This is a genomic window from Alcanivorax sp. DG881, from assembly GCF_000155615.1.
Classification (GTDB): domain Bacteria; phylum Pseudomonadota; class Gammaproteobacteria; order Pseudomonadales; family Alcanivoracaceae; genus Alcanivorax.
In genome coordinates this window covers 3,230,353-3,288,023 of the sequence record NZ_DS989915.1, presented here as the reverse complement: position 1 = coordinate 3,288,023, position 57,671 = coordinate 3,230,353, and the positions used below count along the sequence as shown (strand labels likewise).

Here is a 57,671-nt window from a genome sequence, read left to right as displayed (position 1 = left end):
AATGAAAGCCTTGCACGATGAGACCCAGACAAAGATCAATGCACTACTGACGCCCGAGCAGCAAGAAAAGCTGGCCAAAATGCAAGAAGACCGTAAAGAGCGCCGCGACGACCGCCACGAAAAGCGCAAAGAGCGTTAATCAATAACGCGGCACCACTCACAAAAAAGGCCTTCATATGAAGGCCTTTTTTGTTTATGCAGATCACGTAGGTTTTCGAAATATCACGTGCCTGTTCCACAACCATTTTCACAGTCATCTTCACAGCAACGCCTGACGCATATCCGTCAATAGTTGGCTCAGGTAGGTCGTGAACCGCGCTGCGGCCGCGCCATCAATGACACGGTGATCGTAGGACAGGCTCAGCGGCAGAATCAGCCGCGGCTGAAAATGGTTACCATCCCACACCGGCTGCATATCAGAGCGGCTCACCCCCAGAATCGCCACTTCCGGCCAGTTCACAATCGGGGTAAATGCGGTGCCGCCAATACCGCCCAGGGACGAAATGCTGAAGGTCCCACCTTTCATGTCCGCAGGTGTCAGTTTGCGGTTACGGGCTTTCTCGGCCAGCTCGCCCATTTCCAGAGCGATCTCCTTCAACCCTTTCTTGTCCGCATCCTTGATCACCGGCACGACCAGACCGTTGGGCGTGTCTACCGCGATACCGATATTGATATAGCCTTTTTCAATCAACGCCTCGCCACTGTTTTCCAGCGAACTGTTGAAACGCGGGTACTCCTTCAACGCTCGCGCGCAGGCTGTCACCAGAAACGCCAGCATGGTGAGCTTCACGCCCTCGCGTTCAAGGCGTTTGTTCTGGCTTTTGCGGAACGCTTCCAGATCGGTGATATCCGCGTTGTCATGCTGGGTCACATGGGGGATGGTCAACCAGGAACGTGTCAAATTTTGGGCGGATACCTTGCGCAGCTTGTTCAGCTCGACCCGTTCGATGTCGCCAAACTGGCTGAAATCAATCTCTGGTAACTCTACCGCCAGCCCACCGCCAGCGCCCCCGGCCGGCTGCCCTTCCAGGCGCTGCTTCACATAGGCATGCACGTCATCTTTGAGAATGCGGTCTTTCGGGCCAGTGGCGCGAACCTGTGACAAATCCACCCCGGTTTCCCGTGCCAGCTTGCGCACCGCTGGGCCAGCGTGAACAAGCGTGGACGGAGACGCGCCACTGTCGGCGGCTTGCTCCCGGGATGATGAGGGAGGCTCGCTTTTCTGTGCCGGCTTGCCTTGTGCGCCTGTGTCGCTTTCTTTCCCGGTTCCCGTCTCATCCTTATTGGCGTTTTCGGCATCAGCCTCTTTTTCACTCTCCGGTTCTCGCTCGCTTTCTTCTGCTGATGCCGAACCACCCGCAACCGCCAATGTAATCAGGGCATCACCGGTGCCGACCTTGTCTCCAACGCTGACGCTAACCGACTCCACCTTGCCGGCATTCGGCGACGGAATTTCCAGCGACGCCTTGTCGGATTCCACCACCACGATGACCTGCTCTTCGTCGAGCTCGTCACCCACAGCCACGTTGACTTCGATAATCTCTGCCGCATCGATATCGCCGAGATCCGGCACCTTCACGGTTTCGGTGCGGCTTCCCGTCGGCTCTTTCGGTTTCTCCGCTTTGTCACTGGAGTCTGCGCTGCTCTTAGTGCTCTGCTTACTCGGTTTACTCTGCCCTTGGGCCCCTGCACCGTTGCCTTTCGCCGTGTCGCCTTCGTCATCCGCGGCAACAGCATCATCGCTGTCATCGGCCTCTTCGCCCTCAAGCTCCATGATTGCATCACCTTCCTTGACGCGGTCACCCACCTTGACACTGATTGCGGCAACTTTTCCGCCCTGGGGCGCGGGCACTTCCACCGTGGCCTTGTCGGATTCCAGTACAATAATGGTGTCTTCGGCGCTAATGGTATCGCCGACTTTCACGCTGATCTCGATGACATCAACAGGATCACTGCTGCCCACATCGGGAACATGAATTTGCGTTTTACTCACACCTGAACTCCTTATAGTGAGATCACTGATCGATAATCAGTGACGGGTGCGATCAATGCATCACCGGATAGGGTTTATCCGTATCAATGCCATATTTCTCGATAGCCTGTTTCACCACCGCTGCGTCAACCTTGCCCTCTTTGCGCAAGGCATTCAGCGCTGCCAGCACCACGAAGTAGCGGTCTACTTCAAAGAAATGGCGTAACTTCTGACGCGAGTCGCTGCGCCCAAACCCATCGGTGCCCAGCACCGAATACGGGGCGTTCACCCAGGGACGAATCTGGTCGGCAAAGGCGCGCATGTAATCGGTAGACGCAATCACCGGGCCCGCGCGATCTTTCAGGCATTTCTCCACCCAGTTAAGCTCACGTTCCTGCTCCGGGTTGAGCATGTCATCGCGGTCCATGCGAAGCCCTTCACGGCGCAATTCGTTGAAGCTGGTCACGCTCCAGACGTCCGCCGCCACACCGAAGTCCTCTCGCAATAATTCTGCCGCCGCTTCGACTTCGCGCAGTATCGTACCGCTGCCCAGCAACTGAACCCGCGGAGTTTTCCTGGTTTTGGGTTTGCCCTCGTGCAACAGATACATGCCCTTGCGGATACCTTCCTCTGCACCTTCCGGCATGGCACCGTGCACGTAGTTTTCATTCATCAGGGTCAGGTAATAGAACACCTTCTCGTTGTCCTCATACATGCGTCTGAGGCCATCCTGAATAATGACTGCCAGCTCGTAACTGTAGGCGGGGTCGTAGCTGACACAGTTCGGCACTGTGCCGGCCAGGATATGACTGTGACCATCCTGATGCTGGAGCCCTTCACCGTTAAGCGTGGTGCGCCCGGCCGTGGCGCCCAGCAAAAAGCCCCGTGCCTGCGAATCCCCCGCTGCCCAGGCCAAGTCGCCCACGCGTTGGAAGCCGAACATGGAGTAATAGATGTAGAACGGAATCAGGGCGAAGTCATGGACGCTGTAACTGGTGGCTGCCGCCAGCCAGCCGGACATGGCACCGGCTTCGTTGATGCCCTCTTCGAGAATGCGCCCCTTCTTGTCTTCCCGGTAATACATCACCTGGCCAGCATCTTCCGGTTCATACTTCTGGCCGCCGGATGAATAAATGCCCAACTGGCGAAACAGTCCTTCCATGCCAAAAGTGCGAGCTTCATCGGGCACAATCGGCACCACGCGTTCACCAATCTGCTTGTCCTTGATCAGCGTGCTCATCATGCGCACGAAAGCCATGGTGGTGGATATTTCCCGATCACCACTGCCTTCCAGGAAGTTGGCGAATACATCCAATCCGGGGATGGTTAATTGCTGGCTGGCTTTCTGACGGCGCACGGGCATGTAACCACCCAGCTTGTCACGCTGCTCCTTCATGTAACGCAGCTCCGGGGAGTCATCCGCCGGGCGGTAATAGGGCACCTCTTCCAGCTGTTCATCAGTGAACGGCATATCGAAGCGATCGCGGAAATCCTTCAGGCTTTCCAAATCCAGCTTCTTCATCTGGTGCGTTTTATTGACGGCTTCACCGGCACCGGTGGCATAGCCTTTTACGGTCTTGGCGAGAATGACCGTAGGGCGACCGGTGTGGTTTACCGCCGCGTGGTAGGCCGCATACACCTTGAACGGATCGTGGCCACCCCGGTTCAGGCGATACACATCTTCGTCACTCATGTGCTCGACCAGTTTCTTCAGTTCCGGATTGTCGCCAAAGAAATGTTCGCGGGTGTAGGCCCCACCATTTTTCTTGTAGGCCTGGTATTCCCCATCCACACATTCTTCCATGCGGCGCCGCAACAGACCTTCGCTGTCTTTTTCCAGCAGCGGGTCCCACAGACGTCCCCAGACCACCTTGATTACGTTCCAGCCGGCACCACGGAACACGCCTTCCAGTTCCTGGATAATCTTGCCATTGCCCCGCACCGGACCATCCAGTCGCTGCAGATTGCAGTTCACCACGAACACCAGGTTATCCAGCTTTTCACGCCCCGCCAGAGCGAGGGCGCCGAGGGATTCCGGCTCGTCCATTTCACCGTCACCCAGGAATGCCCAGACCTTGCGGTTATCCTGCTGGATCAACTCCCGATTCTGCAGATACTTCATGATGTGGGCCTGGTAGATGGCCTGAATCGGCCCCAGCCCCATGGATACGGTGGGAAATTGCCAGAAGTCGGGCATCAGCCAGGGATGGGGATAGGACGACAGCCCCTTGCCATCCACTTCCCGGCGGAAGTTATCCAGCTGCTCTTCGCTGATACGTCCTTCCAGGTAGGCCCGCGCGTAGACACCCGGTGCCGAATGCCCCTGAAAGAACACCAGGTCGCCCTCGTTCTCGTCACTGGGGGCGCGGAAGAAGTGATTGAACCCCACATCGTAAAGGGTGGCGGAAGAGGCAAAAGAAGCAATGTGGCCACCCAGCTCATCATCGTTATCCATGTTGGCCCGCATGACGGTGGCCAGCGCATTCCAGCGCACCAGTGAACGAATACGGCGCTCCATAAACATGTCGCCGGGGATGGCGGCTTCGTCCTTGGGGGGAATGGTGTTGAGATAAGGGGTGTTTAGGTGGGTGCGATAAACGCCCTGCTCCTGGGCTTCGTTGGTAATGGCATCGAGTAGCCAGGCGGCCCGCTCGGGACCTTCCCGCTCGACCACGGATTCCAGGGCTTCGAGCCATTCCCGGGTTTCTGCGGGATCAACGTCATCAAAAAAACTGCGTTTTTGCATGGGCTTGCGTCCTTTTTCGCGTTGCCATGCGCCGCCGCAGGATCACTGCAGCGACGCTGAAAGAGGCCCAAGGGTGGCTGGGCTTGAGACCTGAAGTCTCACGACACCGGGCACGGAGTGGCATCTCTGCCAAATCGCCGATGTACGTTAATACTAGCGCCGTAGACCGGTTGGCGGTCAAGTTGGCCAGTGACGAAAAAAATCAGCCGACACAGTATGTTGGCCATTTTTTCGGTTATGTCCCTATCCTGAACCCGGTGCAGGGAAACCGGAATTCGACCAAGGTCGGTTCTATTGAAACGCTATTCACGCCCGCACGTTCACAGCAACATGATCCACAACGCGGCCATAATCAGCCAGATGGCCACACAGCGCAGCAGCAGGCCCTGCAACCCTTCCAGATGATCCATGGCGGTGTGCAAGGTTCCGGAGCTGGCGTCATGATTTTCTTCCTGTGCCACATTGGCCACGGACACTATCAGCGAGGGGGTCGGCTGCAGCTGCCACCAGGCGCCGCGCATTCTTTCCATTACCGCGGTAAAGTCCCCGGCCAGCGACATACTGACAATAAGCAGTTGCCGGGCAGGCAAGCTCAACCAGTCATCCAGTGCTTGCTGCCAACCCAAGGTCTCTGATTCACTACAGTGACGCCGCTGACGCTGCAGCCAGGCATGGTTCATGACCACCAGAAACGCCGCCCCGAACCCCAGCAACACCAGCCAGAAAATCGCCACGAACAAGCGTTCTTCCCGCGCCAGAATCTGCTCACTCAGTTGCTGGTGGTAGGCCGGATCGCCGGGCACGCCGTTAACGGAAAATTCGTCCGTGGCCAGGGCGGCAAACCCATCCGGGTCATTCATACGGCCGCGCACCAGTAATTCATCCACATGGCGAAACTCGCTGTGACTGCCCAGCAGCCACAAGAGCAGCAATGTGCCCAGACCCAGCACCAATAACTGGCCCCAGAAACCGGACAACCAGCACGCCCCCCAGGCGATCAACACCGCAGGAAGCAGCACCGCGCCCCACCACACCCGGTTCGGCTGGCCAATGCGACTACCGCAGCGTTGCAGCCAGCGCTGGTGACGTTCCTCACCGGCCAGCAGCGGCGACCAGCCTGCATCCATCCGGCGTAGCCCCATCACCACGATCAACACAATAAACTTCATGCCTTTTCCTCCCTGAAATCGGCCAGTTGTTCACGGTAACGCCGCCAGTCGAACGCCGGGCCGGGGTCCGTTTTTCTTCCCGGTGCAATATGTTCATGGCCGGTAATGCGGGCATCGGTAATAGCAGGATAGTGATGCTGCAAAAGCTGCGTCAGCGCAGCCAGCGTGGCGTACTGGGCGTTTTCGTAGGGGATGTTATCGGCCCCCTCCAGTTCGATACCGAGGGAGAAATCATTGCAGTTTTCCCGCCCCTGAAACGTGGATACGCCGGCATGCCAGGCTCGCTTATCGCACGGCACAAACTGTAGCAGGCCACCGTCACGACGAATCAGAAAGTGGGACGACACCGTCAATTGGTGGATGGTTTCAAAATAGGGGTGATCCGCCGGGTTCAGGCAGTTTTGAAAAAACGCTTCGATATGGCCGCCGCCAAACTGGCTCGGCGGCAAACTGATGTTATGGATCACCAGCAACGAGATATCGGCCGGATCAGGGCGTTCGTTAAAATTGGGGGATGGGCACCATTGCGCCTGATCGACACGATGTCCGGAAAGGGTAAGCACCCGCGCAAGCTCCTTTTGCCTGCGCCGGGATGAATACGGCAGGGGTTAGTGTTGCACGTTGCCCTGCATGCGACGCAGATCGCCAATAACTGCTTCCAGAGCCCGATCAAACAGGGCTCCCTCTTCAATGAGTTTAACAGTCCCGTTATGCAGGGCAACGGCCAAGGTGTAAGCAGAAAACTCCTGCACCTTGATACCCCGGCGGTTGGTAAACACCATTTTCACGCCGGCTCGGATGTTGGCCGCCAGCTTGGCACGGCGCGGTTCGCCGTCGTCCTGAATTTCAATCCACTGCCCCGGCGCCAGCTGACTGCATTTCTTCACCAGGAAATGATTTTCCGGCAATTCCGGCACCGTTTCCGGCTGGGCCGGTTCGGCGGGCTGCTCTGGCTCCACCGCCACCCGCTCCGTCTGCAGCCCCTTGAGCAGCTGCTGATGCACATCACGGAATTTAACCAGCAGCTGCTTGGTTTCCACCGCATCGTAGTTAATCTGGCTGAGACCACTGTGCAGAGTCTTGAGCAGCTTCGGACTCAGATCCTTCAGTTTTTCCAGGGCCGCCTGCTCCCGGTGCTCCAGCACACTCCAGACCACCGCATCGACCACCTTCACCTGCTGCTGCCACAATCCGCTATCATCGCCTTCGCGCAGCCAGGTCAAGTACAACACCTGTTGCCAACCCTGGCGCAGCAGACGCACCACCACATCCGGCAGCTGCCGCCCGGCCATCCGCTTATCCAGCACCGCCACCACTTCGCTACGGGCCTGCTCCGCACGGGCCTTGCCCTCTTCAGCCTCGCGAACTCGCTGTTCCACACGATCGGAACGGCTTTTCTGGTTATCGAAGAACTGCTGGAACTCCTGCAACAGCGAGGAGAACAGGCTGGCATCATCTTCGTAATCATCAATGATGCGGTGCACCGCCTGATTAATCCGCTGGTAGAGGTCGTCCTGGATACCTTGCTGCGGATCCCATTGGCTACCGGCCCTGGCCAGCATGTTCAGCAATAGGCGGGCTTCATGGTTGTCGTTGCTAAAAAAGGTTTTATCGATGATCGCTACTTTCAACAGCGGGATCTGCAGGCGGCCAATCAGTGCCTTGATTTCCGAGGGCAGGCCTTCGTCATCCAGAATGAAATCGAACAGCAGGGCCACCAGATTGATGACATCATCATCGGCCTGATCCAGGGCATGGATGGCCTCGCCGTGCTCATTGTCGAGCAACTCGGACAGGTCTGTTTTCAGATCGGCACGGTCTTCGCCTTCATCCTCACCAAGGCTACGCTCTACCCGCTGCAGGCGGTTCAAGACACCGAGCAGATCATCGGAACTGACCTGATGCACAGACGCCGCGTTAGCCACCGGCGCGCCATTCATATAGGGCACCCCGTTCTGCATAACGGCCATGGCCGCCTCACTGGCTACGCCCGGCGCGCCGCCGGACGCACCCCCACCCGGGCCACCCTGCATGCCGCGCATGGTCACCAGCAATTCCTGCAATAAACCGAACATCTGATCGTTGCTGGGGCCGCCGGCATTCCCCGCCGTCGGCATCACACTGTCAGAGCTCTGGCTTGCCAGTAAGCGGGAACCGGGCTTGCGAGCCGGAGCGATAGGCGCGGACTTCATTTCCGGCAGCACCCCGGCATCGATCAATACCTTGTTGGCTTCACTGACCAGATAACCGGTTTCCGCCATCACTTCCCGCTCGAACAGCTTGAGGATGATCAGACGGGCCTTGATATCCAGCGACAGCTTTTCCAGCCCTTCACTGAAACAGGCCACCAACTGGCGGGGTTCCAACGGGTTGTTGTGTTCATTCACTTCCCGTTTGCTTTCAAACAGGTATTCGATGCGATGACAGAGGACCTTCAGCTGCTCGTTACAGCCATTTCGGGCCCGGCGTGCCATGTTGTCCAGCGCCACCGAGGTTTCCAGCTCATCCTCGTGAACCAACGTCAGGGAATCCAGATCTACCGGCGTTTGTTCCAGTGTCTCGGTTTCCGGGGGGCGCGCCAGGGTCAGAAATTGATGATTGATAGCCTGCTTGAAGCTGCCCACCAGCCCAGCACGCTGAATGCGCAGCTCGCGCATGGCCTCGAAATAGCGCTCTCGCTCGCTATCGGTTTCCTTCTCGGCCAGGTCAAAGAGCTTGTCATCGGCACCATCCAGCATATCGCCAAGGTAGGCCGCACTGAGAGACAAGTAACGCGCACACACCTTCTCAAGCGGCCGCGGCATGCTGCCTGGCGTTGCTTTCCCGGAAACCGGCTTTAGCTGTGTGACCTTGGACATTGCTCCCCCGGCAGGCGAACCCGCGACAGGCTGGGTGAAATACATCAAAACAGGGCGTGTATGGCACCAACGTTTTAATACTTTAATACGCTACCACGCATCAAGAGTAAGAATTTTGAACTAGTTGGCACTGACAGAATAGTGTGCGAGCACTCACAAACAAAACGCCCCACTTTCCCTACCCCGGAAATTCCCCTAGCCTAAGGCCTTTCGGGGCATTGGACGATAGCCATGGAACAGACGGTAACCATACTCAAACAGATTAGTGGTCTTCTGTGGGGATGGCCGGCGCTGATTCTCATCGCCGGCACAGGCATTTATCTCACCCTCATTCTTGGCTTCCTGCCCTTGCGCCAGCTGGGTTTCGGTTTCCGGCAAATGCTGGGGCCGCAGCGCGGGGTGGGCACCATCGGTGCCGGCGCCGCCCTCGCCACGTCGCTGTCTGCCACCATTGGTACCGGTAATATTGTCGGCGTGGCCACCGCCATTCACTCCGGTGGCCCCGGTGCCCTGGTCTGGATGTGGCTGATCGCCCTGGTGGGCATGGCGACCAAATACGCAGAAGCGGTCCTCGCCGTCCATTTCCGGGAAAAAGATGCCGCCGGGCAATACGTGGGCGGCCCCATGTATTACATCAAGAACGGCCTGGGCAAGAACTGGCACTGGCTGGCCATCGCCTTTGCCGTCTTCGGCATGATTGCCGGTTTCGGGATCGGTAACAGCGTCCAGGCCAACTCCGTGGCCCACGGACTCAGTGACAGCTTTGGTCTGCCACCCTGGATCACCGGTGTCACTCTGGCGGTCCTGGTGGGCATGGTGGTGCTGGGCGGCATGAAACGGATCGCCACCGTGGCAACCTTCATTGTGCCCTTTATGGCACTAGCCTATCTGCTGGCAGGCCTGGTGGTTCTGGCGGATCACGCCAGCGCCATCCCCGATGCTCTGGCCCTGTGCTTTGAAGGGGCCTTCAGTGGCACCGCCGCCGCCGGTGGTTTTGCCGGGGCGCTGGTGAAAGAAGCCATCCGCTTCGGTATGGCCCGGGGGATCTTCTCCAACGAAGCTGGCCTGGGCAGCGCCCCCATCGCCCACGCCTCCGCCAACACGGACCATCCCGCCCGACAGGGCTCCATCGCCATGCTCGGGACCTTTATCGACACCATTATTGTCTGCTCCGTTACCGGCCTGGCGATTGTGTCTACCGGCGTGTGGGACAGTGGCGTCAAAGGCGCTCCCCTGTCCGCCATGGCGTTTTCATCCACCTTTGGCGGTGCCGGCAACATCATTGTGGCCTGCAGCCTGGCCGTGTTTGCCTTTACCACCTTGCTGGGCTGGAGCCTGTACAGCGAGCGCTGCACCCAGTTCCTGTTCGGCAACAAGGCGGTCATGCCGTTCAGGATTATCTGGGTACTGGCCGTGCCGTTAGGCGCCATTGTCAGCCTGAACTTCGTCTGGGCACTGGCCGACATCATGAATATCCTGATGGCCGTGCCAAACCTGATCGCTCTGTTATTATTGTCCCCCATTGTGGTTCGGCTAAGCCGTGAGTTCTTCGCCAACCGCCCGGATTACCCTGGACGGTTGACGGCTACAGCCGTCAACAGTCACTGTCACGCCCCACCGCCGCCAGCATTCGATGAATGCGCGCGGGGCCGCGACCTGTAACCGTATCCAGAGATCCCATGACCTTCAGCGCCAACCTGCCCGACTATATTCGTGACGACATCACCCGCAATGTGACCTTTGCTCTGGAAGAAGATATCCGCGATGGCGATATCACCGCCCAGCTCATCGACGCGGACAGCCGCAGCACCGCCACCATCATTACCCGCGAAGACACGGTCATGTGCGGCACCCCCTGGGCCGACGAAGTGTTTCGGCAGTTGGGCGACGTGGACGTTGAATGGCATGTCCAGGATGGCGACCGCCTCCCAGCCGAAACCACTTTGTGCACTCTGCGCGGCAATACCCGCAAGATTCTCACCGGCGAGCGCACTGCCCTGAATTTCCTGCAAACCCTGATGGGTACCGCCACCACCGCCCGCCGCTACGCGGATGCCGTGGCCGGCAGCCAGGTCACCATCCTCGACACCCGAAAAACCCTTCCCGGCCTGCGCGCCGGCCAGAAATACGCCGTGCTCTGCGGCGGCTGCCAAAACCACCGCATCGGCCTCTACGACGCCTTTCTGATCAAGGAAAACCATGTCACCGCCTGCGGCGGCATCACCGCCGCTATTGAGCGGGCACGAGCACTGGCGCCAGACAAGAAGATTATTGTGGAAGTGGAAAACCTGGCGGAGCTGGAGGAAGCGGCTGGGCTAATGCCGGACCAGATCATGCTGGATAATTTTAGTGTGGAGATGCTGAAAGAAGCGGCTGGAATGGCTTTGAGCCCCGCACTGGAAGTATCCGGCAATCTGACCGTTAAAAGTGCCAGAACATTGCCGGCCGGACGGCACTGGTTCATGTCGTCCGGAGCGCTGACAAAACATGTGCAGGCGGCCGATCTATCATTGCGACTTAGCTCTGAAGATGCAGAAGGATAGCGCCCATTGCTCACAATCAGTGCCAGACACAACAGCACAAAAAACCCGGCAAAAGCCGGGTTTTTTGTCAATCCAACGAAGCTACTCTCATAACTTCTATCGATCGTAGTTTATACTCGGCACTCAGCCGGCAGGTACTTAGCTTCGATAGTCGTCGGAGCACCTGCCGCCTGGGTACAAACCCACTCAACAGAACCCGTAGAATTAGCATTAGAAATGGCAGCACCACCAATCTGAGGAACCATAGCCAACACGTTGTCACCACCAAGCTGGGCGATACCAGCAAGAGTCACAGTAATAGCGCCAGTAGCACCATCGACAGCGATCGCAGTAATTCGATTAGTCGTCAGAGCCGCTTGATCATTGGCAATTTCAGTGGCATAGGCGTTAACACCATTCATACCGCCATTCGCAAACATTTCGGTCACCCCTGTACGCACGGCGCTCGCAGCGATCATACCTTCAGACACTTGGGCACGTACTGTGTAATCTTGATAAGCTGGCAGCGCGACAGCAGCCAAAATACCAATGATCGCCACAACGATCATCAATTCGATAAGGGTGAAACCCTTCTGGATTTGCTTCTTCATTTTGATTTCTCCAATCATTGGCAAATTTTTTTGAACCCACCCTAGGCGAGCATCTGTGTGCTTTCAAAGCATGGAGCGTGCCAACCTGATCCTATTGAGGAAATTTTATTGAAAACGGGCTATTTCAAGCACTCATGAGGATTACAACCATCAGGCAATCAACCGCCGAAGCTCCGCCCTATGACATGGAATGCCACCTCATGACACTCCATGTCACTCATGTCGCCAACAACTGACACCTTTTGCCCTCACCCCCTCCCCCAACCCATCCGCATTGCTGCTGATAATCGTAGCCAATGCGATGCACTCCAAAGATGACCGATACGGGCTCTCGCCCGTTTTGGTTTCGGTCCTGCGCCCCCGTTTCATACGATCAGGCAAATTGTAGAAGTAGGTGAGAAATCGGTGGCAAGGTACTGATTTTGCGACATCTGGCCTTCCCAGCCACGTACACACACGGTATGTTAGGAAAAAAGTGTTGGGCGCACCGACCAGACTAAGCATAAACAAGCAGGTTGCCATGACTAGCCAAACCGCCTCATTCAGCGGCTTACCGCACCGATTGATACAACAGGGTCTGTTAGACGCAGACAGCGCTGAGCAAATTCTACAGCAGGCTCGCCAGGAGAAGACCAGCTTGGTACGCCAGATCGTTGCCAGCGGAAAACTGACGGCCAGACAAGTTGCAGGTGCCGTAGCAGAAGAATTCGGGGACCCGATTCTCGACCTGAGCAGCTTTCAACGTGACAGCTTGGTTAAAGATCTTGTTGACCCTAAGCTGATCAACAAGCACCACGTTCTGCCCCTTTTCCGGCGGGGAAGTCGCCTGTTCGTTGCCGTTTCAGATCCCACCAACCTCCCGGCGCTGGAAGAAATCCGTTTTAATACTGGTCTAAACGTTGAGACGGTGATTGTCGAAGAGGACAAATTAACACAATGGATCGACGCGGTAGAGTCTGAAACTGAAGGCGATGCCTTCGGCGATCTGGATGACGGACTGGATAACCTGGACATCGGCGGCGGCGAAGAGAAGAAGGATGAAACCCAATCAGGGGCCGATGACGCACCGATTGTTCGCTTCGTTAACAAGCTTCTTCTTGATGCTATTAAGGGAGGAGCATCCGACTTGCACTTCGAGCCCTACGAGAAAACCTACCGGGTACGCTTTCGCCAGGACGGTATTCTGCAAACCGTATCGAAGCCGCCTATCAATATTGCCAGCAAACTATCCGCCCGCCTAAAAGTAATGTCGCGACTGGATATCTCCGAGCGCCGGGTTCCTCAGGACGGCCGTATCAAGCTTAAAATCTCCAAGACCCGGGCCATCGACTTCCGGGTAAACACCTGCCCTACCCTGTTTGGCGAAAAAATTGTCTTACGTATCCTGGATCCGGAATCCGCCAAGATGGGCATCGAGGCGCTGGGCTACGAAGACGAACAAAAACAGATGTACCTGGATGCCCTGCACAAACCCCAAGGCATGATCCTGGTCACCGGCCCTACTGGCTCGGGGAAAACCGTTTCGCTGTATACCGGGGTGAATATCCTCAATACGCCGGAACTCAACATCTCCACGGCGGAAGACCCGGTGGAAATCAACCTGGAAGGGGTAAATCAGGTCAACGTGAACCCGAAGCAGGGCATGAATTTCTCCTCTGCCCTGCGCGCCTTCCTGCGCCAGGATCCTGACGTGATTCTGGTCGGGGAAATTCGCGATCTGGAAACCGCCGAAATTGCGGTAAAGGCCGCCCAGACCGGGCACCTTGTACTTTCCACCCTGCACACCAACAGCGCCCCGGAAACCCTGACACGCCTTCGCAACATGGGGGTTCCCTCCTTCAATATTGCCACCTCGGTATTATTGATTATTGCTCAGCGTCTGGCGCGCCGTCTTTGTGAGCACTGCAAAACGGCCGTGGATATCCCCAAACAATCGCTGCTTGAGATGGGTTTCACGGAAGATGACATCTCCAGCGGTTTTACTGTGTACGGGCCGGAAGGCTGCGATAAATGCAAGAACGGTTACAAAGGGCGCGTAGGTGTCTATGAGGTTGTCAAAATCACTGACGGTATCGCGCGCATTATTATGGAAGAAGGGAACTCCATTGAAATTGCCGACCAATGCCGGAAAGAAGGCTTTAATGATCTTCATCGCTCCGGCCTGGTAAAAGCAATGCAGGGGGTTACCAGCCTGGAAGAAATTAACCGTGTCACCAGCGGACATTAATTATGGCGACTAAAGCAGCACAACAAAAATCAGCTACGTTTACCTATGAAGGCCTGGACCGTCAGGGGAAAAAGGTTAAAGGGGAAACCTCCGGGAAAGGCGCCGCCCTTGTTCGTGCAGAACTGCGCAAGCAAGGTATTAATGCAAAAAAAGTAGCCAAAAAGCGGGAAATCAACCTGGGCGGCAAGAAAAAAATCAAGCCCATGGATATCGCTATTTTCACCCGCCAAATGGCGACCATGATGAAAGCCGGCGTACCGCTAGTTCAAGCCTTTGAAATTGTAGCGGATGGGCTAGACAACCCCTCAATGAAGGATGTAGTCCTAAAAATCAAAGCAGATGTGGAAGGCGGTAATAACTTTGCCGGGGCACTACAAAAACATCCGCTACTTTTTGATGATCTATATTGCAGCCTGGTTGACGCCGGCGAGCAATCAGGTGCATTAGAAACCATGCTGGATCGAGTCGCACTGTACAAAGAAAAAAGTGAAGCCCTGAAACAAAAAATCAAAAAAGCAATGAAATATCCCATCGCCGTCATTTGTGTTGCGATTATTGTCACCGCTATTCTTTTGATTAAAGTAGTACCAACATTTAAAGAACTTTTTGATGGCTTTGGTGCTGAATTGCCAGCATTTACTCAGTTCGTCATTGGCTTATCCGAAGCTCTTCAAGCCAACTTTTTTATAATCATGGTATCGCTAATCGTATTCGGCATTGCCGTCAGTGAAACACGCAAGCGGTCTGAGGCTTTCAGGAACTGGATTGACCGTACTTTGCTGAAGCTACCTATTATTGGAGACATCACCTTCAAAAGCACTATCGCTCGCTATGCCCGAACTCTGTCTACTACCTTTGCCGCCGGGGTTCCATTGATTGATGCTCTGGATGCCTGCGCCGGTGCTACCGGCAATGTGGTGTATAGAAAGGCTGTACTGCAAGTAAAAGAAGACGTTTCCACCGGCCAACAACTTCAGTTCGCCATGCGCAGCACTGGTGTTTTTCCGTCAATGGCACTGCAAATGACCGCCATTGGCGAAGAATCCGGCGCACTCGATGCCATGTTGGAAAAAGTCGCGATATACTACGAAGATGAAGTAGACAACGCGGTCGACGGCCTGACCAGCATGATGGAACCGCTGATTATGGCGGTACTCGGGGTACTCATCGGCGGCCTGATTATCGCCATGTACCTTCCCATCTTCCAGCTCGGGGCAGTGGTATAACGTGTCCGAAATACTTAACCTTCTCTCTTCCAGCCCGACCCTTTTGGTCGGGCTTTGTGTTGTTATGGGGCTGCTGGTAGGCAGTTTTTTGAATGTGGTCATCCACCGCTTGCCGCTGATGATGGAGCGGAGCTGGAAGCAGGAAGCCCGCGAAGTCCTTGAGCTGCCAGCGGAAGACAGTGACGGCATTTTCAACCTGGTGGCACCGCGCTCGCGCTGCCCGAAATGCAGCCATGCGATCAGCTGGTATGAAAACATTCCCGTGTTTAGCTGGCTGGCCCTGCGCGGCAAGTGCAAGGGCTGCAAAACCCCGATCAGCAAACGCTACCCGATTATCGAACTTGTCAGCGGTGTGCTCGCCGGACTGTGTGCCTGGCACTTCGGGTATGGTCCCTGGCTGGTGTTTACGCTTTTTGCTACCTGGCTACTGCTGGCCGCCGCCATGATTGACGCTGACACTACCCTGCTGCCGGATAGCCTGAACTACTGGTTGCTGTGGACAGGCTTGTTGGCGGCCGTAATGGGCGTATCGCCGGTTTCATTGAGCGATGCGGTGACCGGCGCCATGGCCGGGTATCTTTCGCTGTGGAGTGTTTACTGGCTGTTCAAGCTGATCACCGGGAAAGAAGGCATGGGCTACGGCGATTTCAAGCTGCTGGCCGCGCTGGGCGCCTGGGTCGGCTGGCAATACCTGCCGGTGATTATTCTTTTGTCATCGGTGGTCGGGCTGGTCTTCGCTATCGCCATGATGATGTTCAGCGGCGAAAAACGCACGCAAATCCCTTTCGGTCCTTATCTGGCCACGGCCGGGTGGATTGCCCTGCTCTGGGGCGATAGTATCGTCAGCTCGTATCTGGGTATGTTTAAACTTTGATTACGCAAACGCGCCCCACGCTACACGCAGGCACGCCAACAGGCACCGCGTGATGCGTGCCGCGTGATGCATGCAAGCGGAACTCATCATGTTTGTTGTTGGCCTCACCGGTGGCATTGGTAGCGGCAAGACCGCTGCCACGGATTACCTTGCTCAACAGGGCATCACCATCGTGGATGCGGATCTTGCATCACGCGTGGTGGTTGAGCCCGGGCAACCCGCCTTACTCACCATCGCCGAGCATTTTGGCCAGCATGTCATCGCCGACGACGGCGCGCTGGATCGGCGGGCACTCCGCGAGATCGTGTTTACTGACCCGGACGCACTAAAAACCCTCGAAGGTATTACCCACCCCGCCATAGGTGACGAACTTCGCCGGCAGATCGGGGCGAGCCAATCGCCCTACACCGTACTGGTCTCCCCTCTTCTGCTGGAAACATCGCAAAAAGCCTTGGTAGATCGCATTCTGGTCATTGATGCCTCTGCAGAATTGCAGGTAGAGCGCACCATGGCACGGGATCAGGTACCGGAAACACAGGTCGCGGCGATCATGAAAGCGCAATTGGCGCGCAACAAGCGACTGGATCAGGCGGATGATGTCGTAGAGAATCATGGTTCTCTGGAGGCACTCCACGAGCAACTGGGGGTGCTGCATAAGTACTATCTGGAATTGGCCGGGACATCTTCATAGGGCGGAAAGCGGCGCCAGCATCGCTCCGCCATCCCAATTCGGCACCGGCAGAGGATACATCCGCCCCACAATTCGCCCTCTTCTCGAAGAGGGAAAACCTGCACAGAGAAATAGCGCGCGTAAAAACATGACTGACAAAAGCCCGGCCAAGAAAGCTACCCAGACTTACCCCTGCCCACAGTGCAAAAGCCTCACTCGCTGGGACAACAACCCCTGGCGGCCGTTTTGTAGTGAACGCTGCAAGTTGATTGATCTCGGGGACTGGGCAACAGAGCGCCACGCTATTCCGGGTGATGACGATGCGCCCGGAGACTTTGAAGAGTTTTAGTAAGCGTTCAACGCAACGGATGAAGTAAAACTCTGCATTGTTGTCATTCGGATTGCAGAATGTCGGGTTACGCCGCTTCGCAGCTCTCTGTGCCCGACCTACGCGACAAGAGGCCTGTTTCAGGGAACACTAATCACGGCCAGAAGGCGCGGATACCCGCCACGCCCACCGCGCCGTGATCACGGGCGTTGATCAGATCGCCCGGTGCCACACCTCCCAGCGCATAACAGGCAAGCGGCGCCCCCTTCATTAGCAACTCCGCTTGCGGCCAGCCCAATGCGGGCTTACCCGGATGTGTCGGCGTGGGCAGGACAGGTGAAACCAGCGCCATATCCAGGCCCAGATTGCCTGCCTTATCCCGGGCCGCCTGATCATGCACCGCCGCACTGGTGATTCCATCAAATGCGGGACGCTCATCCAGCTGGGCCAGTGTTCTGCCTGGAAAATGCACGGCAAATACACCCAGCGTTTTTGCTGTCGCCACACTCTGCGTGTCCACAGCACGCAACCAGACTTTTACGCCGCGTTGCTGACATTGCGCCACAACCGCAGCCACCTCGGCATGGTCACTCCACTGCCGCAAATACAGTCCCTGCTGCTCCCCATTCAACCGATCAATCCCGGCCAACAACTCGTGAAGAGTGATATCTTCCGGCGCGACCACTAACTGCTCAGGCAGCTGTATGGCATTCACCACCGGCTGATTGGCCGCCGGGAAGCGCAGGTCCGCCAGCTCACCCGGGAGAAACCACTGCACCCACTGCCCTTCCCGGCCTTCCGGCTCACCCTGCCAGACGCAGACATCACGAAAGTGCAGGGTCACGTGCAGATCATCGTACTGGTGGGCAATCGTCATAAAAGGGCTGGACGTCGCCCCTGCCATGCCAAGCTCCTCTTCCAGCTCGCGAGCCAACGCTTCGCTCAGCGCCTCACCTTGCTCCACCTTGCCACCGGGAAACTCCCAGCGCCCGCCCTGATGCTTATTGTCAGGGCGCTTGCTAAGACAAATACGGCCATCTTCGCCACGGATGATGGCCGCGACGACGGTAATGGCAGGGGTTGAGCGTGTTGGCATGGGACTCTTTCCGAATGTCTGTGGGGCCTGTTTGCAAGTGAACCGCCTGGCGTGCCGATCAGGCAGTTTCGCTTGCGAGCAAGCCCCTTTCGTTCTCAGCGGCTTGCGGATTACGCCTTTCAGGCTCTCTGTGCCCTTGGGTGAATTCGACCTACGGTCTAGCGTCAGGCGTGAAGCATGGTGCGTGGTGCGTGGTGCGTCTAGGTCCGATACTCCGCATTGATCTTTACGTAGTCATAGCTGAAATCACAGGTCCATACGGTGCACTGCGCATCACCCGACGCCAGATCCGCCCGAATGGTGATTTCCGGTTTCGCCATCACCGCAGCGCCTTGTGCTTCCTCATAGCTGTCCGCCACACCACCCTGTTCTACCAGCAGCAAATCACCCAGCCAAACACTGACTTTGTCCACATCCAGCGCCGCAATCGGCGCCCGGCCAATGGCAGCCAAAATACGGCCCCAATTAGGGTCCGAGGCAAACAGCGCCGTTTTCACCAGGGGGGAATGGGCAATGGTTTCAGCCACCGCTCGTGCGTCACTCTCGCTGGCGGCCCCGGTCACGGTAATTTCCACAAACTTGGTGGCCCCTTCACCATCACGCACCAGCGCCTGAGCCAGTTCAGTGAAGACCTCTTCCAGCGCCTGATACAGCAGCTGACTGTGACCATCCAGCGCGGTGATCTCATCCATTTCAGCCTGAGCCGTGCTGATTAACATGCAGGCATCATTGGTGGAGGTATCCCCGTCCACCGTCACCCGGTTGAAGGATTTATCCGCCAGGGCTTTCACCCACTCATCCAATAGTGGCTTGGCAATCGGTGCGTCGGTGGCGATAAAACCAAGCATGGTGGCCATGTTTGGCTTGATCATGCCGGAGCCCTTGGACATCCCTGTGATCGTCACTGGCACACCATCCATTTCCACCCGCCGACTGGTGAGCTTTGGGTAGGTATCGGTGGTCATGATGCCTTCCGACGCCCGCCCCCAATGATGGACGTCCAGTGCATCCAGCGCCTTGGGCAAGCCGGTGGCAAAGGCCTCCAGCGGAAACTGTTCTCCGATAACCCCGGTGGAATACGGCAGGATTTCATCCGCATCACAACCTGCTGCTTTCGCCAGCAACTCACAGCTGGCCAGGCAGTTTTCCAGGCCTTTCTTGCCGGTGCCTGCATTGGCATAACCCGTGTTGATCATCAGGTAGCGTGGCGTAGTGGCAGCCAGACGGGACTTGGCTACCTGTACTGGCGCAGCACAGAAACGATTAAGGGTGAACACACCACTGACACGACTCCCCTGTGCCAGCTCCAGCACTACCAGATCCTTGCGATTGGCTTTTTTGATGCCCGCTTCGACGGCGGCAAGCCGCACGCCCGGAACCGGCAACCACTCAGACTGTGTCATCACACTTTTCCTGCTATCCATGTATTGAAAGCTTGCTACGAAAAAAACGCCCTGCCAAGCGTTAAGATTTGCCGCTTTTCTCTCAGCCTATTTGTCGGATTACGGCTTCGCCTAATTCGACCTACAAATTAAAAAACCAGCTCCAAGCCTAAAACGACAGCCCCAAACAAAGAAAGCACCGACGTTGCCGGTGCTTTTGGTTTTCCTTGCCACTTGAAGCTTGTTGCTTGAGGCGGCTTTTATTCAATCTTCCCGTGACACTGCTTGTACTTCTTGCCGGAACCACAAGGGCAAGGCTCATTACGCCCAACTTTACGGCCATCCCGGACCACCGTCTTGGGCTGCTCACCCTGTTGACGGGATTGGGCATCGCCGTCAGTGCCCGGCTCGGCTACCGCCTGCATCTTCATTTTTTCCGCCTGAACGCGCGCTTCTTCCTCGCGCTGCTGCTCCAGACGCTCCACTTCGTCATCGCGACGCACCTGGAAGCTGTGCAGCACACGAATCAGTTCATGCTGGATCTGGTTAAGCAGGCCCTGGAACAACTCGAAAGCTTCTTTCTTGTATTCCTGCTTGGGGTTTTTCTGGGCGTAGCCGCGCAGGTGGATGCCCTGGCGCAGGTGATCCATGCTCGCCAGGTGCTCTTTCCAGTGGCGATCCAGAATTTGCAGCATCAGGTGCTTCTCGATCTTGCGCAAATCCTCGGTACCGATCTCGCCTTCCTTACGCTGGTAATCCTCGTCCATGCGCTCGACCAGCTTTTCGATCAGGCCCTCGATATGCAGCTGATTGTCTTCGTTGAGCCACTGGCCAATCGGTGCATGGCACTGGAATTCCGCGTCCAGGGTTTTCTCCAGGCCCGGGATATCCCACTGATCTTCCACAGAGCCCGGCGCCATGTAATCGTGGACCACTTCGGTCACCACATCGCGACGAATCCCTTTCACGGAATTTACCAGATCATCGGCTTCCAGAATCTGGTCACGCTGGCCGTAGATGACCTGACGCTGGTCGTTGGCAACGTCATCGTATTCCAGCAGGTTCTTGCGGATATCAAAGTTGCGCCCTTCCACCTTGCGCTGGGCATTTTCGATGGCGCGAGTTACCCAGCGGTGCTCAATGGCTTCGCCGTTTTCCAGGCCCAGAGAGCGCATCAGGTTACGAATCTTGTCTGATGCGAAGATGCGCATCAGGTCATCTTCCATGGACAGGAAGAAACGGGTGTAGCCCGGATCACCCTGACGACCCGCACGTCCGCGCAACTGATTATCGATACGGCGGGACTCATGGCGCTCGGTACCGATGATGTGCAAACCACCGGCTTCCATAACGGTATCGTGGTTTGCCTGCCACTCGGCACGGATTTTCTCCGCTTCTGCCTCGGACGGGGTGTCCATATGCTTGATCTGCTCTTCGGGATTACCGCCGAGCACGATATCCGTCCCCCGACCCGCCATGTTGGTGGCAATGGTGACCGCTCTCGGCCGCCCGGCCTGGGCAATAATCTGGGCTTCGCGCTGGTGGAACTTGGCGTTCAGCACCTCGTGAGCGATCTTGTCCTGCTTCAACCGCTTGGACAGATACTCCGACGCTTCAATGGTGGCAGTACCCACCAGCACCGGCGCGCCCTTGGCCACCGCCTCGGTCACTTCCTTGACGATAGCCTCGAATTTTTCCTGCAGGCTCAGGTACACCAAGTCATTGGCGTCAATCCGCACCATGGGTTTGTTGGTGGGAACCACCACCACATCCATGCCATAAATCTGGCGGAATTCCAGTGCCTCGGTGTCCGCAGTACCGGTCATGCCGGACAGCTTGTTATAAAGACGGAAATAATTCTGGAAGGTGGTGGACGCCAGGGTCTGGTTTTCCTGCTGGATATTCAGCCCTTCTTTCGCCTCGATGGCCTGATGAATACCTTCGGACCAGCGACGCCCCGGCATGGTACGGCCGGTGTGTTCATCCACGATCACGATCTGGTCGTTCTGAACAATGTAATCCCGATCGATATGGAACAGGGCATGGGCTTTCAGCGCCGCATGCACATGGTGGAGCAGCGCCAGGTTATGGGCCGCGTACAGGCTTTCGCCCTGCTCCAGCAACTGGTTGCTGACCAACAGCCCTTCAATTTTCTGATGGCCGGATTCAGTCAGCTCTACCTGCCGTTGTTTTTCATCAACGAAGTAATCGCCTTCGCTCTCTTCCGTTTCTTTCTCCAGTTGCGGCATCAGCTGATTCACCGCCTGGTAGAGCTCGGAGGAGTCCGCCGCCGGGCCGGAAATAATCAGTGGGGTTCTCGCTTCATCGATCAGGATGGAATCCACCTCATCGACGATGGCGTAGTTCAGCCCGCGCTGCACACGGTCTTCCAGCCGGAAAGCCATATTGTCACGCAGGTAATCGAAACCGTATTCGTTGTTGGTCCCGTAGGTGATATCCGACGCATACGCAGCACGTTTCTGTTCGGTGGGCTGCTGGGAAAGGATGATCCCCACTGACAGGCCCAGGAATTCGTACAACGGGCGCATCCAGTTGGCGTCACGCTCGGCCAGGTAATCATTCACCGTGACCACATGCACCCCTTCACCGGAGAGCGCATTCAGGTAGGCCGGCAGGGTCGCCGTCAGGGTTTTACCTTCACCGGTACGCATCTCGGAGATGCGACCTTCATGCAGGGAGATCCCGCCCATCATCTGCACGTCGAAATGGCGCATTCCCATCACCCGGGTAGAGGCTTCGCGAACTACCGCAAAGGCTTCGGGCAGCAATTCATCCAGGGTTTTGCCATCTTTAAAGGCCTGCCGGAAAGCGGTTGTCTTGTGCTGCAGGTCGCCATCGGTAAGCTGCCCCATCGCATTTGCGTGGCTATTAATGGCGTCGACCAGCTTTGCCATTCGCTTGATTTCACGATCATTCTTGGTGCCGATGATTTTTTTTACGATGGTACCCAGCATAAAACTTCCGGTTCAGTAAAAGTCAGGACAAACAGCCCGATGGCGGCAAGGTTATTCCCCCGCAAGGTGAGCCATTCTAAACACAATAGGATTGAGAGATAAGGTGGTATTCGCCGTAATCAAGGCCCGATAACGAAAAACGGCCCCATCGGGCCGTTTTGCATTTTCAGTTTTAGCGACGGGCGCGGTAAATATAAGGCTGCGGGTTCACTTGAGCGCCGTTTTTGAGCACTTCGTAGTGCACATGCGGGCCCGTGGAGCGGCCGGAGCTCCCCACCTTGCCCACAACATCACCGGTTCGAACAATTTCACCCGGCTCAACCAGCAACTCCTTGGCGTGCCCATAACGGGTGGAGAGGCCATTGCCATGATTGATCTCAACCATTTTCCCATATCCTGAACGCTCACCAGAATAGGTCACAACCCCCGCACCGGTGGCCACAATCGGCGTGCCCTCTTTGCCCGCGAAGTCTACCCCCTTATGCCAGGCAACACGGCCGGAAAAAGGATCGGAACGGCGGCCAAAACGGCTGGACATCCAGCCCTTGGTCAGTGGACGGCCTGACAGGTAGGTCTGATCTTCCAGTTGCTTGTCAGCCAACAGATCTTCCAGAATATCCAGCTGCCGCTCACGGCGCTCCAAAGTGGCCGTCATTTGATCCAGCGCGCCCATAAAGGAAGGCAACTCATAGCTGGCCCCCTCTTCCGGGGACTCCGGGCCACCGACACCGGGCACACTGCTGAAATCGAATTCGTCACCGCCGATATCGGCCACTTCCACCAGCCGCTCACCCAGTGCATCCAGACGAACCAGCCGGGCCTGGGCCTGTGCCAGCTTGAGCGTCAAAGCCCGAAACTGTTCCTGACTCTGTTGATCCAGCTGGGAGAGAACCTCCTGCTGCTGTTCCAGCTGACCTGCGAAACGCTCCGTCATCACCGGGGTAAATTCAGGCTGACCACCCACACGATAGGCCAGAAGATAGGCACTAACGCCAATAATAGCGGGAAACACCACCAACGCCGCAGCCAATAACCAGGGCCAATGGCGGGGAACGGGCAGTGTGCGCGAATGGCCGCGCTTGCTGTTAAGGACTATGATGTTCATAAGATTTCGTAGCGCACCGGCTAAAAGTCAGTCAATTCAATATGTTGCATCTTTCTTTTATAAATTTTTTTACAATCTGCAGGCTAGTCTAAGTAAAACCCATGAGCAAGACAACGTCGCCCAAAGCCCTCCTCGCCCTGCTAAGCGGTCACCCCGCTCTTTCGGCCTTGGCGAAAGAAGCCAGGAAGACCCCTGCCCAGGAGCAAAATGACCCTTTGCATTGCCTGCCTCCAGCCCTGCGTGAGCGAGTCACTCTGGTAGAAGACCAGCATCGCTGGCTGGCTATCGCGGAAACCAGTGCTACCGCACAACTGCTGCGCTTTCATCTCCCGAAACTGCAACAAGCCATGCCCGGGCAACAAATCAAGATCGTGGTGGGCGGCAAGCGCCAACCCATGTCGAGCAATAACCATGCCAGCAAACCGGCGGGGCCGCATTTGACCCAGGAAAGCGCTCGACACATCGAAGCTGTGGCCGAAGCCATTGAGGATGACGCGCTAAAAGCGTCATTGCAGCGGCTGGCAAGCCGCGGTGAACCCGATTAAGAAACGCTAACCGTTCTATCTCTCCACCCTTGAAACGAAAAGCCACCTGACTGCGGGAGACAGCCAGGTGGCCAACAGGGCTTCGACGTACAGCCGAATCGCTTCGGCCAGAGTCAGCCATCTTTCCGGGTCATCCTGACCCGAAGCGGCCAACCACTTTCTTACTACTTTGCCGCCACTTATTCTGCTGCCAGAACAGGACGCATATAGGACACAGGCGCATCGGTGGCATCTTCAAATGTCACCACCTCGTAGGAATCTTCCTGACGGAGAATTTCCCGCAACAGCGCATTGTTGAGTGCATGGCCGGATTTGTGGCCGATGAACTCGCCAATCAGGCTGTGGCCCAGCAGATACAGGTCGCCAATGGCATCCAGCATCTTGTGTTTGACGAACTCGTCGTCATAACGCAGGCCGTCTTCGTTGAGGATACGATACTCGTCCACCACGATGGCGTTATCCACGCTGCCACCCAGGGCCAGGTTCTGGCTGCGCAGGAACTCGATATCGCGCATAAAGCCAAAGGTCCGGGCACGGGCCACTTCTTTCACGAACGAAGTCGTGGAGAAGTCGATACTGGCCAGCTGGTTACGATCTTCAAACACCGGATGGTCGAATTCGATGGAAAAAGTCACCTTGAAGCCGTCAAAAGGCACGAATGTCGCCGTTTTGTCGTCTTCACGCACCGTCACTTCTTTCTTGATGCGGATGAACTTCTTGGCGGCTTCCTGCTCCTTGATACCGGCAGATTGCAACAGGAAGACGAACGGACCGGCACTGCCATCCATGATCGGCATTTCCGGGGCGGACAACTCCACAAAGGCGTTATCGATGCCCAGGCCTGCCATGGCGGACAGGAAGTGCTCTACCGTACCCACTTTCACGCCATCCTGAACCAGCGTGGAAGAGAGGGTGGTTTCGCCTACCGCGTCCGCGGCAGCCTTGATCTCCACTACCGGGTCCAGGTCCACACGCCGGAACACGATACCGGTATTTACCGGTGCCGGGCGCACGGTCATGTAGACCTTTTCGCCGGTGTGAAGCCCTACGCCAGTGGCGCGGATCACGTTTTTTAGCGTTCGTTGTCTGATCATCAGTCTGTCACACAGCTGCGGGTACCCTTGAGGATACCGCTTTCCTCAACACAAAATTAGGGCGCGATTATACTGGAACACCCCGATTTTGCACCAATCTCGCCAGACCGTTAGTCGGCCTGGCGGCGCAGGAAGGTCGGAATATCAATGAAATCCAGATCTTCTGCGGTGCTCACTGCCTGCTGGCCACGGCCACCGGCAGCCTGCTGGGCGGCGCGTTTACGCTCCACAGCCGGGCGATCCAGGTCGCTGTAGTCCACCCGACCGTCTGCCGCGACAGGGGTCTGACGGCCACGTACCACTTTTAGTTCCTGTGCCGCCGCGCCCAGGCCAGTCGCTACCACGGTAACACTGATGCTCTCGCCCATATCCGGGTCGATAGCGGTACCGATGATCACGTTGGCATCGTCACTGGCCAGCTCGCTGACGATATCACCCACTTCAGAGAACTCATCCAGAGCGATGGACTCGTTGGCCGTGATATTGATCAGGATACCCCGCGCGCCGCGCAGATCCACATCTTCCAGCAGCGGGCTGGAGATAGCCGCCTGGGCCGCTTCTGCCGCCCGGCCTTCGCCGCTGGCAGTACCGGTACCCATCATAGCGGTACCCATTTCGCTCATCACGGTACGCACGTCAGCGAAATCCACGTTGATCATGCCGGGGCGAACGATCAGGTCCGCAATCCCTTTCACCGCGCCCTGCAGCACTTCGTTGGCCGCCTTGAAGGCGTCCAGCAGGCTGGTGGAGCCACCGAGAACCGCTTGCAGCTTCTCGTTGGGGATGGTGATCAGGGAGTGAACGTGCTCTTTCAGCTCTTCGATCCCTTGCTGGGCAGAGCGCATGCGCTTTTTGCCTTCGAAGGGGAACGGCTTGGTGACCACGGCCACGGTCAGGATGCCCAGTTCCTTGGCGATTTCAGCCACAACCGGGGCAGCACCGGTACCCGTGCCACCGCCCATGCCGGCGGTCACGAAGACCATGTCTGCGCCATCCAGCAGCTCGGCGATGCGATCGCGATCTTCCTGAGCGGACTGACGGCCGATTTCCGGGTTTGCGCCGGCACCCAGCCCCTTGGTCACCTGGCTACCCAGCTGAATCACGGTCTTGGATGAGGCATTACGCAGGGCCTGGGCGTCCGTGTTGGCGCAGATGAAATCCACCCCTTCCACACCGGAACGCACCATGTGATCCACGGCGTTACCGCCGCCGCCACCGACACCTACCACTTTGATTACCGCACCATGCGGTACGCTGTCTTCCAGTTTGAATTGCATGGTTGATCTCCCGTTGTTGCTTCCCTGTTTACTACTCATTACGTCGAAGTGTTCCGGTCATCTTGCCGCGGCCCGGAACAACCGCTTGCTCAGTAAACGCTGGATGCCTAATGCTTGAGGCCTGACGCTTTGGCGGCTTTGCCGCCTGTTTTGCGTCCGGCTTCGGGCGTCGGGCATCCGGCGTCCATTAAAAATTGCCTTTGAACCAGCTCTTGATACGTTCCAGCCAGTCCAGCTCACCACCGCCGGCCTGGGCCTTGGCGCTGGTGCCTTCCTTCTCCATGCGCTGGCCGTACAAGAGCAAGCCCACGGAGGTTGAATAAATCGGGTTCTTCACCACGTCGATCAGCCCGGAAATGCCCTGCGGCGCGCCCAGGCGCACCGGCATATGGAAGATCTCCTCGGCCAGATCCACGGCCCCTTCGATCTTCGAGGAACCACCGGTGAGGACGATGCCTCCGGGAATCAGATCCTCGAAACCGGAGCGGCGAATTTCCGCCTGCACCAAGGTGAACAGCTCGTCGTAACGCGGCTCCACCACCTCCGCCAGGTTCTGGCGGCTAAGGGTGCGTGGCGGGCGATCGCCCACGCTGGGCACTTTGATGGTCTCGTCCGCGCCGGCCAGCTGGGTCAGGGCGCAGGCGTACTTGATCTTGATTTCATCCGCGTGCTGCTTGGGCGTGCGAAGGGCCATGGCGATATCGTTGGTCACCTGATCCCCGGCGATGGGAATGTTGGCCGTGTGACGAATGGCGCCTTCGGTGAAGATGGCGATATCCGTGGTGCCACCGCCGATATCGACGATGCAAACGCCCAGTTCACGCTCGTCTTCGGTGAGCACGGCGTGAGCACTCGCTAACTGCTCAAGGATGACGTCATCGACTTCTAGGTTGCAGCGACGCACGCATTTCTCGATGTTCTGCACCGCATTCACCGCACAGGTCACCAGATGCACCTTGGCTTCCAGGCGCACACCGCTCATGCCAATGGGCTCGCGCACCCCTTCCTGGTTGTCCACCACGTATTCCTGCGGCAGCACGTGCAGGGTTTTCTGGTCCGCCGGAATCGCCACCGCCTGAGCCGCGTCGATCACCCGGTCGATATCCGCCTGGGCTACTTCCCGGTCGCGAATAGCAACGATGCCGTGGGAGTTGAGGCTACGCACATGGGAGCCGGCGATGCCGGCGTACACCGTGTGGATATGGCAGCCCGCCATCAGTTCGGCTTCTTCCACTGCGCGCTGAATGGAACGCACGGTGGCTTCGATATCCACCACCACGCCCTTTTTCATGCCCCGTGACGGTTGCGAGCCCAGCCCGACGATTTCCAAGGTGCCATCGGCTGCTGTCTGGCCGACGATGGCAACCACCTTGGAGGTGCCAATATCGAGTCCGACAATCATGTTTTCTGTTGCTGTCGCCATGTCACCCTTTCTCCTAACTCTGCTGCTCGCGCCAGGTCACTGCCATGCCGTCCGCATAACGCAGATCGACCCGAGCTACCTGGCGGCTATCCGTGCTCAGCACGCCACGATAAAGCCGCACAAAACGGCGTAATTTGGTGGTGTAATGTTCACGGTCTACCACCAGTTCCATGTCGTTATTCAGCGTCAGGCGCGCGGTCAGGCGCGCGTTGACGTCCATGCTGCGAATGGTCAGATCCACATCCGCCAGCGTCTTGCCCATGCTGTGGTAGAAGCCCATGACTTCCTCCAGCCGCTGTTGCGGGCCACTCAGGTGCGGCAGGCCGGACAGGTCGTACTGCTTGAGCGCCTTGAACGGCTGCCCGCTGTCCGACACCAGCACGGTGTCATTCCACACCGCCACCGGGCGCCGCTCTTCCACCGTCAGTACCACGGTATCGGGCCACTGACGGCGTACGGAGACCTCCTCCACCCAGCTCAATCCCTGTGACTGCTGGTAGATATCCTCCAGCGGCACAGAGAAATAATTCTCTTCGCGTACCAGCGCCGCCAGTGCGGTCTGGATTTGCTGCTGGCGACGCACATCGGTGACACCATCCACGCCCACCTTGCGAATGGGGTAACCATCCAGCGCCGCCGGCAGGTAGATCACGGCCAGCAGGATGACCAGTGCCACCGAGCTCACCAGCATCCACGGCACCGCCGCTGCAAGGCGCTCGCGCAGCGGTACGCCGGCCTTTTTCACCGGCTTGCGGCGGGCGCCACGTGGCGCGGGGGCGTTTCTAGCCACGACCCCGTTCCAGTGCGTCCAGCAGGATTTCCCCCACCAGCACGTCAAAATCCCGGCCGGTGGCCTTCGCCGCCATCGGCACCAGCGAGTGATCAGTCATGCCGGGCACCGTATTCACTTCCAGCAACTGCCACTGGCCCTGCGCATCGCGCATCACATCGACCCGGCCCCAACCACGGCAACCGGCGACCCGGAATGCCGTCAGCGCCAGCTGCCGCAGCGCCTGCTCGTCGGCATCATCCAGCCCTGCCGGGCACAGATACTCGGTGCTGTCGGACTGGTACTTGGCTTCAAAGTCATAAAACGCATGGGGCGTTTGCAGGCGGATGGCCGGCAAGGCTTCATCGCCCAGCACCGCCACGGTGTATTCCGGGCCGTTGACCCAGGCTTCCACCAGCACGTCCTGGTCAAATTTTTCTGCGGCGACCAGCGCCTCGGCCAGCTCTTCAGCGTTATCCGCCTTGGCCATACCGATTGAAGAACCTTCGTGGGCCGGTTTCACGATGACCGGGAAGCCCAGGTCTGCCTCATCGCGGCCGGACACATAAAACGCCGGGGTCGGCAAACCCGCGCCTTTCCACAGTTGCTTGGTGCGCACCTTGTCCATGCCGATGGCAGACGCCATCACCCCGGACCCGGTGTAGGGAATCTCCAGATGCTCCAACACGCCCTGGATCACGCCGTCTTCGCCGCCGCGACCGTGCAGGGCGATAAAGGCGGCATCAAAGCCTTTCAGCGTCTCCACGCTCTTGTCAGCCGGATCCACCAGCTCTGCGATCAGGCCCAGATTGCGCAGGCCCTGATGCACCGCCGCGCCGCTCTTCAGCGACACCGGGCGCTCTGCGGATTTACCGCCGGCCAGCACCGCCACGCGGCCCACCCGGCTCAATCGCTGTTGCAATGCACGCTTATCCACGGCGGCCTCCCTGAGCAGCCAACTGCTTGGCAATGGCACCGACATTACCGGCGCCCTGCGTGACGAGTAGATCTCCGTCCTGTAGCTGGCTGGCCAGCAGGCCCGCCAGCTTGTCCGGGTCATCCACAAACACCGGCTCCAGGCCGCGTTTTCGCAGGCTGCGGCACAATGCCCGGGCATCCGCCCCGGGAATCGGGTCTTCCCCGGCGGCATACACTTCCAGCATCAGCAGCACATCCACGCCGGAGAGCACTTCCACGAAGTCCTCGTAGAGGTCCTGGGTGCGGGTATAACGGTGCGGCTGGAACAGCATGGCCAGGCGACGCTCCGGCCAGCCTTCGCGAATGGCATCAATGGTGGCGGCCACTTCACGGGGGTGGTGACCGTAGTCGTCCACCAGGGTCGCGCTGCCGCCCTCGAAGTGATACTCGCCCTGCACATCAAAGCGACGCCCCACCCCGGTAAAGTTATTCAGGCCACGGATAATGGCTTCATCATCAGCCCCTTCATCCGCAGACACGGCAATCGCCGCCAACGCATTCAAGACGTTGTGGCGACCCGGCATGTTCAGGGACACCTCCAGTGGCTCGCCTTCGGCGCGCACTACCCGGAAATGGGTGACCATGCCGTCCTGGCGCACGTTCTCCGCACGCAGGTCCGCATCCTCGCTAAAGCCGTAGCGAATCACCTGACGGTTGACCCGGGGCAGCAACTTGCGCACCACCGGATCATCCACACACATCACCGCCACGCCGTAGAACGGCAGGTTGTGGAGGAACTCGATAAAAGTGTTCTCCAGCTGGGCGAAGTCGCCGCCGTAGGTGTGCATGTGGTCCGCATCGATATTGGTGACGATGGCGCTCATGGGCTGCAGGTGCAGGAAGCTGGCATCGGATTCATCCGCTTCCGCCACCAGATAACGGCTCTGTCCCAGACGTGCATTGGTGCCAGCGCTATTCAGGCGCCCGCCAATAACAAAAGTCGGATCCAGTCCGGCCTCGGCCATGATCGCTGCAGTCAGTGACGTGGTGGTGGTCTTGCCGTGGGTCCCGGCCACGGCAATGCCATGGCGGAAGCGCATCAGCTCCGCCAGCATCTGGGCACGTGGCACCACCGGAATACGGCGCTCGTGGGCCGCCGCCACTTCCAGGTTTTCGGTATTCACCGCCGTGGACGTCACCACCACGTCGGCGCCATCAATGTTTGATGCCCGGTGGCCGATGTCCACCCGCACGCCAAGGCTGCGCAGCCGCTCTACCACCGGTGATTCCTTGATGTCGCTGCCGCTGATGGCATAGCCCTGATTGGCCAGCACTTCGGCAATGCCGCACATACCCACACCGCCGATCCCCACAAAGTGGATCCCGCGAATGCGGCGCATCTCCGGCACCGTATGAATCATGTCGTTATCGGCCATTGGCCACCTCCTCACACAGCGTGGCGGCGCGCTCAGCGCTATCCGCCATCGCCTGCTCGCGGGCCCGCTCGGCGATTTGCGCCAGCAAGCCACGCTCTGCAACCGGTTTCAGGGTGCCGGCAAGGCTTGCCGCACCCAGGTCCCGTTGGGGCAACAGCAGCGCGGCTCCGCGCTCTGACAACCAACGGGCATTCAATGTCTGGTGGTCATCCACTGCACTGGGCAGTGGCACAAACATGGCGGCCACACCCGCCGCAGCCACTTCCGCCACGGTCAGCGCACCAGCCCGACAGATCACCAGATCCGCCCAGCCGTAGGCTTCTGCCATGTCATCAATAAACTCACTGACCTGAGCCTGCAGGCCCAGCGCCTGGTAAATCGGCGCCGCTTCCGCAGTACGTCCGGCGCCACACTGATGACGCACCTGTATATCGCGACCCAGCACTGCCAGCAGCAGCTCGGGCAAATCCTGGTTCAGCACCAGGGCCCCCTGGCTACCGCCCAGTACCAGTACCCGCAAGCCGCCCTGATGCTGGGCATAACGACGAGCCGGCTCATCCAGAGCGGTAATTTCCGGGCGCACCGGGTTGCCCACCCAACAAGCCTGCGGATTACCAAAGGCACCCTGAAACCCTTCCAGGGTCACCGTGGCCAGGCGGGACAACAGGCGATTGGTCAGCCCGGGAACCGCATTCTGCTCATGGACCACCACCGGCACTTTGCACAACCGCGCTGCCAGGCCACCGGGGCCGCTGGCAAAACCACCAAAGCCCACCGCCAGTACCGGCTGACGGGTACGGATCAACTGGCGCGCCTGCAACACCGCCCGCAGCAAATTGAACGGGGCCGTCAGCTTGCGCTTAATGCCCCCGCCCCGCAGACGGGACACGGACAGCTCGGCAATCTCGTAGCCATACTGGCGCACCAGCTTGCCTTCCATGCCGTTTTCCGCACCCAGCCAGAGGATCTCGAAGCCCCGCGCACGCAGTTGATCAGCCACGGCCAACGCCGGGAACACATGCCCGCCGGTACCACCAGCCATAATCAGGACGGTGCGACTCATCGTGCAGCCCTCCCTCTGGCTTTCAGGTGATCGGCTTCCGCCCCGGCGCGCAGGATCAGCCCCACCATGGCCGCAGAAATCAGCAAGGAAGAGCCGCCGTAACTGATAAACGGCAGCGTCAGGCCCTTGGTGGGCAACAGCCCCATATTTACGCCCAGGTTGATAAACGCCTGGGAGCAAAAGACAAAGGCACAGCCATAAACCACATAGGCGTGGTACAGCAGCCCACGCTCTTCCAGACGATCGCCGACACGGAACACCCGCCAGCCCAGCAGAATAAAGCCGCTGATCAGCGCCACATTGCCCAACAAGCCCAGCTCTTCGGACATCACCGCGTAAACAAAATCCGTATGCGCTTCCGGCAGATAAAACAGTTTCTGCACGCTGTTACCCAGCCCCACGCCCAACCAGTGGCCGCGCCCGAAAGCGATCAGGCTCTGGGTGAGCTGATAGCCGGAACCGAACTGGTCTGCCCAGGGATCGGTGAAGGTCATCAGGCGCGCCACCCGGTAAGGTTCGGCAAAGGCCACCAGCCCACCCAAGGCCACCGCGATCAGACCGATCAGCAGGAAGCGCAGGGTCGGCACGCCGGACAGGAACAACATGCCCATGGCGGTAATGCCCAGCACCACCACCGCGCCGAAATCCGGCTCCAGCAACAGCAGCAGCATCAACACACCCAGCAACCCCAGCGGCAACAGGAAGGCTTTCCATTCGGTTTCCAGCGCAGCTTTGCGCTCGGCCACGTACCCGGCCAGATACAGCACAAAGCACAGCTTGACGATTTCCGAGGCCTGAATGGTCAGGCCCGGCAACGCAATCCAGCGGGTAGAGCCATTCACTGTTCGTCCCAGCCCGGGAATAAACACCATCACCAGTACCACCAGGGCCACGGGCAGCATCACAAAGCGCAAACGCTCCAGCAGCGCCAACGGCACCGCGTAATACACAAAGGTGCCGACACCCAGTCCCAGCGCCAGATAAATGCCGTGGCGCATGGCGTAATAGAAGGGGTCACCCAGGCGCGTTTCCGCAATCTGCAAGCTGGCGGAGGACACCATCACCAGACCCGCCAGCGACAGCAGGACAGCAGTCCACAACAACGGCTTGTCGATCCCCGTACTATCTACTTTAAGGATCATGCGCTCAGTCATGGCACACCTCCCGGGCACGGGCGGTGAAATCATCGCCGCGGGCTGCAAAACCGCTGAACATGTCGAATGATGCACAGGCCGGCGACAGCAACACCGCGTCACCCGGCTGTGCCAGCGCATGGGCACGGGCAACGGCAGCGGCCATGTCAGCCACCAGTTCGCAGGGGGCAGCGGACATACCCTGAGCCACGGTATTGCGGTCTTCGCCCATCAACAGGGCGGCACGCAAATATTGGCGCGCCGGCTCGGCCAGCGGGGAAAAGTCCTGCCCTTTGCCCTGACCGCCCGCCACCAGAATCACCTTGCCTTCAATGCTTTCACCGATACCGGTGAGCGCGGCCAGGGTGGCGCCCACATTGGTCGCCTTGGAATCGTTGAACCAGCGCACGCCACCGGCTTCCGCTACCAACTGACAACGGTGCGGCAAGCCAGTGAAGGCTTTCACCGTGGCCAGGGCCTTGTCCCGGTTCAGGGACAGCGCGTCGCTGATCGCCAGTACCGAGAGAATATTCATGGCATTGTGGTGGCCAGTCAGGGCCAGTTCGGACAGCGACAACAACGGCTCCCCCCGACACAACAACTGACCGTTCTCGCTGTCCAGCCGGTAATCCGCTTCCGGATGGGCACCAAAACTGATCTGCCGAGCCACGGTGGCCGGCGGACGGGTAGCCAGGTCATCACGGTTCCAGACTGCCACCTGGCAGCCGTCGTAGACACGCTGCTTGGCCGCCAGGTAATCGGCAAAACTGGCATAGCGGTCCAGATGGTCCTGGGACACATTGAGAATCGTGGCCACTTCTGCACTCAGGCTGTAGGTGGTTTCCAGCTGGAAGCTGGACAATTCCAGCACATACAACCGGGCCTGATCGTCAAGCAATTCCAGCGCCGCCACACCCAGGTTGCCGCCGATGCCCGGGTTCATCCCGCAGGCATCCGCTACCTGACCCAACAGGGTGGTCACTGTGCTCTTGGCATTGGAGCCGGTGATGGCCACCAGCGGCTCGCTGGCCGCACGGGCGAACAGCTCAATGTCGCCGATCACTTCTTTGCCATCCACTACCTGCTCGGCAATGGCTGGCGTGGATACCGCCACGCCCGGGCTCACGATCAGGCGACGGGCCTTGCCCATCCAGCCTTTTTTGAAGCTACCGGTGTGCACTTTCAGGTCCGGAAATTCTGCGCACAGGGCATCCAGCCCGGCCGGCTCAGCACGGGTGTCAATGGCGCGCACGGGCATCCCCTGATCCGTTAGATAACGGATCACGGAGCGGCCTGTTACACCCAGACCAATGACCAGATCAAACCCGTCTTTCGCCATAAATTGACTCAATCCCCTATCGGATTTTCAGGGTCGCCAGACCCACCAGTACGAGAATCACGGTGATAATCCAGAACCGCACGATGATCTTCGGCTCCGGCCACCCCTTCAGTTCAAAATGGTGATGAATGGGGGCCATGCGGAAAATCCGCCGACCGGTGAGCTTGTACGAGCCCACCTGCAACATCACCGATACCGTTTCCATCACGAACACACCGCCCATGATGAAAAGCACAATTTCCTGGCGCACGATCACCGCCATCACGCCCAGCACCGCCCCCAGGGACAACGCGCCCACATCGCCCATAAACACCTGGGCGGGATACGCGTTGAACCACAGGAAACCGAGACCCGCACCACACAGGGCAGCAGAGATAATCACCAACTCGCCAGCACCGGCCACATAGGGAATCTGCAAGTAAGTCGCAAATTCCGTATGCCCCCCGGCGTAGGCAAAGATGCCCAGGGCGCCACCCACCAGTACGGTGGGCATGATGGCCAGGCCATCCAGACCGTCAGTCAGGTTCACCGCGTTGCTGGTGCCGTTAATCACAAAATAGGTGAGCACGATGTAGAACCAACCCATGTTGATGGCCACGCTTTTGAAGAAGGGCACGATCAACTGGGTTTCCACCGGGCTTTGCGCGGTGAAGAACAAGGCACAACCGGCACCAAGCGCACCCACTGACAACCACAAATATTTCCAGCGGGCGGGCAAGCCGCGCGGGTTCTTTTCCACCACCTTGCGCCAGTCATCCACCCAGCCCACGGCGCCGAAAATAAACAGCACACCCAGGGTGATCCACACAAACCGGTTTTCCAGATCGCCCCACAACAGGGTGGAAATAACGATGGCCACCAGAATCAGCGCGCCGCCCATGGTGGGGGTACCCGCCTTGCTCAGGTGACTCTTCGGACCATCGTCACGAATGGCCTGGCCCACCTGCTTTTCCTGCAGTTTGCGGATCATGATCGGGCCGACCCAGAACGCGATGAACAACGCCGTCAGCACACTCAAGATGCCGCGCAGGGTGATGTACTGCACCACCAGAAAACCGCTGTGGTATTGCGCCAGATATTCCGCCAGCCAAAGCAGCATCAGCGTGCCCCCTCTGTGTGTGTGCGTTCCTGTGTAAGCCGCTGCACCACCGCTTCCATACCGGCGCTACGGGATCCTTTCACCAACACCGTGCCGCCTTGTGCCAGCACCGGAGCACTCCAGCTCGCCGCCTGTTGATAGTCCTCGGCAATTTTTGCTGCTTCGCCATAACCCCGTGCGGCCGCCGCTGCACCAGTCATGGCAACCAAACCGGAAAGCCCGGCCTGACGAGCGTATTCACCCAGTTCCTCTACCAGCGAATCGGCCTGCGGGCCCAACTCGCCCATGGCGCCCAGCACCAGCATTTGTGGTGCCGGCTGCGCAGCCAGCCAATCGATGGCGGCGCGCACTGAACCCGGGTTGGCGTTGTAGGTGTCATCCACCACCGCGCCGGCACCGGCGGCCTGGATATGCATTCGTCCGGGGACCGGTTTCAGTGCTGCCAAACGCGGCAGCACCTGAGGTAAATTTACGCCCAAGGCACGCACCGCCGCGCAGGCCATCAGGGCATTGCTCACCTGATGTGCACCGGGCAGCGGTACCGTCACCGCTTCGCCCAGCGGCTGAAGCACAAACTCCGCGCGATCGCGATGCAGGGCGATATTTTCGGCATACAGGTCGGCACCGGTTCGCGTGCTTTCATCCATGCTGACCCGCACCACCGTCAAACCAGCAGCACGGGCTTTTTCGGCGAAGAAATCCGCGAAGCTGTCATCGTTGTTGATGATCGCCTGACCACCCGGCGTGCAGCCGCCAAAGATTTCCGCCTTGGCATCGGCAATACCCTGCATGGAACCAAAGCCTTCCAGGTGCGCGCCGGTCACGTTAGTAACCAGCACCACCTGCGGGCGCGTCAGCGAACTGGTCCAGGCGATTTCGCCCGGCGCATTGGCGCCCAGTTCGATTACCGCGAAACGATGCTCTGCGCGCAGGCGCAACAGGGTCAGCGGCACTCCCACGTCATTGTTGAAGTTGCCATGGGTGGCCAGGGTACCGTCACCCAGCATGGCCGCCGCCATTTCCTTCACCGTGGTCTTGCCGGCATTGCCGGTGACCGCCAGGCGGGGCAAATCGAACTGGGCGGCATAACCGCCGGCAAGTCGACCCAGGCCTTCACGGCTGTCGGCTACGCGCACAGCGCTTTCGAAACTGTCCTGCTCACGGTCCACCAGTGCCGCAATGGCGCCACCGGTTTTGGCCGAGGCCAGAAAATCATGGGCGTCAAACCGCTCACCGCGTAACGCCGCGAACAAGCAACCCGGTTCGATGGCGCGGGTATCGGTGGCCACCGCATTCACTTTCAGGTCGTCACCCTGCAGGGTGCCGCCGGTCCACTGGGCGACCTGTGACAGCCACATCATTGCGCACCTCCCCGGGCGATAAACGCCTTGCGGGCCAGGTCCCGGTCATCACTGGGGTAACGCACGCCATCGACTTCCTGATAATCCTCATGACCCTTGCCGGCGAGCAGAATCACATCGCCGTCACTGGCCGCTTGCACGGTATCCATTACCGCCTGGGCACGCTCAACAATGGCCTGCACTGACGCTGCATCGGCAAGGCCGGCTCGCATGTCGTCGATAATCTGTTGCGGGTCTTCGCTACGCGGGTTGTCACTGGTCAGCACCACACGATCCGCGCCGCGCTCGGCCACAGCGGCCATTTGCGGGCGCTTGCCGGTATCCCGGTCTCCGCCACACCCCACGATGCAGAACAACCGGCCATGGAAATGGGCGCGGCACGCCTGCAAGGCTTTTTCCAGCCCGTCCGGGGTATGGGCGTAATCAACGATCACGGTGGGACAGCCCGGTTGCTGTACCGGTTCCATGCGACCGGGCACCGCTGTTACCGCCGCCAGCGCGCCACCCAGCGAAGCGGTGCTGATACCCTGGCCATGCAGAATGCCGGCAACGGCCATCACGTTGCTGAGGTTAAAACGACCAAACAGCGGCAGCGTGACCGTCAACGGGTCACCGCCCACGGTCAGTTCGGCGCGCATACCGTCGGCAGTAAAGGTGACAGCGGCACAGCGCACGGTGGCGCCCGGCTGATCGCCGAAGGTGACACAGCGCACGCCATCGGCCAGACAGCCGATCAGCGAATAAGCCGCCGGATCATCGCAATTGATCACCGCCAGCTTGACGCCGTCGCGGGTGAACAGCACAGATTTGGCTGCCAGATAGGCTTCCATGTCCCCGTGGTAGTCCAGATGATCCCGGCTCAGATTGCTGAACACCGCCACCGGTACCGGCGTGGAACCAAGGCGGTGCTGATCCAGCGCATGGGATGACACTTCCATGGCTACACAATCAGCGCCCGCATCGCGCACCCGGGCCAGACCGGCCTGCAGGGTAATCGGATCCGGCGTGGTATGGCCGGTAGTCTGCTCATCGCCTTTCAGGCCCAGCCCCAGGGTGCCAACCAGTGCACAACGGTGGCCCAAGGCATTAAGGGCATCGCGCAGGAACCAGGTGATGCTGGTCTTGCCGTTGGTGCCCGTCACGCCCACCACATTCATGGCCGCACCGGGCTCGCCGTACCAGCGCGCCGCCAGCGTACCCACGCGACGCCCCAGCTCCGGCAGCGCCACGCAGGGCACCGCCTGATCCTGTTGAATCTCAAAGGTTTCTGCGTCCGCCAGCACCGCCACCGCACCGGCGGCAACCGCCTGACTGATAAACTGACGGCCATCGCTGGCCACGCCCGGCACGGCCAAAAACAAATCGCCGGGGGCAACATTACGGCTATCAAGCTGTAGCCCGGAAAGCACAACACCCGCCGCAGAAGCTGGCAGGGTGACATCGGGTAGCAGTTGCTGGAGGGTCATCATGAGCGATCCTCCGCATCCGGGCCGCCGGCCAGCAGCCCGTCGGGCTTGTCCGGTGGCACATGCAGCGAACGCAACACGCCACTCATGATGTTGGAAAACGCCGGCGCGGCGACCAGTCCCCCGTAGTAGGCTTTTCCGCCCGGGTCATCGATTACCACCACGGTGACAATGCGCGGATCCGTTGCCGGGGCCAGCCCGGCAAACAAGCCGATGTAGTTGTCATCGGCATAACCGCCGGCCATCACCTTGTGCACCGTGCCGGTCTTGCCGGCCACCTGATAACCCGGCACCTGCGCACGGCGCGCGGTACCCACACGGCTGACCACGGTTTCCAGCATCTGCACCAACTGCCGGGCCGTTGCCTTGCCAATCACCTGCTCGCCCTGCGGCACGCCATCCACTTTTTTCAGGGTCAACGGCACCTTGACGCCATCGTTGGCGATCACCGCGTAGGCCTGGGCCAGCTGTACCGCAGACACGCTCAGGCCGTACCCATAGGACAGTGCCGCGCGCTCCACATCGCGCCACTTGCTGCGCAGCGGCAGCAGCCCGTTACTCTCACCGGGAAAAGCAATGTGAGTAGATTGACCAAAACCAAAACGCTCCAGATAGCCCGGCAAGGCCAGCGGCTCCATGGCCAGTGCCAGCTTGCTGGTGCCCACGTTGGAGCTCTTGGTCAGCACCGTGGTGATGTCGATGACACCGTAATCCCGGTGATCACGAATGGTTTTGCTGCCCACCCGCAAGGTACCCGGGTGGGTATTGATGGTGGTGGACGGTGTCACCATGCCCATTTCCAGGGCCGCCGCCACGGTAAACGGCTTCATGGTGGAACCCGGCTCGAACAGGTCCGTCACTGCCCGGTTGCGCAGCGCGCCGGTATCCAGATTGCCGCGATTGTTGGGGTTGTAGGCCGGCTGATTGACCATGGCGAGCACTTCACCGGTGCGCACATCCAGCACTACCGCACTGCCACCCTTGGCCTTGAATTTCTGCACCGCGCCGAGTAACTCCCGGTAGGCCAGGTATTGCAGCCGCAGGTCGATGCTCAGGGTAACGTCTTCACCGGGTTCTGCCGGCTCCAGCACTTCAATATCCTGAATCACCCGGCCCAGCAGATCGCGCACCACTTTCTTGCGACCGGAATGGCCGGACAGATGATCTTCCATGGACAGCTCAATGCCTTCCTGCCCCTGATCATCAATATTGGTAAAGCCCACCACATGGCTGGCCACTTCGCCGGCCGGGTAATAACGACGGTACTCTGTCAGCGAATAAACGCCGGGCACATTCAGATTCAACACCGTCTTGGCCGCTTCCGGGGCCAGGCCACGCTCCAGATAGATAAACTCGCGGGATTCATGCCGGCGGACTTTGCGGGCAAACGCTTTCGGGTCGATCACCGGGTTGCCGGCCAGGCGGCCCCACTGATCCTGATGCTCCATGGCTTCGCGGGGATTCACCCACAGCGTCACCACCGGCGTACTCACCGCCAGCGGCTTGCCGGCACGATCACGAATCACGCCACGATGCGCCGCCAACGGCTCCACACGCAGGTTGCGAATGTCGCCCTGGTGCGCCAGATAATCATGCTGAATCACTTGCAGATCCACCGCCCGCACCAGCAACAGACAGGCACACACCGCCCAGAAGCCCAGCACAAAGCGCCAGCGCATCGGGTGATTCGGTTGCCGTGTCTTGCGGGCCTGTTTCTTCATGGCCGGATCAGCACTCTCTCATCGGTCTTAGGTAATTTCATGCCCAGCTTTTCCCTGGCCAGGCGCTCCACCCGGGCGTAGCTGCCCCAGGTGCTATGCTCCAGCAACAACTGGCTCCACTGGCTTTCCAGTCGAGTCTGACGCTGCTGCAAACGTTGACTCTCATCGGTAAAACGGCGCGCCTGATGCACGCTGTAGCTAACTGCCAACGCAGACATCACCACCAGCACCACCAGGGCGCGAATCAACCACGGGGCGGCCATCAGGCCACCTTCTCCGCCACCCGCAACACCGCACTGCGCGAGCGCACATTCACTTTCAGCTCTGCCTTGCTGGCGCGCATGGCCTTGCCCACCGGCTCCAGCCGTTGAGGCATCTCATTGCCCAACGGCAAACCGCCACGCCCTTTCGGCGCTCGGCCGGAATGGTCGCGAATAAACAGTTTCACGATCCGGTCTTCCAAAGAATGGAAGCTGATAATGGCGAGACGCCCGCCGATGGCGAGCGTCTCGAGGGACTGTTCGAGCACTTGATTCAGCGCATCCAGTTCCCCGTTTATATGTATTCGCAGCGCCTGAAAGCTGCGCGTGGCCGGGTGCTTGCCCTGCTCATTGCGCCCCAGCACGGACTCGATCAAATTGGCCAGCTGCAGGGTGCGGGTAATCGGCTGCTCTTTACGGGTGTCGCAAATGCGTTTGGCAATCCAGCGGGACTTGCGCTCTTCGCCATAGCGATACAGCACATTGGCAATGTCTTTTTCCGCCGCATGGGACAACCACTCGGCCACGCTTTCGCCCTGGGTCGGGTCCATGCGCATGTCCAGGGGACCATCGCGCAGAAAGCTGAACCCCCGCGCCGCATCGTCCAGCTGGGGTGAAGACACCCCCAGATCCAGCAACAACCCGTCGATCGGCCGGCCCGCCTGCTCCACCACTTGCGGCAGGCAATCAAAACGGTTGGCCACCATATGAAAACGGCTATCACTGGCTGCCAGTTCCTGCCCGGCGGCAATGGCTTGCGGATCACGATCAATGCCGGCCAGACGGCCGTTGTCGTCCAGGCGCGCGAGCAAGGCACGGCTATGGCCACCACGGCCAAAGGTACCGTCCACATAAAAGCCTTCGCTCTGGCTGAACCACATATCCAGCACCTCTTCCAGCATGACCGGCTGGTGTTCGTACTGCGTGTTTTCGGTCGTCATCAGAACGACAGCTCCTGCACACTTTCCGGCAAGGCCGCCGGATCCAGGGTGCCATCCACGTCGGACCAGCTTTCCTCTTTCCAGATCTCGAATCGGTGCATCTGACCGATCAGCATGGCGCGCTTTTCCAGGCTTATCGCCGCCCGCAACTCCGGCGGCACCAGCAAACGGCCATTGCTGTCCATCTCGATTTCAGCAGCCTGCCCCAGGAAGCGTCGCTTGAGCTGGCGCACCTGCGGGTTGGAATCACGCTGCTCAGACAGCTTCTTGGCGGTATCCATGAATTCGGCGCGTGGGTAGAGCGCCAGGCAGTCATCAAACGGGTGCAACGTAAGCACAAGCTGGCCGCCGCACGTGTCAATTAACGACGCACGGTACCGGGTCGGCATGGTTAACCGCCCTTTGGCATCCAGATTGAGTGCTGCGCTCCCAGTAAACACTGGCCGTCCTCTTGCTCTTGGTTATGCGGTTCCTTCCCGGGGCCTTTCGCCCCACTTCGTGACACCTGTCACGACGGAATTCCCACTTTTTCCCACTTTTCACCACATTGAGACACTCTAGGGCCACTGCAAAGCCCAAGTCAAGCGTGACGACACAGGGAAACGTAAAAGAATTTCCAAATAAATCAGCCTGTTAGCTGGCTATTTGAGCAGAGAAGAGGGAGCTGGGAAGCGATAAACGGAAGGAGTTTCGTGACGAATCAGAGCGCTGGGACGCGCAGATGAGAAAGCACTTTAAGTGTTAGACAGATTAGTTATTACTAACTTTATTTATATACCATTATTCACATGACGCATCAGCAATCCGCCGAGGGAAGCCGATAGCTACCGCTATCCAGCAAGTCCACGCCGCACTCCAGCTGCGCCAGCCAGTCAAGAAATCGCCCCACATTGTCATCCTGAAAGTACCCGCCATGCTGGGGCACAATCATCCGCGGCGCGAGCTTGCGCACCATCGCCACCCACAGCCTGCAGGCTCGATTGCTGGCCATATAGCGGCGATGGAATCCCTGCATGCTGTGACAATGATCCGCAAAGTTATCCACCCGCCCTTCTTCCCCGCCCAGGCTGGCGCCCACGTCGCCGGAAAAAAGGATACCGCTGAGCGGATCATAGAAGCTGAAATTGCCCACGGAATGCAGAAAGTGCGCCGGCAACACCCACAGCTCGGTACCGGCAAACGGCAACACCTTGCCTTCGTCGGCAACACCCAGAATACGCGCCTGCAGTTGCTCCCCCATCTTGCCGGTGACATAGGACGATGCCAGGTGCGGCAAGAAGCGGGACCACAGACGACTGACCACCACCTGACAGCGGGTATGCATTAACCAGCGCGGCAGTGATGCGATGATGTCCGGGTCCTGGTGGGACGCCAGGATATACTCCAGCCCGTCCAGATTAACGCGACGACTGAGCGCAATGGTTAAAGGGGTATAGGTGAGATCGCCACCGGGGTCGATCAGCGCGGCCTTATCGTTATGACGGATGCAGAACTGGTTGGCCTGTACCCCCTCGCCCACCACCAGGTCAGCAAAGCGCAGAACCTCATGCCCATTTTCACTACTAAAGAGGGTATCCACCTGTGCCATGCCGAGCTCCGAACTGCGTGAGCGGGCAAGCCTAACGGCGCACGATTATTGAATCATGATCCAGGTCAACAAGGAGAGCGATTGCGAGAAACAAGCAACGAGACACGAAGCCCTTTCAGGTCATCGCACTCGTCGCTTGCGTCACATATGGAAAAAGGTGGACCGGTCGATAAGCCGGGTTCTGTCGTGGACAGTCATTCATCTCGGGTTTGCGTCGCCACAAACCTCTAGCAACCTACCCGGATCCAGCGCGGGCCACGCCAACGGATCCCTATTTGGTCTTGCTCCGGGTGGGGTTTACCCTGCCACCGCTGTTGCCAACGGCGCGGTGCGCTCTTACCGCACCTTTTCACCCTTACCGATTCCGACACAAGGACGGAACAGGCGGTATCTTCTCTGTGGCACTAGCCGTAACCACACCGTTCCCAGTGTGGCCCCCAGGCGTTACCTGGCACCCTGCCCTGTGGAGCCCGGACTTTCCTCCAACGGCCATCCTTAAAAAGAATCGCCGCCAGCGACTGCCTAACCGGTCCGGGGCGGAGTCTAAACAGTTAATAATTAATAGTGAATAACTAATAGCTGCGCGGACCAGGTTTTCTGATCTTGAAGCGCAAAAGGCCACGCGTCCCAAAGTTGAGCGCAGCCTCTTGTGCCTGAAAAACGACCAAACCGGATCGCAAGTTATTCATTATTAACTATTAATTGTTCATTGCCTCTAACAGCGCATACAGCTCCTGGCGCTTCAGCCCGGTATGGGCCGCCATGATTTTGGCCACCCGTGACACCGGCAACTCAGTCAACAGGCTTTTCGCCAGCGCCTCGTCCTTGTCTGTCCACGACGAAGACTGCGCCACCGGCGACAGCACCAGCACCAGCTCACCGCGCCGCTGGTTGCTGTCCGATGCCACCCAGTCGCAAATCTCACCCACCGGGCCACGGCGAATCGTTTCAAATTGCTTGGTCAGCTCACGGCACAGGGTAATTTCACGATCTTTTTCAACCAGCTCTTTCAGGGTTTCCAAAAAGGACAACACCCGATGAGGCGCCTCATAGATAATACTTGTGACTGACAGGGCCGCCAGGCGCGCAATGGCTTGCTGACGCGGCGCGCCCTTGGCTGGCACAAAGCCTTCGAACAGGAAACGATCGGAGGGCTGCCCCGCTGCCGCCAGCGCAGCCAATAACGCTGACGCGCCAGGAATCGGCACTACATTTACCTGGGCCTCCTGGCAGGCGCGCACCAGCCTGTAGCCGGGATCACTAATCAACGGCGTCCCCGCATCACTGATCAGCGCCCCCTGCTCGCCACCCTGCAACCGCGCCACCAACTCATCGCTGCGCTGGCTTTCATTATGATCATGGCAACTGATCATGCGGCTGCGAATACCCAACTGATCAAGCATCCGCTGACTGTGCCGGGTATCCTCCGCGGCAATCCAGTCCACCGCCGCCAGTACGTCAATTGCCCGACGGGTAATGTCATCCAAATGACCGATCGGAGTACTGACAATAAACAAAGTCCCGCTCATATTCGTGCACTACTCAAGTGTTAAGACGCCCGGAAAGCGCCTACAATAGCCGCTTCATTCTGGTAATACGAACCTCGCCATGGAATTTAGAAAGGCTTATCTGGCAGCATTTCTGGCTGCCGCTGTTGTGGCCGGCTGCTCCACCACCCCTTCATCAAAGACCAAGGTCTATGAAACGCCCGCCGTTGCCACGCCCCGCGCACCGACAGAGGCGCCCGCTGCGCTTTCTGCCGCCCGCAACCAACTTGCCGGCATGGATGCCGACGAACGCATTACCTCAACGCTGTCCTGGGCCTCTACCTATCTGGGCGAAAAACGGGCCGCCGATGCAAACCAATTGCTCGCGGACCTTAACCCCGGACAACTCAGCAGTGAGCAGCGTTTCACCTGGTTGCTACTCAGTGGCCGCGCCCAGCTCGGCCAACAGCAAGCGGACAAGACCCTGACGCTGCTGCAGCAATACCAGGACGAAATACTGCAATATCCCGCCGAGCATCAGGCCCAACTGGATCTGTTGCGCGCCGACGCCCTGGCCATGCAAGGCAAGCTGCTGGACAGCCTGCAGCAACGCGTCGCCGCGCACCCGCTACTCAGCGATGATGATCAGGGCTACAACCACAACATGATCTGGCAACTGCTGATGCAGCTGCCCAACACCGATCTGGCCGACGCCATTGACGGTAGCAGTGGCGATCTGCGTGGCTGGCTGACACTGGCCCAACTGTACCGCGACCCCATTGCCGACCTGGATGCCCAGGTGACCCGCCTGAACCAATGGAGTGCCCAGTGGCGCACCCACCCGGCCATCGACGATGTGCCACAAATGCTGGAAGCTCTGGAAAAAGCCGCCAGTCAGCGCCCCAGCCAGGTCGCCATCCTGCTGCCAACCACCGGCACACTGCAAACTGCCGGCAAGGCCCTGCAGGAAGGTATTATGACCGCCTTCTACCAACAGCAGAAAAACGGCCAGCCGCCGACCCTGCGTTTCTACGACTCCGGTGGCGACGATGTTCTCGCCGTGTACCAGCAGGCCGTGGCCGATGGCGCCGATTTCATTCTTGGTCCCCTGGCCAAGGACAAAGCCGCCACCATTGCCGCCCAGGGCACACTGCCAGTGACCACCCTGGCACTGAACTACATCGACACCGACAACCGCGCCGACAACTTTTTCCAGTTCGGCCTGGCCCCGGAAGATGAAGCTCGCCAGATCGCCAATCATGGCGCCCGCAGTGGCGCCTTGCAGGCCGGCATCCTCTACCCGGAAGGGGAATGGGGCGACCGCGTTGCCCAGGCCTTCGTCGATCGCTGGCAGGAACTGGGCGGCTCAGTCACCATCACCCGCACCTACCAGGAAGGGCCCAGCATAGGGGAAACCGTCAAGGAAATGCTGCTGGTAGCACAAAGCCAGAAGCGCGGTAATGCGGTCAGCCGTTTCACCAGCCTGAAGATGGATAACCAGCCTCGCCGTCGCCAGGACATGGATTTCCTGTTCCTGCTCGCCGACCCCAATCAGGGGCGCCAGGTGAAACCGGCCCTGAATTTCCACTACGCGAAAGATTTGCCCGTCTACGCCACTTCCCTAATCTACAGTGGTGAAGACCCGCGCCGGAATCAGGATCTGAACGGCATCCGCTTTGTGGATATGCCCTGGATTCTCTCCGACGATAACCAGGCCCTGCACGACGCCGCCAACGAACAATGGCCGGACGGGCATGGCCGCTACGAGCGCCTGTTTGCCATGGGCATCGATGCCTATCGGCTGCAGGGCCGTCTATACCTGCTGAATGCCCTGCCTTCCAGCAAGCTCCCCGGCGTGACTGGCCGGCTGCATATGGAGAACCAGCGCATCATTCGCCAGCTTAACTGGGCCGTCTTCGTAGGCGGCAAGGCACAGACGCTGCCACAAGTAGCCGAACCAGGCCAAAACAGCTCCCGTGCCATTACTTCGCAGTAAAAAAGACACCGGCCGCGACGCGGAAAAACGTGCCGCGAAATGGCTGGCTGAACAGGGACTGACCGTTGTGGAGCGCAACTTCCACTGCCGTCAGGGGGAAATTGATCTGATCCTGCTGGATCAGGACACCCTGGTCTTCACCGAAGTGCGCTGGCGCAAACACCAGAGCCATGGTGGCGCGCTCGCCTCGGTGGATCAGCATAAACAACGGCGACTGATCAACGCGGCCCAGCACTTTCTGGCCCGCCACCCGGAACATCATCACCGGCCCTGCCGCTTCGATGTACTGGGCATGGAACCGGGCAGCCAGCAGGCTGTCCTTTACCAATGGATACAAAACGCCTTTTATAGCGAATAAGCTACACAGCAGAATGTGAAAGATTGAGCGACCCTGAACTCAGCGAACAGGACATTGAAGGGACAATTTATGAGCGTGGACCGTATCCGGCAACTGTTTGCCGAAAGCATCGAAACCAAAGCAAAAGCCGGCGAAGTACTGCCTACCGTGATTGAAGCCGCAGGCCAGGCCATGGTCGAATGCCTGCTCAACGGCGGCAAGATCCTCACCTGTGGCAACGGCGGCTCCGCTGGCGACGCCCAGCACTTCTCTTCTGAGCTGCTTAACCGCTTTGAAATGGAGCGCCCGGCGCTGCCCGCCATCGCACTGACCACAGACTCGTCCACGCTGACCTCCATCGCCAATGATTACAGCTACAACGAGATCTTCTCCAAGCAGGTCCGCGCCCTGGGCGGCAGTGGCGATATCCTGCTGGCAATTTCCACCAGCGGAAACTCCGCCAATGTGATCCAGGCTATCCAGGCCGCCCACGATCGCGAAATGCGCGTGGTCGCCATGACCGGCAAAGAAGGCGGTGAAATGGTCAACCTGTATGGCCCCAACGATATCGAAATCCGGGTGCCCGCCACCTCCACAGCCCGCATCCAGGAAGTGCACCTCCTGGTCATCCACTCGCTGTGCGATTACATCGACCAGCAGTTGTTCGGAGGCCAGTAATGGTCGCACGCTTCATCCGTTTATCGACTCTTGCAACCCTGGCTCTGTTGTTCAGCCTGACCACCGGGTGCGCATCCCTGTCCAAGGGCATGTCCGACCAGCCCACTGACCAGGACCATGGCTCACGGACCTTTGGCGCCTTCGTGGAAGATGGCAACATCGAGCGAAAAGTCGCCGTCAACCTGTCACGGGCCAGCGCCGAGCTGGACGAGTCCCGCATTGTGGTGGTCAGCTACAACGGCAACGTCTTGCTTGCAGGTCAGGTAGCCAATGAAGACCTGGGCACCCAGGCGGAAAATATCGCCAGCCAGGTACGCCATGTGCGCAACGTGCACAACGAACTACAGGTAGTGGGCTCCGGCTCCTTCCTGGCGCGTACCAATGACACTTGGCTCACCAGCAAGGTCAAAAGCCGCCTGCTGATTAACGGCGACGCGCCGGGTTGGCGCACCAAGGTGGTGACGGAAAACGGCGTGGTCTACCTGATGGGCCTGCTCACCCATGCCGAAGCCGATGCAGTGGTCGCCCAGGTACAGAAGGTGTATGGCGTACAGAAGATCGTGAAGATCATTGAATATATAGATTAGGCGCTGCGCGCCGGTAACACGCTTCACGCCCCACGAAGGGAAAACAAAAAGCCCGCTCAATGAGCGGGCTTTTGCGTGTTGCATGCAGCGTGAGGCGTGCTGCGTCTCACTTTCTTACTTTACCACTTTCAGGTGACTGACCTTACCTTTGCCTTCCTCTTTCTTCTCGGGCTCCGGGGTCGTCGGTGGCTCCGGTGGATCCACCGGGTCAAACGCCATGCCCTGCCCGTTCTCACGGGCAAAGATCGCCACCACCGCATTCACCGGCACCCGGATCGTCATGGGCATGCCACCAAAGCGGGCAGAAAAGGCAATTTCATCGTTATCCGCCACGAACTGGGTGACGGCGCGCGGCGCAATGTTCAGCACGATCTGGCCGTCCTGCACAAAGTCCTGCGGCACTTCCACACCCGGGAAACTGGCATTTACCGCCAGGTGGGTGGTCAGGCCGTTATCGCAGATCCATTCGTGGATCGCCCGTATCAGATACGGGCGATTGGAGGTCATTTCGGACATGATTACAGCGGGTTACGCAGTTCGCGCTCGGCGTCCGTCAGGCTGGCCTGGAACGCATCACGATCAAACAGCCGCTCGGCGTAGTCCAGCAGCGGCTTCACCTGCTTGGCAGGCAGCTCAATCCCCAGTGCCGGCAACCGCCACAGGATCGGCGCCACCACACAATCCACCAAGGTGAACTCTTCGCTCATAAAGTACGGCAGCTCGCTGAAGATCGGCGCGGTGGCGATGATCGCCTCGCGCAGCTCCTTGCGACGCTTGTTCAGGCTGGCTTCTTTCTCTTCACCGGCCAGAATCGCATCCACATGGCCACACCAGTCACGCTCCACGCGGTGAATCAGCAGGCGGCTCTGGGCACGCGCCACCGGGTAAACCGGCAACAACGGCGGATGCGGGAAACGCTCATCCAGATATTCCATGATCACCGTGGACTGAAACAAGGTCAGCTCACGATCAACCAGCGTGGGCACTTCGTTGTACGGGTTCAGCGAGGCCAGATCTTCCGGCTTGTTGCTGCTATCCACATCAACGATATCGACCGTGACCCCTTTTTCTGCCAGCACGATACGCACGCGATGGCTGTAATGATCTTCCGGGGAAGAAAAGAAAGTCATTGAAGAACGCTTGGTCACCACACCCATTGTCGAGTCATCTCCGCACTAGTGATCTATAACAGAAACAGGGTAACCGCTTACGCGGATACCCTGTTCAACGCTGGAATCCTACACTGAAGGATCAGTGTACGTCTTTCCAGTATTCCTTTTTGAGCAGGTAAGCCGGGATCAACAGGATGCCCAGGAAGACCAGCACATAAACACCCAGACGTTCACGCTGCGGGCGAATCGGCTCCGCGGTGTAGGTCAGGAAGTTAGTGAGATCGCCCATGGCCTGCTTGAACTCGTCTTCGCCCAACTCTTCTTCCAGGCCCGCCATCACGTGGGGCATACCCACGCTCGGGAACACATGGTTGTTGTAACCGAACGGACGGGACTCATCTTCGTAAAAGTTGATCAGGTACGAATACACCCAGTCGGAAGAACGGTACCGGGTCACCATGGTGAGATCCGGCGGTGCATTACCAAACCACTTCTTCGCGTCGTCCTGGTCCATAGCGTTATGCATCTGGTCACCGAACTTGTCACTGACGAAGTTCAGGTTCTCCATCACCAGCTCTTCCGGCATTTCCAGATCTTCCGCCATGCGGCTGTAGCGCTGGTACTGCAGGGTATGACAACCCAGACAGTAGTTCACGAACAACTTGGCACCGTTTTGCAGGCTAACCTTGTCTTGCAGGTTTACCGGCGCTTTCACCACGTACTCGTTGTGGCCACCGCCAGCCGCGAACGCGACCAACGGCAGGCAGCTGAAAAGAATAACCGCTAGTTTCTTCATCAGTGTCCCCCCGTTACCCGTTCCGGAACCGGCTTGGATTTCTCGAATTTATGCACGAACGGCATGATCAGCAGGAAGTAGCTGAAATAATAGATCGTGCCGAACTGCGCCATCATCGTCTTGCCTGGTGTTGCCGGCTGGGTACCGAAATAGCCCAGCATCAGGAAGTCCAGCACGAAGAGCGTCATGAAGACCTTGCTCCAGATGCCACGATAGCGGATGGACTTCACCGGGTGACGATCCAGCCACGGGATCACGAACAGGATCACGATCGCGCCGCCCATGGCCACCAGACCCCATGCCTTGGAAGACATGATGAAGTCGATGGTTGTGGCACGCAGCATGGCGTAATACGGACCGTAATACCAAACCGGTGCAATATGATCCGGGGTTTTCAGCGGGTTAGCCGGTTCAAAGTTCGGCTTCTCCAGCAGGTAACCACCACCATCCGGGAAGAAGAAGATCACCACGGCAAAGATCATCAGGAACACGATCACGCCCGGCAGGTCCTTCACGGTGTAGTAAGGGTGGAACGGGATGCCGTCTACCGGTACACCGTTTTCATCCTTGTTCTGCTTGATTTCCACGCCATCCGGGTTGTTGGAACCCACTTCGTGCAGCGCCAGAATGTGCAGCACCACCAGGGCAAGCAACACAATCGGAATAGCCACAACGTGCAGCGCGAAGAACTTGTTCACCGTGGCCGTGGACAGCAGGTAATCGCCGCGCACCCAGGTAGTCAGGCCTTCACCGATTTCCTTGGCGTCTGCCGCGCTAATGAACGGCAGCAGATCAAACGGAATCGCGCCCGCCAGGGAGATAATTACCTGGGCACCCCAGTAGGACATGTTGCCCCAGGGCAGCACATAACCGAGGAAGCCTTCGGCCATCAGCGCCAGGTAGATCAGCATACCGAAGATCCACACCAGCTCCCGCGGCGGCTTGTAGGAGCCGTACATCAGGCCACGGAACATGTGCAGGTACACCACAGCAAAGAACGCAGACGCGCCCACTGCGTGCATGTAACGGATCAGCCAGCCCCACTCCACATCACGCATGATGTATTCAACGGAGGCAAACCCTTCGTTGGGAGAGAAGAACATGGTCAGCCAGATGCCGGTGAGCAGCTGGTTTACCAGCACCACGATGGAGAGCACACCAAAGTAGTACCAGAAGTTGAAGTTCTTCGGCGCATAGTATTCGGACATGTGACGCTTGTAGGCGTCCACCACGGGCAGACGGGCATCTACCCAATCGACAACGCGATTCACCATTCCCATCATGCCTTGGTCTCCCCTTCCTCAGAGCCGACGATAACGACAGCTTCGCTCAGGTAAGAATGCGGCGGAACCACCAGGTTGGTAGGTGCCGGAACGCTCTTGTACACCCGGCCGGCCAGATCGAACTTGGAGCCATGACAGGGGCAGAAGAAGCCTCCGTGCTCCAGCTCTACCGTCGGCTGATCCTCAAATAGCGGGGAGCAGCCCAGGTGGGTACAGGTACCGACCAGAACCAGGTATTCCTTCTTGATAGAACGCCATTCGTTCCTGGCGTATTCCGGCTGTTGATCCGCTTCGGACGCAGGGTCACGCAGCTTCTCGTCCAGCTTCGGCAGGGTATCCAGCATATCGTCCGTGCGACGCACCACCCAGATGGGCTGGCCTCGCCATTCTTCCACTACGCGCTGCCCTGCTTCCAACCGGCCAATATCCACTTTTACCGGCGCACCGGCATTTTTGGCTTTGGCACTGGGCTGCCAGGACTTAACGAAAGGTACAGCCACGCCAACGGCTCCTGCGGCACCAATCGCCGAAGTCAAGCCGATCAGGAAAGTGCGGCGGCTGCTATTAACGCCGTCGTTGCTCATTGAGTTATTCTCCCCTTAGATCCCACGCTCGGGGTTAGTCCGAGACTCGAGGTTTATCCTCGCGTTACGGGCGGAGTAAGGCGGCGCAAATGGTAAAGAAAAAGCCCACACCTGACAACCGGTTATTATCCCGACAGAATCGCTAAACACCTGATTTGAACACAAAAAAGCCCAGCATTGCTGGGCTTTTTTGTATAACTGTAGTGCTTGAAGCTTAACGCTTGGAGAACTGCGGACGACGACGCGCCTTGCGCAGACCCACTTTCTTACGTTCCACTTCACGAGCATCACGTGTCACGTAACCGGCACGACGCAGCTGACCACGCAGCTCACCGTCATACTCCATCAGCGCACGGGTAATACCGTGACGGATGGCGCCAGCCTGACCGTTGTTGCCGCCACCGCTAACGGTAACCAGCACATCAAACTTGTCAGTCGCTTCTACCAGCTCCAGCGGTTGACGAACAACCATCTGGTTGGTTTTACGGCCGAAATAGGCATCCAGCGGGCGACCATTAACACTGATCTTGCCACTGCCCGGACGCAGAAAAACGCGAGCGGAAGAGGTCTTGCGGCGACCGGTTCCGTAGTTGGTTTCTACAGTTGCCATCGACAAACCCCTTAAATTTCCAGCTGCTGCGGCAGCTGAGCGGTATGCGGATGCTCAGTGCCTGCGTAAACTTTCAGTTTGCGGAACATGGCGCGGCCCAGCGGGTTACGCGGCAACATGCCCTTGATCGCCTTCTCGATGATCATCTCAGGCTTTTCCGCCTGCAGAGTCGCAAAGTTGGCTTCTTTCAGGCCACCCGGGTAACCGGTGTGACGGTAATACATTTTGTCTGACGCTTTCTTACCGGTAACGGCCACTTTCTCGGCATTGATCACAACAATGTAATCACCGGTATCGACATGTGGAGTAAACTCCGGCTTGTGCTTACCGCGCAGACGGCTGGCGACTTCAGTAGCCAACCGACCCAACGTTTTGCCGGAGGCGTCTACCACATACCAGTCGCGCTTTACGCTTTCCGGTTTTGCGCTGTAGGTCTTCATGGAATTCTGCCCTAAATTCAATATGTTACGGGTAGTAAACACCCGCCGGCGACGGTTACGCCGGGCAAGAGAGCGCGAATTCTACCCAAGCCCCCAAAAGAACACAAGCAGTTCGGGGGCATTTGTTGTCATGACACCGGATGGCCACAAATAAAGCCATGCCCCCTGTGCAAGCAGGTCATTGTGAAGCCGGCGGCGCCATGTTGAGATTGAGCGCGATTCTACACCCTTGCAGCCCCCTGTTTAAAGGAGCAGACAATGCAGTACCGCCGTCTCGGACGCACCGACCTTGAGGTAAGCGCCCTGTGCCTGGGCACCATGACCTGGGGAAGCCAGAACACCGCCGAAGAAGGCCATGCACAGATGGACATGGCGCTGGACTACGGCATCAATTTTTTTGATACCGCCGAAATGTATGCCGTTCCCGCCAGCCCGGACACCTCCTTTCGCACCGAAACCATCATTGGCGAGTGGTTTGCCCGCACCGGGAATCGCGACAAGGTGGTACTGGCCACCAAGGCAGCCGGCCCCGGCGAGTACGTGAAGCATATCCGTGGCGGCCCACGTTTCAGCGCCGACAGCCTGCAAAGCGCCGTTGAAGGCAGCCTGAAGCGCCTGCAGACCGATGTGATCGACGTTTACCAGCTCCACTGGCCCGAGCGCACCACCAATTTCTTTGGCCGTCTGGGCTATAAACACCGGGACGGCGAGGACGGCATTGCCATCAGCGAAACCGTTGCCGGGCTGAAAGCACTGGTGGATGCAGGGAAAATCCGCCACTGGGGCCTGTCCAACGAAACCCCCTGGGGCACCATGCGCTTTATCCATGAAGCAGAAAAAATCGGCCTGGCGCCACCGGTCAGCATCCAGAATCCCTATTCACTGCTCAATCGCAGCTTTGAGGTTGGCCTGGCGGAAGTGGCACACCGGGAACAGGTGGGCCTGCTGGCCTACTCGCCACTGGCATTCGGCATGCTCAGCGGCAAGTACCGCAACGATCAGTGGCCGGAAGGCGCTCGCCTCACCCTGTTCAAGCAGTTCGCCCGCTACACCAACCCCCAGGCTATCGCGGCAACCGAGGCCTATTGTGAACTGGCCAGCGAGCGAGGCATCAGCCCGACCCAACTGGCGCTGCAGTTCGTTACCACACGCCCTTTCGTGACCAGCAACATTATTGGCGCTACCAACCTGGCACAGCTGGAAGAGAACCTGAAAAGCATCGATGTACCCTGGGACAAGGCGCTGGATAAAGCCCTGGAGGCCATCCATACCCGCTTCCCGTATCCGGCGCCGTAGCAAGAGACGCAGCACGCTTCACGCGGCATGCAGCACGCCGCGTTGAGGCCTGACGCCAACCATAAGATCACCGGGCGAAAAAACGACACAAGCCAATCTTCGGCCTGCGCGACGGCATATCCTGGCCAACTCCCAAGCAACTAAACACCATTGACGCAGGCCGTTTATCCATGCCAATGTTAACACCGTTAACTTGGAGCAACGGATCAGTATGGCACGCACCGCATATCACCACGGCGATCTCCACCAGCAGGCCCACGATCAGGCCCTGGCCGTACTGCGCCTTGAAGGCGACGGTGCCATCAGCCTGCGCGCCATTGCCAAGCAGATTGGCGTCAGCGCCCCTGCGCTTTATCGCCACTATGCGGACCGGGAAAGCCTGCTGGCTGAACTGGCTATCAGTGGCTTTGCCGCTCTGCGCCAGCAGCTGCTTAGCGTGGATCAACATGCGCCCCGCGCAGCGCTGATCGGCATCGGCCTGGCCTATGTGGCGTTTGCTCAATCCGAGCCCAACCTGTACCGACTGATGTTTGGCGGCCGGGTGCTCCCCAAAGGCGCTCACCCACGGCTCGATCAGGCCGGACTCGACGCGTTCAACGTATTGCAGGACACCATCGCCCGTGGCCAACGGGCGGGCTATCTGAAGCCCGCACCGCTCGCGTTGATGACCGCCACCGCCTGGTCGCTGGTTCACGGCCTTTCACAGCTGACCATCGACGGCCATCTGCCCAATGCGGGTGCCGAGCCCCAACTCGCCGAAGGCATCACCAGCCTGTTGCTGGAAGGTGCCATTGCCCCTACTCATAACCATATTGATAACAACGAGGACACCCCATGAGCAGCCCAACTCCCAGCACCCTCCGTGTCGGCCGCCGCTATCGTGCCAAACGACTCAACGGCCCCTATGACGCCATCGTCATCGGTTCCGGCATTGGCGGCCTCACCGCTGCCGCCTGCCTGAGCAAAATGGGCAAGAAAGTGGTGGTCTTTGAGCAGCACTACACCGCCGGGGGCTTTACCCACAGCTATGACCGCAATGGCTACGAATGGGATGTGGGCGTGCACTACATCGGCGACATGGGCGCCGACCACACCATGGCCAAACGCCTGTTCGACCATGTCACCGACGGTGAGCTGAAATGGGCCCCTATGGACGCCAACTACGACCGGCTGTTTATTGGCGACCGCCAGATCGATTTGATGGCCGGCCCCAAGGCCTTCGTGGATAGCCTAAAAAACGATTTCCCGGATGAACATCAGGCCATCGATACCTACATGGGCTACCTCAATCAGGTCGCCAAGGCCCTGCCCGGTGTGACCCTGGCAAAGGTGCTGCCCAATCTGCTGGCCGGCCCCTTCCGCCGCCTGGCCAACCGCAAGGCGCCTGCCTTCCTCAATCGCCCCACCCAGGAGGTGCTCGAAGGCCTCACCGGTAATCAGGAGCTGATCGCCGCCCTTACCGGCCAATGGGGCGATAACGGCCTGGTCCCCACCGAATCCAGCTTTATTATTCACTCGCTGATTGCCCGCCACTATCTTTATGGTGGCTATTACCCGGTCGGTGGCGCCTCGGAAATGGCAAAGACCATCATTCCCGTCATCCAGCAAAGCGGCGGCGAGGTGTTTACCTACGCAGACGTGAAAGAAATCCTTGTTGAGAAAGGCCGCGCTGTCGGCGTGCTGATGGCCGACGGAGAAACCGTCCGCGCCCCGGCAGTGATCAGCAACGCAGGGGTCTACAACACCTTCGGCCCGCTGCTGGCCGATAACGCCCCGCACAAAGCCTTCTACCAGATGAAACTGGGCAACGTGCAGCGCTCCATGGCCAGCGTCTGCCTCTACATCGGCATCCAGGACACGGCGGAAAACCTGCAACTGCCGAAGACCAACTTCTGGATTTATCCGGGCACCGATCACGCCAACCAAGTGGACAACTTCCTCAAGGCGCCGGATGAGCACGACATTCCGCTCACCTATATTTCCTTTCCCTCTGCCAAGGATCCCAGCTTCGAGGCACGCTACCCCGGCCGCGCCACCGTGGAAATTGTCGCGCCCGGTCCGTTCGAGTGGTATGCCGACTGGGCGGACAAGCCCTGGGGCAAACGCGGTGATGATTACGAAGCCAAAAAGGAAGCGTACTCGCAGCGTCTGCTGGAAAAGCTGTACGAGAAGATGCCGCAGCTGCGCGGCAAGGTGGACTACTATGAATTGTCCACGCCGCTCTCCACCGACTACTTCTGCCGTTACAGCACCGGTGAGATTTATGGCCTGGATCACACCCCCGAGCGGTTCGAACAGGACTGGCTGAAACCGAAAACGCGCATCCCCGGCCTGTACCTTACCGGGCAGGACGTGATGACCTGCGGCGTGGTCGGTGCCATGGTCGGCGGCCTGCTTACCACCGTAGCGATCAGCGGCCTGAAAGGCCTGCCGCTGGCCAAGAAAATGTTTGTGGGCTAAGCCATGCATTTGCCGTTCTGGTTCAGCGTTGGCGCGCTCAGCCCTGTGGTGATACCACTGGCACTCTACACCCGCCGCACTACCGTGCGGCTCCCGGAGGCCAGTGGCGAACCCCGGGGGCAATGGGGGCAAGGGGCGCCGGCAACACGCCTGCTGGTCGTCGGCGAGTCCACGGCGGCCGGTGTTGGCACCCTGCATCATCGCCAGGGGCTGGCCAGCCAGCTGGCCCTGCAGCTGCACCAGCACTCCGGCCAAGCCGTCGCCTGGCACACCCTCGGCGTTAACGGCATTCGGCTGGAGGCACTGCTCGCCAACCTTGCCGATATCGCTCTGCCAGAGGTGGATGAGGTTTTCATCAGCATGGGCGTCAATGACACCACCGGGCTAACTTCCCGACGGCGCTACCGGGCAGGGCTACTCCACCTGGTCCAGGCGCTGCGCAAGCAGCACCCGGCTGTCCGCGTCACCCTGCTGGCCGTGCCCCCCATGCACCGCTTTACCGCCCTGCCCATCCCGTTAAGACAACTGCTCGGGTGGCGCGCCAGACAACTGGATCAACAACACCGCCATGTGGTCGCCGACGACAACACCCTGCTCTACCTCGGCTACCCCGCCCTGCAAGACCCCACCCTGCTCGCCGAAGACGGCTACCACCCCAGCGCCAGCGGCTACCGCGCCATGGCACTCGCACTGGCAGAGCAACTGAACAGCCAACAAGGAGCGTGACACCGAAAGGAATACAGAAACAGCAGGAAGGCAAGCGCAGCGAGAAGACAACAGCACGCCCGCGCAGGTCGCATTAGCCGCAGGC

52 protein-coding genes and 1 other RNA gene (1 of these 53 running past the window's edge) are annotated in these 57,671 nt (G+C 58.8%); 17 read left to right on the top strand and 36 right to left on the bottom strand.

Annotated elements, in window-relative coordinates:
* Positions 1-139 carry the end of a hypothetical protein gene (locus ADG881_RS14910; protein ID WP_007151449.1) on the top strand. Its footprint begins 170 nt before the window's first position, so the window shows 139 of its 309 coding nt (coding positions 171-309); the start codon falls outside the window, past its left edge; its stop codon occupies positions 137-139.
* 120 nt (positions 140-259) lie between these two features.
* Here ADG881_RS14910 and aceF read toward each other — a convergent pair whose 3' ends face one another.
* The 5 genes from aceF to ADG881_RS14885 all read right to left on the bottom strand — a co-directional run bounded on the left by aceF (position 260) and on the right by ADG881_RS14885 (position 8,745).
* Positions 260-1,993, bottom strand: a complete 1,734-nt coding sequence (gene aceF, locus ADG881_RS14905; protein WP_039926916.1) for a dihydrolipoyllysine-residue acetyltransferase — start codon at positions 1,991-1,993, stop codon at positions 260-262.
* 52 nt (positions 1,994-2,045) lie between these two features.
* Positions 2,046-4,718, bottom strand: coding sequence for a pyruvate dehydrogenase (acetyl-transferring), homodimeric type (gene aceE, locus ADG881_RS14900; RefSeq protein ID WP_007151204.1), 2,673 nt, complete (start codon positions 4,716-4,718; stop codon positions 2,046-2,048).
* Positions 4,719-5,038: 320 nt separating this feature from the next.
* Entirely contained in the window at positions 5,039-5,887 is an 849-nt protein-coding gene (locus tag ADG881_RS14895) for a hypothetical protein (protein WP_007149224.1), read from the bottom strand.
* Entirely contained in the window at positions 5,884-6,450 is a 567-nt protein-coding gene (gene ampD / locus ADG881_RS14890) for a 1,6-anhydro-N-acetylmuramyl-L-alanine amidase AmpD (RefSeq protein WP_039926914.1), read from the bottom strand. Before ampD ends, ADG881_RS14895 begins: the two co-directional genes overlap by 4 nt.
* A gap of 45 nt (positions 6,451-6,495) precedes the next feature.
* The gene (locus ADG881_RS14885; protein ID WP_007149122.1) at positions 6,496-8,745 is read right to left on the bottom strand and encodes a DUF1631 domain-containing protein; all 2,250 of its coding nucleotides are present in this window, start codon (positions 8,743-8,745) and stop codon (positions 6,496-6,498) included.
* Between the two features lie 231 nt (positions 8,746-8,976).
* Between ADG881_RS14885 and ADG881_RS14880 the strand changes: the two genes are divergently transcribed.
* Positions 8,977-10,407: a sodium:alanine symporter family protein gene (locus ADG881_RS14880; protein ID WP_007150461.1), complete on the top strand. Its 1,431-nt coding sequence runs from the start codon at positions 8,977-8,979 to the stop codon at positions 10,405-10,407.
* Between the two features lie 17 nt (positions 10,408-10,424).
* Positions 10,425-11,288 (top strand): carboxylating nicotinate-nucleotide diphosphorylase, encoded by an 864-nt coding sequence (gene nadC / locus ADG881_RS14875; protein WP_007149943.1) that lies wholly within the window; start codon positions 10,425-10,427, stop codon positions 11,286-11,288.
* Between the two features lie 110 nt (positions 11,289-11,398).
* On the opposite strand, the gene ADG881_RS14870 is transcribed toward nadC, so the two are convergent.
* Positions 11,399-11,878, bottom strand: coding sequence for a pilin (locus ADG881_RS14870; protein ID WP_039926913.1), 480 nt, complete (start codon positions 11,876-11,878; stop codon positions 11,399-11,401).
* A gap of 520 nt (positions 11,879-12,398) precedes the next feature.
* Here ADG881_RS14870 and pilB point away from each other — a divergent pair.
* The 5 genes from pilB (at position 12,399) to ADG881_RS17435 (ending at position 17,224) form a co-directional block, all read left to right on the top strand.
* On the top strand, positions 12,399-14,105 hold the full coding sequence (gene pilB / locus ADG881_RS14865) for a type IV-A pilus assembly ATPase PilB (RefSeq protein WP_039926911.1): 1,707 nt from the start codon (positions 12,399-12,401) through the stop codon (positions 14,103-14,105).
* A gap of 2 nt (positions 14,106-14,107) precedes the next feature.
* Positions 14,108-15,331, top strand: coding sequence for a type II secretion system F family protein (locus ADG881_RS14860; protein WP_007148843.1), 1,224 nt, complete (start codon positions 14,108-14,110; stop codon positions 15,329-15,331).
* Between the two features lie 64 nt (positions 15,332-15,395).
* Entirely contained in the window at positions 15,396-16,205 is an 810-nt protein-coding gene (locus ADG881_RS14855; RefSeq protein ID WP_007151464.1) for an A24 family peptidase, read from the top strand.
* 88 nt (positions 16,206-16,293) lie between these two features.
* Positions 16,294-16,896 (top strand): dephospho-CoA kinase, encoded by a 603-nt coding sequence (coaE, locus tag ADG881_RS14850; protein ID WP_039927499.1) that lies wholly within the window; start codon positions 16,294-16,296, stop codon positions 16,894-16,896.
* 127 nt (positions 16,897-17,023) lie between these two features.
* A complete protein-coding gene (locus ADG881_RS17435) occupies positions 17,024-17,224 on the top strand; it encodes a DNA gyrase inhibitor YacG (RefSeq protein ID WP_007150462.1) in 201 nt (66 codons plus the stop codon).
* Positions 17,225-17,357: 133 nt separating this feature from the next.
* Here the strand turns inward: ADG881_RS17435 and ADG881_RS14845 are convergent, their stop codons facing one another.
* The 4 genes from ADG881_RS14845 to ADG881_RS14830 all read right to left on the bottom strand — a co-directional run bounded on the left by ADG881_RS14845 (position 17,358) and on the right by ADG881_RS14830 (position 23,761).
* Positions 17,358-18,299, bottom strand: coding sequence for a Nudix family hydrolase (locus tag ADG881_RS14845; protein WP_007149593.1), 942 nt, complete (start codon positions 18,297-18,299; stop codon positions 17,358-17,360).
* 200 nt (positions 18,300-18,499) lie between these two features.
* Positions 18,500-19,702 (bottom strand): bifunctional glutamate N-acetyltransferase/amino-acid acetyltransferase ArgJ, encoded by a 1,203-nt coding sequence (gene argJ, locus ADG881_RS14840; protein ID WP_367114838.1) that lies wholly within the window; start codon positions 19,700-19,702, stop codon positions 18,500-18,502.
* 239 nt (positions 19,703-19,941) lie between these two features.
* Complete coding sequence (secA, locus tag ADG881_RS14835; protein ID WP_007148967.1) at positions 19,942-22,656, bottom strand: preprotein translocase subunit SecA; 2,715 nt, start codon at positions 22,654-22,656, stop codon at positions 19,942-19,944.
* 172 nt (positions 22,657-22,828) lie between these two features.
* The gene (locus tag ADG881_RS14830; RefSeq protein WP_007151278.1) at positions 22,829-23,761 is read right to left on the bottom strand and encodes a M23 family metallopeptidase; all 933 of its coding nucleotides are present in this window, start codon (positions 23,759-23,761) and stop codon (positions 22,829-22,831) included.
* A 101-nt stretch (positions 23,762-23,862) separates the two neighbouring features.
* Between ADG881_RS14830 and ADG881_RS14825 the strand changes: the two genes are divergently transcribed.
* Entirely contained in the window at positions 23,863-24,306 is a 444-nt protein-coding gene (locus tag ADG881_RS14825) for a hypothetical protein (RefSeq protein WP_039926909.1), read from the top strand.
* Between the two features lie 179 nt (positions 24,307-24,485).
* Here the strand turns inward: ADG881_RS14825 and lpxC are convergent, their stop codons facing one another.
* The 19 genes from lpxC to rsmI form a co-directional block, all read right to left on the bottom strand.
* Complete coding sequence (gene lpxC / locus ADG881_RS14820; protein ID WP_007150078.1) at positions 24,486-25,400, bottom strand: UDP-3-O-acyl-N-acetylglucosamine deacetylase; 915 nt, start codon at positions 25,398-25,400, stop codon at positions 24,486-24,488.
* A gap of 110 nt (positions 25,401-25,510) precedes the next feature.
* Positions 25,511-26,677, bottom strand: a complete 1,167-nt coding sequence (gene ftsZ / locus ADG881_RS14815) for a cell division protein FtsZ (RefSeq protein ID WP_007150913.1) — start codon at positions 26,675-26,677, stop codon at positions 25,511-25,513.
* Between the two features lie 187 nt (positions 26,678-26,864).
* Positions 26,865-28,100: a cell division protein FtsA gene (gene ftsA / locus ADG881_RS14810; RefSeq protein WP_007151175.1), complete on the bottom strand. Its 1,236-nt coding sequence runs from the start codon at positions 28,098-28,100 to the stop codon at positions 26,865-26,867.
* A 13-nt stretch (positions 28,101-28,113) separates the two neighbouring features.
* Positions 28,114-28,890, bottom strand: coding sequence for a cell division protein FtsQ/DivIB (locus tag ADG881_RS14805; protein ID WP_039926906.1), 777 nt, complete (start codon positions 28,888-28,890; stop codon positions 28,114-28,116).
* On the bottom strand, positions 28,883-29,806 hold the full coding sequence (locus ADG881_RS14800) for a D-alanine--D-alanine ligase (RefSeq protein WP_007148424.1): 924 nt from the start codon (positions 29,804-29,806) through the stop codon (positions 28,883-28,885). The genes ADG881_RS14805 and ADG881_RS14800 overlap by 8 nt, the downstream gene beginning before the upstream one ends.
* Positions 29,799-31,223 carry a UDP-N-acetylmuramate--L-alanine ligase gene (murC, locus tag ADG881_RS14795; protein WP_007150246.1) on the bottom strand — a complete coding sequence of 475 codons (1,425 nt, stop codon included), beginning with the start codon at positions 31,221-31,223 and terminating at the stop codon, positions 29,799-29,801. The genes ADG881_RS14800 and murC overlap by 8 nt, the downstream gene beginning before the upstream one ends.
* Complete coding sequence (murG, locus tag ADG881_RS14790) at positions 31,213-32,286, bottom strand: undecaprenyldiphospho-muramoylpentapeptide beta-N-acetylglucosaminyltransferase (RefSeq protein ID WP_007150280.1); 1,074 nt, start codon at positions 32,284-32,286, stop codon at positions 31,213-31,215. Before murG ends, murC begins: the two co-directional genes overlap by 11 nt.
* A complete protein-coding gene (gene ftsW / locus ADG881_RS14785) occupies positions 32,283-33,440 on the bottom strand; it encodes a putative lipid II flippase FtsW (RefSeq protein WP_039926903.1) in 1,158 nt (385 codons plus the stop codon). Before ftsW ends, murG begins: the two co-directional genes overlap by 4 nt.
* Positions 33,433-34,758, bottom strand: coding sequence for a UDP-N-acetylmuramoyl-L-alanine--D-glutamate ligase (gene murD, locus ADG881_RS14780; protein ID WP_007148363.1), 1,326 nt, complete (start codon positions 34,756-34,758; stop codon positions 33,433-33,435). The genes ftsW and murD overlap by 8 nt, the downstream gene beginning before the upstream one ends.
* A 16-nt stretch (positions 34,759-34,774) precedes the next feature.
* Positions 34,775-35,857: a phospho-N-acetylmuramoyl-pentapeptide-transferase gene (gene mraY / locus ADG881_RS14775; protein ID WP_007150321.1), complete on the bottom strand. Its 1,083-nt coding sequence runs from the start codon at positions 35,855-35,857 to the stop codon at positions 34,775-34,777.
* A complete protein-coding gene (gene murF, locus ADG881_RS14770; RefSeq protein WP_039926900.1) occupies positions 35,857-37,218 on the bottom strand; it encodes a UDP-N-acetylmuramoyl-tripeptide--D-alanyl-D-alanine ligase in 1,362 nt (453 codons plus the stop codon). Before murF ends, mraY begins: the two co-directional genes overlap by 1 nt.
* Positions 37,215-38,687, bottom strand: a complete 1,473-nt coding sequence (locus tag ADG881_RS14765; protein ID WP_007148822.1) for a UDP-N-acetylmuramoyl-L-alanyl-D-glutamate--2,6-diaminopimelate ligase — start codon at positions 38,685-38,687, stop codon at positions 37,215-37,217. The genes murF and ADG881_RS14765 overlap by 4 nt, the downstream gene beginning before the upstream one ends.
* Positions 38,684-40,405 (bottom strand): penicillin-binding protein 2, encoded by a 1,722-nt coding sequence (locus ADG881_RS14760; protein WP_007149954.1) that lies wholly within the window; start codon positions 40,403-40,405, stop codon positions 38,684-38,686. Before ADG881_RS14760 ends, ADG881_RS14765 begins: the two co-directional genes overlap by 4 nt.
* On the bottom strand, positions 40,402-40,668 hold the full coding sequence (ftsL, locus tag ADG881_RS14755; RefSeq protein WP_007149822.1) for a cell division protein FtsL: 267 nt from the start codon (positions 40,666-40,668) through the stop codon (positions 40,402-40,404). The genes ADG881_RS14760 and ftsL overlap by 4 nt, the downstream gene beginning before the upstream one ends.
* Positions 40,668-41,606 carry a 16S rRNA (cytosine(1402)-N(4))-methyltransferase RsmH gene (gene rsmH, locus ADG881_RS14750; RefSeq protein ID WP_007148528.1) on the bottom strand — a complete coding sequence of 313 codons (939 nt, stop codon included), beginning with the start codon at positions 41,604-41,606 and terminating at the stop codon, positions 40,668-40,670. The genes ftsL and rsmH overlap by 1 nt, the downstream gene beginning before the upstream one ends.
* Positions 41,606-42,046: a division/cell wall cluster transcriptional repressor MraZ gene (gene mraZ, locus ADG881_RS14745; protein WP_039926899.1), complete on the bottom strand. Its 441-nt coding sequence runs from the start codon at positions 42,044-42,046 to the stop codon at positions 41,606-41,608. The genes rsmH and mraZ overlap by 1 nt, the downstream gene beginning before the upstream one ends.
* Before the next feature lie 356 nt (positions 42,047-42,402).
* Positions 42,403-43,194 carry an MBL fold metallo-hydrolase gene (locus ADG881_RS14740; RefSeq protein WP_007148308.1) on the bottom strand — a complete coding sequence of 264 codons (792 nt, stop codon included), beginning with the start codon at positions 43,192-43,194 and terminating at the stop codon, positions 42,403-42,405.
* Between the two features lie 154 nt (positions 43,195-43,348).
* An RNA gene (gene rnpB, locus ADG881_RS17295) (RNase P RNA component class A) lies at positions 43,349-43,728 on the bottom strand.
* A gap of 164 nt (positions 43,729-43,892) precedes the next feature.
* A complete protein-coding gene (rsmI, locus tag ADG881_RS14735) occupies positions 43,893-44,723 on the bottom strand; it encodes a 16S rRNA (cytidine(1402)-2'-O)-methyltransferase (RefSeq protein WP_039926897.1) in 831 nt (276 codons plus the stop codon).
* Positions 44,724-44,802: 79 nt separating this feature from the next.
* Between rsmI and ADG881_RS14730 the strand changes: the two genes are divergently transcribed.
* From ADG881_RS14730 to ADG881_RS14715, 4 genes are all read left to right on the top strand, one after another.
* Positions 44,803-46,677: a penicillin-binding protein activator gene (locus tag ADG881_RS14730; protein ID WP_007150929.1), complete on the top strand. Its 1,875-nt coding sequence runs from the start codon at positions 44,803-44,805 to the stop codon at positions 46,675-46,677.
* Positions 46,658-47,035 (top strand): YraN family protein, encoded by a 378-nt coding sequence (locus tag ADG881_RS17430; RefSeq protein ID WP_007149337.1) that lies wholly within the window; start codon positions 46,658-46,660, stop codon positions 47,033-47,035. Before ADG881_RS14730 ends, ADG881_RS17430 begins: the two co-directional genes overlap by 20 nt.
* Before the next feature lie 69 nt (positions 47,036-47,104).
* Positions 47,105-47,692, top strand: a complete 588-nt coding sequence (locus tag ADG881_RS14720) for a phosphoheptose isomerase (RefSeq protein ID WP_007150375.1) — start codon at positions 47,105-47,107, stop codon at positions 47,690-47,692.
* A complete protein-coding gene (locus ADG881_RS14715; RefSeq protein ID WP_007148540.1) occupies positions 47,692-48,279 on the top strand; it encodes a BON domain-containing protein in 588 nt (195 codons plus the stop codon). The genes ADG881_RS14720 and ADG881_RS14715 overlap by 1 nt, the downstream gene beginning before the upstream one ends.
* Positions 48,280-48,393: 114 nt before the next feature.
* On the opposite strand, the gene ADG881_RS14710 is transcribed toward ADG881_RS14715, so the two are convergent.
* The 7 genes from ADG881_RS14710 to rplM form a co-directional block, all read right to left on the bottom strand.
* Positions 48,394-48,795, bottom strand: coding sequence for a ClpXP protease specificity-enhancing factor (locus ADG881_RS14710; RefSeq protein ID WP_007148786.1), 402 nt, complete (start codon positions 48,793-48,795; stop codon positions 48,394-48,396).
* Between the two features lie 2 nt (positions 48,796-48,797).
* Positions 48,798-49,436 (bottom strand): stringent starvation protein SspA, encoded by a 639-nt coding sequence (gene sspA, locus ADG881_RS14705; RefSeq protein ID WP_007148462.1) that lies wholly within the window; start codon positions 49,434-49,436, stop codon positions 48,798-48,800.
* Between the two features lie 94 nt (positions 49,437-49,530).
* Entirely contained in the window at positions 49,531-50,187 is a 657-nt protein-coding gene (locus ADG881_RS14700) for a cytochrome c1 (RefSeq protein WP_007149895.1), read from the bottom strand.
* Positions 50,187-51,461, bottom strand: coding sequence for a cytochrome bc complex cytochrome b subunit (locus ADG881_RS14695; RefSeq protein ID WP_230457885.1), 1,275 nt, complete (start codon positions 51,459-51,461; stop codon positions 50,187-50,189). Before ADG881_RS14695 ends, ADG881_RS14700 begins: the two co-directional genes overlap by 1 nt.
* A 5-nt stretch (positions 51,462-51,466) precedes the next feature.
* Positions 51,467-52,054 carry a ubiquinol-cytochrome c reductase iron-sulfur subunit gene (gene petA, locus ADG881_RS14690; RefSeq protein ID WP_007149851.1) on the bottom strand — a complete coding sequence of 196 codons (588 nt, stop codon included), beginning with the start codon at positions 52,052-52,054 and terminating at the stop codon, positions 51,467-51,469.
* A 214-nt stretch (positions 52,055-52,268) separates the two neighbouring features.
* The gene (gene rpsI, locus ADG881_RS14685) at positions 52,269-52,664 is read right to left on the bottom strand and encodes a 30S ribosomal protein S9 (protein WP_007149663.1); all 396 of its coding nucleotides are present in this window, start codon (positions 52,662-52,664) and stop codon (positions 52,269-52,271) included.
* 11 nt (positions 52,665-52,675) lie between these two features.
* On the bottom strand, positions 52,676-53,104 hold the full coding sequence (gene rplM / locus ADG881_RS14680) for a 50S ribosomal protein L13 (RefSeq protein ID WP_007150332.1): 429 nt from the start codon (positions 53,102-53,104) through the stop codon (positions 52,676-52,678).
* A 258-nt stretch (positions 53,105-53,362) separates the two neighbouring features.
* Between rplM and ADG881_RS14675 the strand changes: the two genes are divergently transcribed.
* From ADG881_RS14675 to ADG881_RS14660, 4 genes are all read left to right on the top strand, one after another.
* A complete protein-coding gene (locus tag ADG881_RS14675) occupies positions 53,363-54,400 on the top strand; it encodes an aldo/keto reductase (RefSeq protein WP_007149123.1) in 1,038 nt (345 codons plus the stop codon).
* Between the two features lie 211 nt (positions 54,401-54,611).
* Entirely contained in the window at positions 54,612-55,238 is a 627-nt protein-coding gene (locus ADG881_RS14670) for a TetR/AcrR family transcriptional regulator (protein ID WP_007149839.1), read from the top strand.
* Entirely contained in the window at positions 55,235-56,860 is a 1,626-nt protein-coding gene (locus ADG881_RS14665) for an NAD(P)/FAD-dependent oxidoreductase (protein ID WP_007148666.1), read from the top strand. Before ADG881_RS14670 ends, ADG881_RS14665 begins: the two co-directional genes overlap by 4 nt.
* Positions 56,861-56,863: 3 nt before the next feature.
* Positions 56,864-57,586 carry an SGNH/GDSL hydrolase family protein gene (locus ADG881_RS14660; protein ID WP_007150883.1) on the top strand — a complete coding sequence of 241 codons (723 nt, stop codon included), beginning with the start codon at positions 56,864-56,866 and terminating at the stop codon, positions 57,584-57,586.
* Positions 57,587-57,671 lie beyond the last annotated feature (85 nt).

What these genes read in the sequence shown, in the direction of transcription:
- aceE (WP_007151204.1), bottom strand. Translation starts at nt 4,718, where the DNA reads ATGCAAAAACGCAGTTTTTTTGATGACGTTGATCCCGCAGAAACCCGG.
- ADG881_RS14895 (WP_007149224.1), bottom strand. Translation starts at nt 5,887, where the DNA reads ATGAAGTTTATTGTGTTGATCGTGGTGATGGGGCTACGCCGGATGGAT.
- ADG881_RS14885 (WP_007149122.1), bottom strand. Translation starts at nt 8,745, where the DNA reads ATGTCCAAGGTCACACAGCTAAAGCCGGTTTCCGGGAAAGCAACGCCA.
- ADG881_RS14880 (WP_007150461.1), top strand. Translation starts at nt 8,977, where the DNA reads ATGGAACAGACGGTAACCATACTCAAACAGATTAGTGGTCTTCTGTGG.
- nadC (WP_007149943.1), top strand. Translation starts at nt 10,425, where the DNA reads ATGACCTTCAGCGCCAACCTGCCCGACTATATTCGTGACGACATCACC.
- ADG881_RS14870 (WP_039926913.1), bottom strand. Translation starts at nt 11,878, where the DNA reads ATGAAGAAGCAAATCCAGAAGGGTTTCACCCTTATCGAATTGATGATC.
- pilB (WP_039926911.1), top strand. Translation starts at nt 12,399, where the DNA reads ATGACTAGCCAAACCGCCTCATTCAGCGGCTTACCGCACCGATTGATA.
- ADG881_RS14860 (WP_007148843.1), top strand. Translation starts at nt 14,108, where the DNA reads ATGGCGACTAAAGCAGCACAACAAAAATCAGCTACGTTTACCTATGAA.
- ADG881_RS14855 (WP_007151464.1), top strand. Translation starts at nt 15,396, where the DNA reads ATGGGGCTGCTGGTAGGCAGTTTTTTGAATGTGGTCATCCACCGCTTG.
- coaE (WP_039927499.1), top strand. Translation starts at nt 16,294, where the DNA reads ATGTTTGTTGTTGGCCTCACCGGTGGCATTGGTAGCGGCAAGACCGCT.
- ADG881_RS17435 (WP_007150462.1), top strand. Translation starts at nt 17,024, where the DNA reads ATGACTGACAAAAGCCCGGCCAAGAAAGCTACCCAGACTTACCCCTGC.
- ADG881_RS14845 (WP_007149593.1), bottom strand. Translation starts at nt 18,299, where the DNA reads ATGCCAACACGCTCAACCCCTGCCATTACCGTCGTCGCGGCCATCATC.
- argJ (WP_367114838.1), bottom strand. Translation starts at nt 19,702, where the DNA reads ATGACACAGTCTGAGTGGTTGCCGGTTCCGGGCGTGCGGCTTGCCGCC.
- secA (WP_007148967.1), bottom strand. Translation starts at nt 22,656, where the DNA reads ATGCTGGGTACCATCGTAAAAAAAATCATCGGCACCAAGAATGATCGT.
- ADG881_RS14830 (WP_007151278.1), bottom strand. Translation starts at nt 23,761, where the DNA reads ATGAACATCATAGTCCTTAACAGCAAGCGCGGCCATTCGCGCACACTG.
- ADG881_RS14825 (WP_039926909.1), top strand. Translation starts at nt 23,863, where the DNA reads ATGAGCAAGACAACGTCGCCCAAAGCCCTCCTCGCCCTGCTAAGCGGT.
- lpxC (WP_007150078.1), bottom strand. Translation starts at nt 25,400, where the DNA reads ATGATCAGACAACGAACGCTAAAAAACGTGATCCGCGCCACTGGCGTA.
- ftsZ (WP_007150913.1), bottom strand. Translation starts at nt 26,677, where the DNA reads ATGCAATTCAAACTGGAAGACAGCGTACCGCATGGTGCGGTAATCAAA.
- ftsA (WP_007151175.1), bottom strand. Translation starts at nt 28,100, where the DNA reads ATGGCGACAGCAACAGAAAACATGATTGTCGGACTCGATATTGGCACC.
- murC (WP_007150246.1), bottom strand. Translation starts at nt 31,223, where the DNA reads ATGGCCGATAACGACATGATTCATACGGTGCCGGAGATGCGCCGCATT.
- murG (WP_007150280.1), bottom strand. Translation starts at nt 32,286, where the DNA reads ATGAGTCGCACCGTCCTGATTATGGCTGGTGGTACCGGCGGGCATGTG.
- ftsW (WP_039926903.1), bottom strand. Translation starts at nt 33,440, where the DNA reads ATGACTGAGCGCATGATCCTTAAAGTAGATAGTACGGGGATCGACAAG.
- murD (WP_007148363.1), bottom strand. Translation starts at nt 34,758, where the DNA reads ATGGCGAAAGACGGGTTTGATCTGGTCATTGGTCTGGGTGTAACAGGC.
- mraY (WP_007150321.1), bottom strand. Translation starts at nt 35,857, where the DNA reads ATGCTGCTTTGGCTGGCGGAATATCTGGCGCAATACCACAGCGGTTTT.
- murF (WP_039926900.1), bottom strand. Translation starts at nt 37,218, where the DNA reads ATGATGTGGCTGTCACAGGTCGCCCAGTGGACCGGCGGCACCCTGCAG.
- ADG881_RS14765 (WP_007148822.1), bottom strand. Translation starts at nt 38,687, where the DNA reads ATGATGACCCTCCAGCAACTGCTACCCGATGTCACCCTGCCAGCTTCT.
- ADG881_RS14760 (WP_007149954.1), bottom strand. Translation starts at nt 40,405, where the DNA reads ATGAAGAAACAGGCCCGCAAGACACGGCAACCGAATCACCCGATGCGC.
- ftsL (WP_007149822.1), bottom strand. Translation starts at nt 40,668, where the DNA reads ATGGCCGCCCCGTGGTTGATTCGCGCCCTGGTGGTGCTGGTGGTGATG.
- rsmH (WP_007148528.1), bottom strand. Translation starts at nt 41,606, where the DNA reads ATGACGACCGAAAACACGCAGTACGAACACCAGCCGGTCATGCTGGAA.
- ADG881_RS14740 (WP_007148308.1), bottom strand. Translation starts at nt 43,194, where the DNA reads ATGGCACAGGTGGATACCCTCTTTAGTAGTGAAAATGGGCATGAGGTT.
- rsmI (WP_039926897.1), bottom strand. Translation starts at nt 44,723, where the DNA reads ATGAGCGGGACTTTGTTTATTGTCAGTACTCCGATCGGTCATTTGGAT.
- ADG881_RS14730 (WP_007150929.1), top strand. Translation starts at nt 44,803, where the DNA reads ATGGAATTTAGAAAGGCTTATCTGGCAGCATTTCTGGCTGCCGCTGTT.
- ADG881_RS14720 (WP_007150375.1), top strand. Translation starts at nt 47,105, where the DNA reads ATGAGCGTGGACCGTATCCGGCAACTGTTTGCCGAAAGCATCGAAACC.
- ADG881_RS14715 (WP_007148540.1), top strand. Translation starts at nt 47,692, where the DNA reads ATGGTCGCACGCTTCATCCGTTTATCGACTCTTGCAACCCTGGCTCTG.
- ADG881_RS14710 (WP_007148786.1), bottom strand. Translation starts at nt 48,795, where the DNA reads ATGTCCGAAATGACCTCCAATCGCCCGTATCTGATACGGGCGATCCAC.
- sspA (WP_007148462.1), bottom strand. Translation starts at nt 49,436, where the DNA reads ATGGGTGTGGTGACCAAGCGTTCTTCAATGACTTTCTTTTCTTCCCCG.
- ADG881_RS14700 (WP_007149895.1), bottom strand. Translation starts at nt 50,187, where the DNA reads ATGAAGAAACTAGCGGTTATTCTTTTCAGCTGCCTGCCGTTGGTCGCG.
- ADG881_RS14695 (WP_230457885.1), bottom strand. Translation starts at nt 51,461, where the DNA reads ATGGTGAATCGCGTTGTCGATTGGGTAGATGCCCGTCTGCCCGTGGTG.
- petA (WP_007149851.1), bottom strand. Translation starts at nt 52,054, where the DNA reads ATGAGCAACGACGGCGTTAATAGCAGCCGCCGCACTTTCCTGATCGGC.
- rpsI (WP_007149663.1), bottom strand. Translation starts at nt 52,664, where the DNA reads ATGGCAACTGTAGAAACCAACTACGGAACCGGTCGCCGCAAGACCTCT.
- rplM (WP_007150332.1), bottom strand. Translation starts at nt 53,104, where the DNA reads ATGAAGACCTACAGCGCAAAACCGGAAAGCGTAAAGCGCGACTGGTAT.
- ADG881_RS14675 (WP_007149123.1), top strand. Translation starts at nt 53,363, where the DNA reads ATGCAGTACCGCCGTCTCGGACGCACCGACCTTGAGGTAAGCGCCCTG.
- ADG881_RS14670 (WP_007149839.1), top strand. Translation starts at nt 54,612, where the DNA reads ATGGCACGCACCGCATATCACCACGGCGATCTCCACCAGCAGGCCCAC.
- ADG881_RS14665 (WP_007148666.1), top strand. Translation starts at nt 55,235, where the DNA reads ATGAGCAGCCCAACTCCCAGCACCCTCCGTGTCGGCCGCCGCTATCGT.
- ADG881_RS14660 (WP_007150883.1), top strand. Translation starts at nt 56,864, where the DNA reads ATGCATTTGCCGTTCTGGTTCAGCGTTGGCGCGCTCAGCCCTGTGGTG.